Origin of the sequence: Elizabethkingia occulta, from assembly GCF_002023715.1 — a bacterium.
Classification (GTDB): domain Bacteria; phylum Bacteroidota; class Bacteroidia; order Flavobacteriales; family Weeksellaceae; genus Elizabethkingia; species Elizabethkingia occulta.
Map to the genome: position 1 here is coordinate 576714 of NZ_MAHX01000013.1, position 57671 is coordinate 634384.

A 57671-nucleotide genomic window follows, 5' to 3' on the forward strand; every position below is an offset into this window, starting at 1 on the left:
AACAGCCATGGTAGCTTTACGTCTTGTAAGCCTGGGTAAATGGAAACTGGATGAAGCGCTTGATCAATATTGGACGGATCCGGATATTGTTAAAGATCCGAGACACAAAAAACTAACGACAAGGATTATTTTATCACATCAGACAGGTTTCCCAAACTGGAGATGGCAGAATAAAGATAAAAAGCTGAGCTTTGAGTTCGAACCCGGAACAAAATATCAGTATTCCGGTGAAGGTTTGGAATATCTGAGGAAAGCTCTTGAAAATAAGTTTGGAAAACCTTTACAGGAATTGGCAAAAGAATTTGTTTTTCAACCTTTGGGATTAAAAGATACAGATTACATATGGCATAAAAATACAGTTGAGACCAGATTTGCAATAGGCTATGATAAAGACCTACAACCTTATCCAACTGAAAAACAAATCACTGCTAATGCTGCTGATGATTTAATTACCACAATAGAAGATTACGGAACTTTTTTAGTGAATATTATAAAGGGAGGTAATCTGAAGCCGGAAGTTTATCAGGAAATGATTAAAAAACAGGTGAAAACCGGAAAGGATAAATATTTTGGGCTGGGTTTTGAGATATATGACCTTGGAAATAATGAATTTGCACTGTCACATGGGGGATCCGATAACGGAACACGATGTCTTGTTATTATTTTACCCCAAACCGGACAGGGACTCCTGATATTTACAAACTCGGATGTAGGCTATAAAGTTTATGAAAAATTGATTCCCCAGTACTTAGGGAAACAGGGAGAAAGAATTGTAGATATAGAGATGAAAAAATAGCAATACAAAAAAAATAACCGCACAGATAACTAAATATTTGTGCGGTTTTTGTTAGTTAATCTTTCTGAACATTAATTAGAAAGTCAAATTAATCCTTGCAAAAAGGAATCTTCCGTTCATTCCAAACTGAGATACATTTCTGGAGTATACAAACTGATTCTGATTAGATAGGTCAATCGTTGTAGCTGTTGCAGGATAAGTGATATTTCCGTTAGCATCAACCCCCGATGGTCTTTTTGCATTTACAGGACCATAGTTCAGATCTGGATAAACATCAAAAATATTATTAGCACCTACGGTTAGTCTTATAGATTTGTTTAGTTTATAGCCAACGGAGAAATCTGTTACAATTCTTCCACCCCATACCGGATGTTCTGTTTCTACGGCTTGCCCGTTTATTACCTGAGCTTGGATAATGCCATCGCCATTGACATCAACTGTGTTGGGATCCGTTACTTTTCCAAAATAGACATTTCGCATCAGAAAACTCAGATTTCCTAAATCTAAAGTATTGTTAAGGGACATTTTTAGTCTGGGAATAGCTTCTTCCAGATAGATTTTGCTGGTTTCTGAATAGTACCTGTTGATTTGCCCGGCATTAATTAGTATATCCGATCCTTTAATATCTCCAACTCTGTTTGTTTTTGCAACCATTAAAGCAAAATCCGAGTTAAGCGTTGTTTTTGCGCCAAATCTTGCTTTGTGTGAAATCACAGCTTCAATTCCCTTGGTTTGTGTATCAATTGCATTGGCAAAGAATGTTGCTGCATTAGCTCCAGCCTGTTCAAAAGCATTATAAAGTTTTTCCTGATTAGATCCAGGCGTACCAGGTGCAGATGGTTTGGAAAACTGATCTGTAAGCACCACTCTGTCATTAATTCGGATATAATAACCATCCACCGTGAATGTAAGATTAGCTTGCGGAATTTTTGCTGTAAATCCTACAGAGAAACTTTTAGACTCTTCCTGCTTCAGAGAAGGGATTCCCAAAATTTTAGCAGCTTCGGAATCATTAGAGAAAGTTCCTACCTCATAAGGAACACCACCAACGAACTGAGTAGAAGTAGAATTAAAATAGATCTGTTGCAAAGATGGAGCCCGGAATCCGGTGGAATGGGCTGCTCTGAAATTAATATTATCTGTTATTTTGTAGCGGGTTGCAATTTTATAATTGAAAGTAGAACCAAAATCGGAATAATTTTCAAACCTCAATGCTGCACTTAGCAACCATTTATCGGTAATATCCAGTTCGGTATCCACATAAGCTGCGACTGAACGTCTGCCTTTATTCAATGCATTTTCTGGTCGGAATCCCGGAAATACCTGTGCACCGCCAGGTCTGCCGCTGCCATAGAAATCTGTTGGTTTTAAAGAAGCATCAGTTTTAGGCGTTACCAGATTTCCATTGATGTCATAACTTGCCCATGAAGCTTCTTCGCCTTGTGCTATTTTAAAATTTTCAAAACGGGCTTCTGCACCAAATGCAAGGTTGAAGCCTTTTAACCAGTTGAATTTAGTGTCAAAATCAGCATTAATGGTATTCTGAGAAAAGCCTAATGATCCGGCTTTAAACTCTGTTTTGTCCGAAAAGGACATCGTGGAATTTGTAGTGTTTTTAATCGTATAATCGAATGTATTTTGGCCGAATGTGTTACTTATATCATAATTTACTTTTCCAATTTTTCCTTTAAAGCCTGCTGCAAAAGAAATATCAGTGACTACAGAAGCTATCTCAGGTAAGAAGCCATTGGGGAAAACAGAAGTAAGAGTCCGGCTTTGGTTAGGTCTTCTGAAGAATCCGGCAGCATTTCCGTCTCTGTAGGAATACCCACCGAAAGCATAGCCTCTTATACCGGAGGTAATGTCAAATTCAGAATTTACAAATAGCTGACCGCTTTTTAGTTTGGATTGCCCAATTCTCATATTGAAATCGTCCCTTGTCAGTCCTCTGTAGGCAAGCTCATTTTCGGTGACATCAAAATTAAGTGCTGACTGTAATGCTGAAATAGTTGAGGCCGATTGGATAGCCGATTGTTGTGCACCAGTAAAATAGCCAACATTTCCGGCATACTGGTGTATATAATTTATAATACTTTGAGAGTTGGGTGTGTTGTTGATATTTGAAAAAAGAGAATTGATATCAACACCATTTTGTAAAGCTCTTTGTTCGATAGCATTATAAGCATTAAAAATAGTTCCGGTAGCAGCTCTTGCTCTTCTTGTATCACCACGGCTCATTAATGATCCTGTAAAGTTGATAAAGCCATTAGAACCTATTTTGGTTCCATAGTTCAGGTCTAACTGATACTTGTCACCATCCCATCCTTTTTGGTGATCATTAGATCCTTTGGAATTGAATGCACCTGCTGTTATGGCTGCTGCTAATTGATTAGTGCTTTTTTTCATAACAACATTAATAACGCCTGCAATAGCATCGGAGCCGTATTGTGCAGACGCTCCATCTCTTAGGACTTCAACTCTTTCAATTGCAAACGAAGGGATAGCATTAAGATCTGTGCCAACAGAACCTCTCCCGGGAGTACCATTAATATTAACCAATGACGAGGTATGCCGCCTTTTACCGTTTAATAATACCAATACCTGGTCAGGTCCCAAACCTCTGAGCTGAGCAGGATCAATATGATCTGTTCCGTCCGCAACAGTTGAGGAATTAGAGGTGAAAGAAGGTGCTGCATAATTCAGAATTTGAGTAAGGTCAGTTTGCGGGCTCAATACTGATTGCTGACCGATGTTGATAACGTCAATAGGAACTGGTGTGTCGGTCGCAACTCTGGCCTTGTTTCGGGAACCAATCGTGATTTTTACTTCCTCAATGGTCTTGCTTTTCAGGGTGTCTTTTTCCTGTGCATAGATACATAGATTTCCGGCAAGAAAGCATACGACCCCCAGGGCCATGCTTTTTTTGTGATTTGTGTTCATCTTAGTGTAGTTTTAGAAATAATTATAAGTATAAAAATATTAAAAAAATAATAAAAACAAATTTTAACTGATGTTTTATTAAATAAATTAGCTTTTAATTATTTATAATTATGTTAAATAGAATAAATTGTTATCGATTTATTTTATTTTGTTTATGAAGGTTTTGTGCCTGAAAGAATGCAAATAGATACCGAATAGATTCAAAAAATAATGCATCTTAAATATGAAATTTCTTAGTATTATTGTTTGAAGATAGAATAGATTACTCAGTTTTTTAAATAAAATACAGGTATGAGTTTAGAAGAAATATTTCAGGATAAATCTATAAAAGCTAAAGCAAAGGTTTTTCAAATCGGAGAGTGGCTTATCAGTCAGGAATTACCTGTTGACGAATTACTGGCATTTACAGATTTACAGTCCGGAACCAATAAAGCAACTTGTATAGAAGCAATAGAGTATGCGACTAAAAAATCTGTTCTCATGACAGATGATGCATTGCTTAGTTATGTCACAAAAGCTTTAGGTGAAGAGGAAGCCCGGATTAAATGGGAAAGTGCTAAAGTAATCGGGAATATTTCGAAACAACATGCCGACAAATTAGCCCCGGCAATTGCGGGGCTCTTAAAAAATGCTGAAGATAAAGTAACAGTTGTCCGATGGGCAACAGCCTATGCACTGGCTGAAATCCTGAAACTAAAAATGGATTACAATAAAACCTTACTCCCGAAAATTGAAATACTCTGTGAAAAAGAGGAAGATAACGGGGTAAAGAAAAAATATATTGATGCGATAAAAAAAGTGAAGAAAAATTAAACTTTAAGATCCTTTTACCGAATTTTATCGGAACATTTTTTAGTTGTATAAATTTTTATTGATTGTATTTTATCAGTACAACCGAAGGTTGATCAAAAGGCTGCATAACCGACTGCTCGTGTGCTGCAAATCCGCATTCTTCAAAAAACGGAACCAGCGGATCGTTTTGTAAGGTTTCTATCCAGTAGGCTTCATCAAAGGTTCGGGTTATCGAAACACATTTTTTCCATAATGCCTGTCTGGTTTCCGGATTGTTGTATTCCGGCAAAATATAGAAGGATGAATAATTAATCACTCTTTTCCCTTCCAGTACCTCCGGACGTTGGAAGGAGTTTCGGATAATGGTATAACCTGCAGGTTTGCTTTCTACAAACAAAACCAATAGCTGAGTGCTGAGGTCATTGAGTTCATTAATTACATTCCGGTGATTCAGCTGTTCTTTTATATAGAGGTCCAATTGGCCGGAATCTGCTACATCTTCATACTGTCCTCTAATTTGCGCATTCTGAAGGAAAAAAAGCTGACCAATTCCTTCTTCCGAGCCAATTGTAAATTTTACCTCTATGTCCATCTTGTCTTAATTTTGATGTAAAAGTAGAGGATCTTTTATTTCGGTACAAGGTACAGAATAGTGTAAAATAATCGGTACAGTTAACGGTATAGTGATTTACCAATTTCTTTTATAGACTGAAGCCCGGGAGAGGTTATTCTTTGTGAAAAAATACTTCTGAAATGATGGTCGTAGGCATCTGTAAAAGAAAATGTTTTGCCTGGTGTAAAATGAAGACGGTATTTTTCGCAGTACCTGTAAAACTCTTTCATATCGGTGTCAGCAGGCAGTCTGCTCCATATGCTGTATCCACCTTGTGGAATTGGAGTGTAGGAACCCGGAAAATAACGGTTGAAAATATTTACCAGAGCCAAAGCTTGACGCTCCAGCTGAAGACGGAACGATCGAAGGTGCTTGTCATAACCGGCCGAATTAAGAAGCTGGTTAATAACCTCCTGATTAAACGGAGAAACGGATCTGCCGAGAGAGAACTTTATACGTTCGGCTTTCGGGAAAAATTTGCTGGTTGACATCCATCCCAACCGTATGCCCGGGGCCAGGCTTTTTGAAAATGAAGAGTATGTAATGACAGAACCTGTAGTATCAAAATTTTTAATGCTGCCGGGTCTGGAATTGCTAAAATACAAGTCTCCATAGATATCGTTTTCTATAATCGGGATATTGTATTGGTCTGCAATACAAAGTATTTCTTTCTTATGGTCATCAGACATCAATATACCGGTTGGATTATGAAAATTAGGAGTAAGTACAACCGCTTTTATATTATTCTTTTTACAGGCATTTTCCAGATATCCGATATCAAAACCATCCTTATAGCTCACCGGAATTTCTATTGCTTTTAGATGAAGCGATGCAATAACCTCCAAAACAGAAAATACACATGGACTTTCAACTGCAACAATATCTCCGGGATCTGTAGTGGCTGCCAATGCAATATATAATGCCTGAAGCGCACCGTCTGTAATCAGTATCTCGTCGGGATTTATTATGGCTCCATGTCGTGCAGATCTTCTGGACAAGGCATCCCTTAATTGTTCCGAACCATTTGCAGGATAATAACGCAGTAAAGCTGCACCTTTCTCTTTTATAACCTTTTGCATGGTGCGCAATAGTAATTTCTGTGGAACCATGAGATCCGAAGGTGCTGCAACATTCAGCGGCGTGAATTCAGAATGCCGTCCTGTGCCGGAAGTAAGCAGAATATTCTCCTTGAAAACAGGATCTCTGGAAACCGGATCCGGAATGGGATAAGGTTCGTTAGCTGTTAGTGTATGGTTTGTGACGATATATCCTTGCCTTGGTAGGCTGGTTACAAGTCCTTTGAATACAAGATAGTCATATCCACTCTGGACAGAACTGGTACTCAGATTATATTCCTGTTTTATATTTCTTACGGAAGGTAAATAGTCTCCCGGTTTTAATAATCCTTTATTGATATTCTCCTCGATAACAGATGTAAATATCTTATACTTATAATCCTTCATTCTGCAGGCAAAAAGCTCCTAAGTGTAAATTTAGTAAATATAAATCCGTTTTGTACTCGGGAAACGGAAAGATTGCAAATAAAAACAGCAGCACAGTAATATCTATGCTGCTGTTTTCTTATATAATTTACTTTCTATTTTACTTTTTCCAGAAGGTATAATTTTGCTCCTGAAAAAGCCAATTTAGGCATCAGGTTTCCTTCCAGTACCATAGTTTTGTTATTGACGTCTATAACCGAAATATAATTGTTGGAATTATATTCTATATAGTTCTCTTTTTCCTTAGTTATCGGATTTTTCCCAAATTCCATAGAATATTTCTGCCATTCTTCTTTGTCCGAACTACAGTGTACAGGCTTAAATTTAGATTTTCTGGCATTGAAAATAATCTGATCGAAGCTATCGTTTGTACATTCAGATGTAAAGCTGCTTTCCGGATTCTGGTCCTTTGTGAAATCTTCAAAAGAGCCACGGTATACACCTACCACTTTCCAGGTTCCGTCTATACGGTCTTCATCTATCTTTCCCTTTGCTTTGCTTACCGCCCAGCTGATTCCGTTTACGGTTCCTTTTACAGCTTTGTAGCTTACATTTACAGCTCCTTTTACCACTTTTGCAGCAGTAGATACTACACAGGAATTTAGTAGAAATGCAGCCGAAATTATAAATAAGATCTTTTTCATCTTGTTGAGTTTTTATTTCCGGTTACGAAGATAATGTTTTATAAAAAACTCAATCAAATTATTATTTCTTAAATGGATTAATGACTTGTGAATGTTTTTCACTTATAGGTGAAAATAATGTTATGGTTAATAGCAGATTGCATTCATGTAATATGTAAATTAGAGATCTGCTTTAATTCTTTAGAAAATAATATAACCTTATGAAATTCAAATTGATAACTGCATTATTTATTGCGGTTTTTGCATCTGCACATCTTTATTCTCAAAATACATACGTGTTTTTTGGTTCGTTTAACTGGGACAAGAGTACCGAAGGCATTTATGTATACCAGCTGGATACAAACAGCGGAAAATTATCTAAGGTTACAAGCGTACGAAATATTCTAAACCCATCTTATTTAACTTTATCACCGAATGGGAAATATGTTTTTGCCTGCACTGAAAGCAAAACCAAAGATGGGGGTAGTGTAAGTAGTTTTGAATTTAACCCCCGGAAAAAGACACTAACTTATATCAACAGCCAGAAAAGCGGCGGAGAAAACCCCGTGTATATAACGGTTCACAAAAATGGAAAGTGGTTGATTAATGGCAACTATACAGAAGGAAGTGCCTCAGTGTATCCGGTTTCAGAAAATGGAATGATACAACCTTTTGTTCAGAATTTTCAATTTTCTGAAGGCAGTGTAAATCCCGGAAGACAGGACCGTGCTCATATTCATTCAACCGTATTTTCACCAGATTATAATTATGTTTTTATGCCCGATTTAGGTGCGGATAAAATAAGAGCATACCAATTCGATCAGGATAAAAAAGAGCCATTAACAGAACTTCCTTTTACTAAGGCTGTTTTAGGAAGCGGACCACGACATTTTATATTTCACCCAAATGGTAAATATGCCTATTGTATAGAAGAAATGGGCGGTGCTGTAAGCGTTTATGCCTATGAAAATGGTAAACTAAATAATTTGCAGAGAATTAATACCCATTCGGATCAGTATAAAGAAGGTTTTGAAAGTTCCGATATTCATATATCCCCGGATGGCCGCTATCTATACGCATCGAATCGTGGTAAAGAAAATAATATTGCTATATTTTCTATTCAGGCAGATGGTACACTAAAAACAGTAGGCTATCAATCAACCGGAGGAAAACATCCCAGAGTATTTACAATTGATCCTACCGGAAAGTTTTTAATTGCTGCAAATACAGGAAGCGGAAGGGCTGTTGTATTCAAACGAAACCCTGAAACAGGATTATTGAAAAAAACAGGAAAAGCGAAAGTAGAAAATGTTTCAACAGTACAGGTAAGGGAGTATTAGGTTATGAGTACGCTTACAAGACTTGTCAAGGTTCATATTTAATGCTAAACTAACCTTGACAAGGTTAAATTGATAAACTTTTTACTATTGTTTTCCTAATATTTGAAGTGAAATGTTTTGTTATTTCGGTTCGAGATACTCAAATCATTTCTTGCCATAAGACAAGATCAAAGAATTAGGTTCCTTACTAACTTTACTTTACCAGATAAGATGATGGTAAATTATATAAAGTCTAAATCTAAAATCTCACACAATATGGACAACAAGAGTTACACCACAGAATTTTCTGTCAGCCAGACACCCGGCGAATGCTTTAATGCTATAAAAAACTTTAGAGGTTGGTGGTCTGAAGAAATAGAAGGCGCCACTGATAAACTGGACGAAACATTTTTATATCACTATAAAGACGTCCATCTTTCGAAACTAAGACTGAGTGAAGAAATTCCGGATAAAAAGTTGGTTTATGATGTTTTAGACAATCAGTTCAGTTTTACAGAAAACAAAAATGAATGGCGGGGTACAAAATTGGTTTTTGAAATTTCCGGGGATAATGATAAAACAACTGTAAAATTTACTCACGATGGGCTTGTACCGGAAGAGGAGTGTTATGATGTTTGTACCGATGCCTGGGGAAACTATATAAACAATAGCCTGCATCATCTTATTTCTACAGGAAAAGGAGAGCCCAATCCTAAAGAAGCGGATGGATTCAATGCAGAGATTGTAAAGAAATGGAAACTTAAATAAGGTTGATTAATCACAAATAAACAAATGATTAGATCAATTAACTGGGGTAAGGCACAGGAAAATCATTGATTTGCAAAATTTAATATGCTCTGATAAATTGAAGGGTATTCAGGATAATTTTGCGAAGCAATTCGTGCATAAAAACATAAGAGTATAAAAATAATTATGCCTTGATGTTAGAGAATATCGCTAAGTGTTTTTATCATAATTAATGTCTTAATTAACTTACAGCCTGTTTAAATTTTGATTAAAAAAAGTATTAGGCTTCGACAGGCTCAGCCTGACACTCCTAAAAGGAAGATATATTGGACGAGCAATGTCACTCTGAGTTAAGTCTATAGTGAGCTTGACGAACTATCGAAGAGTATTAACAATAAAATTTAAACAGACTCTTAATGGCAAAAAACTTCACACGAGTTGCTGTGTAATTACTTTAATAATCTATGTAATCCCTTTATGGATAAGAAGCTTATATGTCTATGTGGTGTATTATAAAAATAAGTTACTTACACCTTATTTCCTGTAATACCGCTGAACTTATTACCCAGTTTGTCTTTATAAAAATCACCTTCTTTTTTGAAGCTTTGTGCATCTACATCTTTTAGCAGTTGGTTTTTATAATAGGCATTTTTTGCATCTTTTCCGAAATAATCACCTATGATTATAAATGTCTTGGTATCGGCATCCGGAATGACTTCCTCGTCATAATAAACATTGTTCTTGTCTTTTGAAAAAGAGCTGTTCCCATAGGCAGACTTGTCTTTATCGATTGGAAATAATTGAAACGAGCCAGCGTCGACCTGATCATATTTGAAATTTTTACCCGAGGATAGTATGGTTTTATTGTTTATACTAATAATAGTTGGATCAATGATCCTGATGTTATCCAGAGTATTAAATGTCTTCACTACGGCATTTGAATCTTTTCCAAAAGGTGGGTAATAAATGGTATTTCCTGCTTTTATGTAATATTTGTTAATAGACTCTATATTTCCCGTATCAGGCATTACTGACTTGAAATATTTGGTATCATATAAGACATAAACCGAATCTTTATCCTTATGAAAAAAGTCATTGACGAATGCAAAAGTCTTCCGGTCAGCAGACACCATAGTACCAGCGTAAAAGTAATGGTCTTTGTCCCGTGCCCATTCCTTACGGTTGTTGATGAGTTCATATGTTTTAGGATCTGCTCCTGTAATTGCATAAATGCTCCCATGAAAGTTATAAAATACATGAAAGCGATCTTTTATGATATTGTTTTCCACTTGAAAAGAGGGTATGTCTACCTTCAGATCTTGAGCCTTTTCACGGTAGTATACAAAATCTTTATCTTTGGCTAAATCTTCTTCCAGAACCCGAAACGATTTTGCATCAGCGTTCATTTGTAATACTCCTGCACCAAACCAACTACCACCTGCACAATAGACTATTTTTCCTTTGGAATCAACAAAGTAAGAATGCGATTTTTTTTGATCAACCAGTTTTCCTGTATCCTTACAAGAAATACAAAAGCTGAGTAAGATACAAGCCAAAAAGAAGGTATATTTTTTCATTCGTATAGTATTTGTAAAACAACAGGGTAACTAATTTATCAGCATTATCCGGTATGTGTAGTATTTAAAATGTCTATTCCATCTTTTTCGAGAGGATAAATCAAGCCGGAATAGTTTTTAATCTGCAATAGCGGGAAATAAAACAGAGACAAGATATTAATATTAGATTTTCTTTCCTGTCAGGGCGCTAAATTTATTACCAGATTTGTCTTTATAAAAATCACCTTCTTTCTTGAAGCTTCGTGCATCTACTCCTTTTAGTAAATGGTTTTTATAATAGGCGTTTTTTGCATCTTTTCCGAAATTATTATCCATTAGTTTAAATGACTTCACGTCGGCATCCGGAATTATTTCCTCATTATAGTATACATTGTTTTTGTCTTTTGAATATGGATTGTCTGCATATACACTATTTTTTTCATCAGTGGGAAACAGCTCGAAGGAACCAACATCAACATGATCATATTTAAATTTTTTACCTCTGGATAATATGGTGTTATTATTTACACCAATAATATCCTGATTAATGACTCTGATCTTGTCAATCTTATCAAACGAACTGGTCACGACTTCTGAGCCTTGTCGAAATGGTGGAAAGTATATAGTGTTCCCAATTCTGATGTATTGCTTGTTTAAAGCTTCAACATTTCCGGGATTGGGTAGAATTGACTTAAATTGTCCGATATTAGGTGAAACATAAACAGAGTCTTTGTCTTTCAGAAAATAATCATTGACGAATGCAAAGGTATTCCGGTCAGCGTTTATCATGCGATCGGAGTAGAAGTAATGATCCTTGTCCCGGGCCCAGTTGATGTGATCCTTTACCAGTTCATATGTTTTGGGATCTGCACCTTTAATGATGTTAAAACCTAAAACCTGATCTATATAATAAACATGGAGACGATCTTTCGGGATCTGATTTTCAACATAAAAGGAGTTTCTGTCCACCAGTTTTTGTGCCATACTACGATAGTATACGGAGTCTTTATCCTTAGCTATATCTTCTGCCAGAACCTGAAACGATTTTGCATCAGCATTCATCGGTAATACGCCCAGACTAAACCAGTTACCATTCTGGCAATAAGCAATTTTTCCTTTGGAATCGATAAAATAGGAACCTGATTTTTGTTTATCAACTGGCTTACCAATATTTTTGCAGGAGATGCAAAAGCTTAGTAAAATACAAGCCAGAAAGAAGGTGTATTTTTTCATTCGTATAATGTTTGTGAAACAATGGAATAACTAATATACGCATTATCCTGTTTGTGTGGTTATCCTGTAATCAGTTTTGTATTTTTGCACAGAATTGAATAGCTGTTGATTTAATTCAAAAAAATATGAGTAATAGAAGTTCTGATAATGATCAGGTTGGAATAGTTGCTATGTTTTCGGAATTGGTAAATACCGATTTTCAGGGAAATATGAATGCGCTTTGCTGGCACAGGAATTTAGATGGAGATTTTAAAGAAATTGTAACTCAGCTGCAGTTAGAGGAAAACATTACAGAGGTTTCTCCCGAAGATCTTTTATCACTACAACTGTCAGAACAGGGGAGTGCAGCCAGAGATATTATACTAAACGATTTACAATTGTTGACTGATTTTGGAGCATCACCATCTCTTAATTTGCTGAAATGTTATGAACGTGACGATGAGTTCGATTTTATTTCGACTGATGTCTATTCCTGGCATGTAGACCGTTCACCTGTTGGTACCGATACTTTTTTATGCACTTATTATGGCGCAGCAAGCGATATTATTCCAAATGATCAGGTTGTGCAAAAAATTCTGATTCCGGAAGTCCGGGAAAAGCTGAAAGAATTGCATGATGGCCCAGAATCGGAATTTGAAGACTTCTTAAAAGAAAATTATTTTGACTTACATTACCAATCTAAGCCAGATGCTAAGCCTGTCAATTTAGGATTGGGGCATCTTTGGCGATTGGGAGTGGATCACCCCGAACAAAAAGTCTTACCATGCGTGCATCGTGCTCCTGTTGAACATGATGGTGAATATCGACTTTTGTTGATTTGCTGATCATGTATGAATATAAGCTGTAATCATTGTTTTAAATAAATAAAATAAATAATAAATTTTATTTTAAGGGAAAATATATATGCATTTGCTTTTTTTGAATAACTTAGCGAAACTGCTAATCATAAAATATGTCAATCATTATTTATGATAGTTATAAAGGCCATTATTGCTCACCAATAGAACTTAAAAACCAGCCTAAGGAATTTTATGACAAATCACTCAATATTAAAATTCAAAAACATGCTAAAATATGCATTCTTATTTTGTGCTTTTATAGTATTATCAGGACAAAATGCCCGTTTTGTTTATAAACATTCTTACTTGAAAGACTCATTGAAGCCGGATGCTAAAACAGAAGATGTTACTTATCTGGATGTTTCACCAAAAGGATCTTTCTATTACAAATATGAAGAATATAAAAATGATTCTGTATTGCAGAAAATGAGAAAGAGCAATATGCTAATATCTCAGAAAACACATTATAAAACTTTTATTGAAAAGCAATATGCAAGCCCGGAAACCGATATGTATACCAATTTAATAGGTTCATATTATAAAATAAAAGAGGAAAGGCCTCTGAAATGGGAGGTGCTTCAGGAGAAGTCGGTTTATGAAGGTTACAATGTTCAAAAAGCTTCCACCTTTTTCGCGGGACGCAAATGGACAGCATGGTTTACGAATGAAATACCGATTTCAGACGGGCCTTATAAATTCCAGGGATTACCGGGGTTGATTCTGAAAATCTCCGATGACAAACAACAGCATAAAATTGAGTTGGTAAAGACCTCTGATGTCTTTATTATGTTTGAAAAATCCGATCAACAGTATATAGAAATACCGGCTAAGAAGTATAATAAATTATATCAGGATAATGTAAAGGATCCGCTTTTACATCTTCGCGAAAAAGGAATAGATCCAAATACAATTAATAAGGTATTTATCAATGGTCAGGAAGTCAATGCAAAAGAATATTTTAAAAATGGTAAAATAAGATTTCAAAAAGAAGAAAATCCCATTGAGCTGGTGAAGGAGTAGGATATTCAATTTTGTGAAGTATTTTTCTGTAAGATATAGATATTTAGAGTAGCTATTGTGAGTAAAGTACTGGCTTACCAATATTGACACAATGTAGCTACTCTATATAAGTTCTTATTATTTTGACTACATTTCCTTTAAATTCACTTCTTTCTTTTCACCATCCTTATCAATAGTAATGCGTTTTTCAATATTGGCTTTATCCGTATAAGATGATCTGCCAGTACCATAATTGGTTGTGGAACCGGCATAACCCCAATAATTGTAATAGTTTGTATAGCCGGACACATACGAGTAATTGTACGAATTGGTAAAATCAAAACTTGTCATAATGATATAGTTGCCAGGCATTAGGTCTGCAAACTCAAAGTGCCCCTCATCGTCATAGGTTCTGGTTCGCTTAATGGAGTGGCCGAAATCTGGGTCCAAAGGCACCTCGGCAACCTTCTTTTGTTTCCGGATTTTTTTATTGACCTCCAGCCATTCATCGTAATAAGCAGAATTTGGGAAAAGCAGAATCTCAGTCCCTTTTGGGGCATATTGTTTTCTTGCCGTGTTCACCAGGCCACCCAGTTTTTTGCCGGAGCTTGATCTTGCAAAGGCGGTACCGATAATGATACTGTTACCATTGGAGATCTGTCGAATCGCCTGATCCTTGTTGAATTTATTTTTGATGGGCTGATAGTCCAGTTCCTCGTTGACGGTAATCTCCCACATGCCTTTGCTCATGGACATTTCACGCTGCCAAAGTCTTCGGTCTTTTTTGTCTATAGCAAAATTGTAGATAGCATTGGTGCTTTCTTCCAGTAAGGTGACTAGCCAGGTGGCATGTTTACCTGTTTTTGGAGAATTGTAACTATAGCTTTTTACTTCCTTAATGGTATAGTATTCTACATGTACATTGGATCCATCATTATAATAGAATTGAGGGATTCGGGCTTTATAACCAACATCTAAAGGGAGTGTTCCGATCATTAGATCCGTCCAGTTGAAATCAATGAATGCTTCGGTAGGACGAAAATTTACCTTTTTATCTTTTTTAGTTTCTTTGGAATAGTAATTACCTGTAATGGTCTCACCAAAGTTGAGGTTTAGCTTTGTTTTCTTTTCATCACCGGTATAGCTGATGGATTTTAGTGTCTGAGAATCTACAACACTTGTCCGGGCATTGACTCTCGAATTATCTTTGGGTGTGAAGGAATTTTTTAAGGTCAGCTGATTGCCCGTTGAGGTGACATCATAGATCAATGATCCTTGTTTGTCCCAATTATTATCCTTGACATAATATACAGTATAAAGCGATTTTTCGGGTTTTATGTACTTTGTATTAATGTCCGGGCTGCCGGGAGCAACCATTTTTTGGCCCCATGCAGCGAAAGGGAGCAAACTGATCCCTAAAAGGATTGGGTATAATTTCATATTCAGTGCAATAGTGTTAATGCGGAACTAAAAGGAGTTTCCAGCTCGGTTCCGTAGTCGAAGATAAAGAAAAACTTAAAATAATAAAAATTTAGCCATATCAATAATTTTTTGCTGGGTATTCATTAATTCTTGAATTATTAAAAGTTGGCTAGATATACATTTTCATGTATAGCAGATGGTAAAGAGTATAAATGTATTTATAGTTAGAATTCTAACATCCTGTGGTTTATGTAATATTTCATCTCTTTTAAAAAGAATCGGATCAAAAATTTCCTTATATTTAATTTTTTCCATTAAAATACATTATCATTTGTTTCATGCTTATTGGCTTATAAATTGATGATAAGAATCTCATTGAATTTTTGATTATTAATGAACAAGTCGATTATAGTTTTAATGTTCTTTTTATGTGGTTTTTTCTCTTTAAAAGCACAGGAAAAAAAAGATTCGCTTTATTATAAAATAGAAGAATTTTCGGATCAGAGAAAAGTTACCAAATTCTTCCATCGTCTCATATTCCGAAGGGAGGCAGATTCTACTTCCGTGAAGTCACGGACAGAAAAGCTGTCTCAGGAAACCTATAACAAAAAATATATCAGAAATATACTAATAGAAACCATAGATCCCTTCGGGTATGGCTCAAAAGACAATAAAGAAAAATTGAAATGGTATGATTGGCTGAAAGATCATCTTCACTCCACAACAAGAAATTCTACAGTTCATAATTATTTACTTTTTAAAGAAGGCGAAGAATACAATGCTCAGAAGCTCTACGAATCCGAACGTTTGCTGAGAAGGATGCCTTTCATCAACAGAGTTAATATCAGTGTTTCTGATAGTGATTCCGGTAAAGACTCTATTGATGTAGTTGTTAAAGTTCTTGATTCTTGGAGCCTGAAGCCAAGAATAAGCTATTCCGGCAGTAAAATTGGGTTGGGTGTGACAGACGAAAATGTGTTGGGATTGGGACATACATTTGACTTCCTTTATAGAAATGATTCCAAAGAAAGACAGAATTATGTTTTAGGAAGCTATACCGCATACAATCTTTTCGGTTCTTATATCAATGCCCAGATTCTGGGCGAACGTGATTTTTCAAGAAATGAAAGAATCAATTTCAATGTCAGAAGAGATTTCTTTTCACCTCTTACAAAATGGGCGGGAGGTTTTAGCTTCGACTATTTTATGAGGAATGTTTTACTTCCCATAGAAACGGATACTACTTATCCGGAGGTTCAGATCAAAGCTTACAGCCAGGATCTGTGGGGAGGCTATCAAATTCCTGTTTCATCAGGTACAAGCGAAAAAGTATCGAGTAATATTGCGGTGATAGGAAGGTTTCAGAATTACCAATACAAAGACAGTCCCGAAATTGATAAATACAAATATTTTAATTCTTACAACAGCTTTCTGATGTCTGTAGGATTTATCCGTAGAAATTTCTCGGTGCAGAGGAATATTTTCCAATATGACCTGCCGGAGGATATAGCCTATGGTAATTCAGTGAATTTTACTACCGGCGCCTTATCGCGAAGTAATAATGTTAAACCTTATGTGGGGATTTCTGCATCTTATGGAAGTTTTACAAAGCTTGGGTATTTCACTCTGAAAGCACAGTTTGGAAGATTTTTTAATGAGAATAGCCGAAACCGCGAGTCTTTCCGTTTGGATGGTACTTATTTTACTAATCTTATAGACTGGAAATTTGCCAAAGTAAGGCATTTCTTTTCTCCAACTTTAGCATTGGGAAATCCACAGCATAATTATTCTTACATTGACAGGATTAATCTTTCATCTCCGGATGAATTTCCTGTGTACAACTCAGATTATATCGGAACTAAAAAACTGGTTTTAAGATATCAGCTTCAGCTATTTATTAATAAGACATGGAAGAATTTCCATTTCAGCCCTTATCTGACGGTGGCAGCCGGATGGCTGGGTATGCCTGATGATAAATTGCTGAGTACAAAAACAAATACTAAGATAGGAATCGGAGTCTTGATTAATAATCCTTTTCTGGTTTTCAACAGGATTCAGATTTCGTTTACCTATTATCCCCGTGTTCCTTTTGATAATAATTCGGTCTTTGATTTTAACAGTAACCGGAATAATCTTTTACCAATGAACAGTTTTGCCACAGAAATTCCGCATTTTGTGAATTTTGGAAACTGATAATGAAATAGAGTAGCATGTAAAGAATGTTGATAGAAAATATTGGCTTTTTTATTTTATTGTTGGAAGCTATTTTCCAATACAGAAAGTAGCTAACATCCTGTTTATAAGTGTTTATAAATAATTAGTATCCTGTTTGGTAAACCAGTATTTGTTATTTATACGGATATACAGTAAAATAAAACCCCGAGGTTAATCGGGGTATTGTAGTTAATAATTTTGATTACAAATTATAAATCTGGGAGTATAAAGTCTCTATAGGGCTTTGATATTTTTTTTGTTTTTAGATTATAATAAACTCCTAATATCTCTTTAGATCCGTATACTCTATAATCTTTTTTCTTTTTATCTTCTTCAGGAACTATAGATTTAGGAATTAAAGAAACAAATAAATCTGTCGGGTTTCCTCCGCTTGGAAGAATATACAACCTATAATAATCAGGATAATTATTTTTTGTTTTTTTTAATTTCTTTTCAAAATCTTTGATAATTGAAAGATATTCTTTCTCTCCCATAAATTTAAAACCAAAATTGCCAGCCATTCCTTCCTGCTCACAAACATTAACTTCCCTGTAAGTCGGTATTTTCTGTGCTTTAACGTTGTAAATTAACGTAAACAGAATTATTAGAATTATTTTCCGCATTCTTTCTTTTTTATGTTGTCTTCTAAAATACTAGAAATTGTAAACCATCGATTATTATCATTTTTTTTCATTGTTTCAAAAGTTTTTGTCCCTTGTAAACCATTCCAAGCTATAGCTTCATATTCTCCGTCAGTTCCAAGATTTGGGTCATATTCTTTTAACGCAGCTACTATTGTAGGGATATAAAAACTACTAATAAACTCATGTTCACTTATGCCAGCATCATACATATTTTCTCTATAGGCTTTCAAAAGGTCTGGTAAGTTTTTTTAATCTAAACTTCAAAAGTCTTTAACTGAATTCCTTCCTCAGTTTTCCATTCCAAAGGTCCGCTTGCTGATCGCGCAAGCGTTGCTGATGCAGCACGAGATGGCGAGGTAAAAACGTAATCTTTGGTGAGTTTATAAAAATCACTTTCAATTTTTAAGGTTCCATCATTCAGCATTTTTTGCCTTTCCAGGCGAATACCGTCAGCTAAAGAAGGCTGCTCGGTAATTATAAATAAAGAATCTTTATAAACAATAAAACCTTCTGTAGAAGGGCTGCCCTTGCTTTCTGCTCCAGCTCCGTTCCGACAATAAAATATTTGATTTTGTACTTCATTGTCTTCAACGGTTTCTTCCAATGCTTCAAATAATTTATGTCCTAAAGTAGCTGTAAGGACTTTGGCATGAGATAAAAATTCTTCCAATTCAGCTTGCTCTGCTTCGGATAATTCGGAACGGGTAGGGGTATTCTGATTGATAGTATATCTCCCTGCATTTAATGCCAATGCGTGTAAACGGTTTTCCAGATATTTTACACTGGCTTTATTCAGGTATTTGTCTTTACTACCAAAAAAGATAACCTCATTCCAAAAATCTTTATCTGCGATTTGTTGAAACAAGCGATTAGCAATTATTTCTGCTTCACCAATATAGGCAGCATCTTCATTATTTTCTCCTTTACCTATGAGAATGTAGACACCCGGTTTTTGAAATTCAGGTCGATTACTGTATTCTCTGATTTTTATGCGAGGTACTTTCACACCTATTCCCGTCCAGTTGCTAAGTTCTGCAGTTGTAAGGCCGTTAGCAGTTCCGTCTACTAAAAATAATCGTATGGTTTTTCCGAAGGTGCTCATATATAGTTAAATGCTACAAATTAATTTTTGAATAGTCTAGCTGTAAATATAACCAAAATCACTACTCCGCCCAATACGGTAAACCGTAAAAGCTATTTTAATGAAAAAAATATAGATTTAATTATTGAATTTTGGGGCGTGTTTTTATAGATATTTTTTTATATTTAACCTCATTATAAAAGGTACTTGCCATGGAACACAAAATACATCAGGGTCGCAATGTGAAACGCTTTAGGGAAATGCTGGGCATAAAGCAGGAGGCTTTGGCTTTTGATATTGGTGGCGACTGGAACCAAAAGAAAGTTTCTCTCCTGGAACAGAAAGAAGTAATTGAAGACGCTTTACTCCAACAAATAGCCGAAGTACTGAAAATTCCCGTGGAAGCCATCCAAAACTTTGATGAAGAACAGGCAGTGAATGTTATCTCTAATACATTTGGCGATAATGCCTGTGTTGGAAATCCACATTCAAATTTCAACTTTAATCCAATAGATAAAATTGTGGGATTGTATGATGAAAAGATTGCTCTTTATGAGCGAATGCTAAAAGAGAAAGACGAAATGATGGCAAGGCTGGAAAAGCTGATTGATAAGAAATAAACTTACAATAGTATAAATGAAAAGCTCAACATTGTTGAGCTTTTTATTTATATGCAGAAAAAAGTCTTTGAGCTGACTTCTTATTTTGTACTTATCACCTGCTTAATCGTATTGATAAAGGCCTGATAGAAAGACGAGTCCTGAGCGTATAGTTTATACAATTCCAAATCATGCTTTCTTTTTTGGGACATTACTTCATCAATAATTTTTTTCAATGCCAATTCCCTGTTCTGGTCGTCTGTGTTCTGAGCTACCTTAAATTCAAATTCGGGATGTGCCTCTATTGATTTTCCTAAAGTCAGAATCGTCACCCGTTGTTCTTCCGGCGTACTGCTCCAGCCCTGAAACCAACGCTCGTTAAAGCTGTTGACAATGGTTTCCAATTCGTCTTTTTCATCCTCACCGTGTACACCTCTGGCATTTGGGTTTTGTGGATTTAATTCGGTTTCGCTATCATCCAGACTTATCGAGGTATTCAATTTTGTCCTTTCCAAACCATAGGTAGATAAATCAACAGATTCCAATAGTTTATCTAACAAATCTCCGTCAGGATCTTTTACGACCATTTTGGGGATCAGAAATTTCAAGAACCAGAATAATTTCTCCCATGCAATCATTTCATAAGGGAGAATAGCCGCTATCTGACCATATATTTTTACAAATTGTTTGGCTTTAATTTTATAATGGGCTTTTTGCTTGTCATCCAGTTCAAGATCTGAATTGAATCTCTGGGCAGCCATATCTATAACAGGGCTTAGCAATTGGGCATCGGCACCTTTAAAATATTTTTCGTTAAAGTCATCTATTTCAGCTTGCTCATAAATCCCCGAGTCGTCTAAACTGTCTTTTAATTCGTGCAGGACATTGATGTCTGTAGCGCCACTTAAACTTGTTGCAGTATAGAAAGGGTCGAATGACTTTTGGATGTCTTCTACAGAGTTAAAGAAATCCAGTACAAAAAGGTCTTCCGTCCGTTTGTCTAGTTTGTTGGCAGAGCGGTTCAGTCGGGACAAAGTCTGCACTGCCAATACGTCCTGTAGCTTTTTGTCAACATACATGGCAGACAATTTTGGCTGGTCGAATCCGGTAAGGTATTTATTGGCAACTACCAGCATTCTGTATTCATCCTCATCAAATTTGTCTTTGGTTTCGCTTTCGGGAAAACCATTGATCTGTGCTTCGGTATATTCTATGCCGTCTACTTTCTTTTCGCCGGAAAACGCAATTACAATTTTAAACGGATTTCCTCTTTTGTTCAAAAGCTCATTCAGTGCCTGATAGTATCTTATGGCAGATTCAATGCTTTGGGTTACAACCATTGCTTTGGCTTTGCCTTTCAGTTTTTTGGTATTTACTACCGATTGCATAAAATGATCCAGCATAACTTCGGCTTTAGTGCCAATGGTTTGCTTGTGTTTTTCGACAAAGGCTTTTAGCTTTTTCTGAGCTTTGGCGGTGTCGAACATTGGATTTTCTTCTATAGATTTTTCCAGCTCATAATAGCTTTTGTAGGTAGTGTAATTGGCTAAAACATCCAGAATAAATCCTTCTTCAATTGCCTGTTTCATGGAGTAGAGGTGGAACGGTTTGAACGAACCATTTTCCTGCTTTACACCAAACTTCTCCATCGTGCTGTTTTTTGGGGTGGCGGTAAAAGCAAAATAAGATGCATTTGTAGTCATCTTGCGGGCTTTCATAGCTTCCAGCATCATGTCCTGATAATCTGCCGCATCAGCATCATCGCCTTTATTGCCAATGGCTTCATTTAGTTTGTCTGCCGAGCGTCCGGATTGCGAACTGTGGGCTTCGTCTATTATTACGGCAAACTGTTTGTGGCTCATATCAGCAATATCCTTTATGATGAACGGGAATTTCTGAATGGTGGTAATGATGATTCTTTTACCGCTTTCTAAAGCCGATTTCAGATCCGACGATTTGTACGCCGGTGCTACGATGTTTTTGACTTCAGAAAATTCTTTGATGTTATCTCTAAGTTGTTTGTCCAGCAATCTTCTGTCCGTTACCACAATTACGGAATCAAACAAAGGCTGATTTATGGGTCTGTTTCCGGCAACAGCTTCGTTTTCCGGATATGCTTCAATCAGTTGATAAGCCAGCCATGTTATGGAATTGGATTTACCCGATCCGGCGCTGTGCTGGATGAGATAGGTTTTTCCGGCTCCATTTTTCGAGGTGTCTTTCAACAGCCTGCGTACAACATCCAGTTGATGATAACGTGGAAAGAATAAGGTTTTCTTTCCTAAGGCTTCGTTTTCGGTTCCGTCAAATCTAACAAAATGCTGGATGATATTGGCTAAGCTTTCTTTTTTCAGGATATACTGCCAGAAATAGGAGGTTTTGTGTCCGAAAGGATTGGGCGGATTGCCCTTACCGAAGTTATCTCCCAGGTTAAAAGGCAGAAAAAATGTCTTTGCACCATCCAGTTTGGTGGTCATATAAATTTCATCGGTATCTACTGCAAAATGTACCAGACATCTTCCGAAATTTAACAGCGGTTGTGTTGTATCTCTTTTGAATTTGTATTGGTTGATACCGTGTACTTTGGCATTTTGCCCCGTCCATTGATTTTTGAGCTCAATTGTGGAAATAGGAATCCCGTTGATAAAGATTACCATGTCTATTTCCTCAAGAGGATTGGTCTGCGAATATCGCAATTGACGGGTTACACTAAACTGATTACGCTCAAAATTATCCTTTATGGACTGGCTGCTGTTTTGCAATGGCGCTACATAAAATAATGTAAAATGTGCATCGTCTACCGCCAATCCTTTGCGTAGTAATCTGAGGATGCCGTATTTTTTTACCAACTTGTCGTAACGGTCAAGTACTTTTATTTTCCAGTCACTCTGCCGTTTTAGCTTGTCCAGTTCTTCGGATTGTGTCTGTTCCAGAAAGTCCCAGAAACGGACTTCGTCCAAAGCAAATCTCGGGTCAAAATCACCTGGTTTTCCTATATAAAAACCATTACCTCCGTAAGGGGCGGCTGGCTCGGCTATTGTCCCATTTTTTATATCTTCCGTCGAAACTCCACACAAAGCTTTTTCTATAGCAGTTTCAAGGGCAAGTTCGTTAGTTTGTGATGGCATGGCTATAATGTTTTTTTATCAACGCTATCATTTTATCCTTGTGGTTTGCAATAGCGTCTTTATTCCATTCTATTTGATCCTTAAAAATATGAAAAGATTTTAACGTGTCATACGTTTCAGTCTTTTCCAGAAACATAGATTTTTTTACGGTCACAGATTTATTACTGTATTCACTGTTTTGTGATACGCTTAGCAATACCAGATTTCCGAAAGAATGCAAATCTTCATTCTGAATTTCAGGATGCTGAATCCTGTTTTCGGGATTTTGGGGATATATATGTTCTACAGAGTTTTTAGAAGTTATTTTGTACTTTTTATACTTTTCGTCTTCTTTATCTTCCCAGTTTTTCCAGAGTATATATTCTAACTTTTGAAACCAATAATGTTTAAATCCTGTTCCGGCACTTTCATTAAAATAAGTTTGGAAATCAAAATCAGGATTAATCTTTTCTTTATTGATGTGCATCCATGAAATTTCTTTGTCAGTTGGTTTTTCACTTAAAGAGAAAGAATTGTCTATTTCCTCCAGTTTTAAAAGTAAATCGTTGGCAGTTGGGGTTATGTTATTATGGTTTTCTTCCAAATAGCCTAAATAGGAAGTTAGCCAATATTGTCGGAGGTAATCTCCTGTAAAGTACAGCACACTTTGCAACATCAGACTGGATGACTTCTGATATTTTGTTCTGCTGTAGTATCCCTCCTCATTTTTGTTATAATTGAGTAACTCCAATGATTCAGATTTTGTATCAATATCTGATATCCATTTTACGATGTATTTATCAAACAAGTAACGTATATCCCATAAAAGGTGAAAAAAGCGTTTTATTTCTTCTTTGTCTTTCCTTTCCGCCAGTTCATTAAATATCTCAATTAATCTGTTGACGTGAAATGTTCCGTTGAAATCTGGTCTTTTTTCTTTCTTTAAATGAATTCTGTACGTGTGTAATAAAAGCTGACCGAAACTGATAATGGAACGGCAAAATATCTCGTCAGAATCTTTTCGCTTTTGTTCATTGTCATTTTCTCTATTTAAAACATTGTAATCATTGATTTGGTCATATGACAGATTATCAATTGAAAATGAATCTTCTGCATTAACAACATCTGATGATTTCTCGTAAAGAAATATGTTCCTGTCAAAAGAAATCATATTTGTCAAGTCAATATTCTTTTTATCCGTTTCCGGAAAAGAGAGTCTTACGTTTCTTTCAAAAAAATTGTTCATGTTTTCACAAGCTTCCCATATTTTGCCATAGACAATTTTGTCATCCAGAAATTTGAGCAGATTGGCTTTGACAATGTCGGTTTGTTCCAGCTGAATTCCGGCACTGTTAATGGTTGAAAACAACTTGTTTAAGTCGGTATTATCGGGTGTCGTGTTTTTAATGAGCTTAACATTTCTATAAATAAAGTTGCCAAAACCCTGTAAGTTTTCTTTAGTTAATTTAAGTTGTTCGATATAGGCTTTAACAAAAGTTATGGCTCTTGCTATATTTTTTAGATATGGATATTCGTTGATGATCTTTTCATCATAGTTTTTTTTGTCAGCCTTATTATCAATTAAGTTTTCAAGATAGTCGCTTACCTCTTTTCTGATTTCAAATCCAAGCCTTAGCTTGTCGTCTTTTTTCAGAAATGTTTCTATGTCTGATTGCGAATTAAGGGTGAACATGACAAAGGCAATAATCCAAAGTGTTGTAAAGCGCTGTTGCCCGTCTATCAGTTCTGCAAGCTCGCCATTTTCTTTCGTAAGAAAGGTGCTTACATAATATTCGGCATCTGTAGAGCTTTGAAAAGATAAATAAAAATCGTCCAATAGCTTTTTAATTTGCTCATCTCCCCATACGTATGGTCTTTGATAGGTTGGAATTGAGAAATTGTATGAGTTCAGGCTTTCAAGATTTACTATAGCAGTATCAAAGATTTTTCTCATTTTACTTGCGTTTTTTGAGCTATTGAATTAATCAGGTCTTTATCAAATTTTTTTGGATTCTTTTTGTACTGTTCAATTGTTCCTATGTCATCAAAATAATTTCTCAACGTTTCTAAATGCAATCCTTTACTGGTATTGTTTTCGAAATAGGAGATGTCTAAAGTATAACTGAACTTTTTTAAATACAGAAGCAATTCGTCTACAGTGAATACTTCAATAATATTGTCTATGAATTGATAACCATATACAAATTTGAAAACACTGTCTTCCCGTACATTGCGCTGATTGGTAACACGTAGTGAGTAGATCATTCTATACAACCATAAACCTGCTTCATAAAGCCTGTAAAACCCAAATCGGCTCACATAAGAAATCAGGGCGGCTTCAAATAATTCTTTCAAAAACAGGGTGCCATTGTTTCCGTGTAGCACCTTATTTCTAAATTCATAATAGTTTTCCGGAACTCTGTAATCATTAATAGAACCAAATAATATTTCGTGAAGATGAATATATTCGTTGATATAATCCAAAGTGTTGTTGCCGTTTGCCAAGGGCTGTTTTAGTTGTTTGTAATGGCTTTCGTGCAACTGAAACATTCTTCCACCATCATTTTTTACAGCACTGTAATGGTAGGAGATATCTTCATGGTTATTTTTGGTGTTGATTGTATATTCATCAATAATAGAAGCTTTTATTCCTCTTTCATCTTTATAATAAGGGAATGATCTCCATTTGCGATTGTCCCAAAAACGTACTTTTGTGAGCAATTGCACAAGGTATTCAACTTTAGAATTTTCAAAAGCTTCCCATCTTCGGGCCTGATAGTTGATTGTTTTCGGACAGCTGATAGCGCGCAGATGATGCGCCTTTAAAATATCACTTCCGTCCAAACGTACTCCGCCTGTATTCTGGGTTTCAAAAAATGTATAAGCCAAATCTTCCGTATCGGTTACAATAAGGGTTACATTGATATTGGAAAAATCGAAATAGTCCAAAACATTTTTTTCTCGGTATTCAAAAATGTTTTTTTTAGCAATACTTTTCAAATACGATAAGTTGTACTTTATATTTTCGATGGTTTTGCTGGCAGAATAGGTAATGCCCGATTTATAATCAGGATTGGTTATTTTCTGTATTAATAATGAGGTGGTTAATCGTTGCTGGCCGTCAATAATTTTGAGAAGTCCATTTTCCTGATGCAAAAGGATGCTTCCAAGATAGTACATCGGTTTTTCTGCAATTGTAGATTGGTGGTGCTCAATGACACTATCCAAGAGTTGGTTGATCTGCTTCTCTTGCCAAACATAAGGACGTTGATATTCCGGAATAGATAATTGTCCTTTGATGCTTGTACCTTCAATGGCTTTATTTTTTGTTTCAAATAAATCTTGTAAAGTACAGCTGATTACTTGTACGCTCATGTTGGTGTTATATCATTTTTTATTTTTACTTCAATAGCTGCTATAATTATTTATTGCGGGATATACTTTTTATGGAAATTCAGGCTTTTAAACTTTTATAAATCGTTGGTCGGTTTTAGATGATTGCCAAATATAAAAAGAAACTGTTCTATATTTTCTCCGTTGACATTCAGTAATTGGGATACTTCAAACATCACCTGAAGATATGTTTTATACATTCTTCCTGCATTGTGCAGAGATACTTGAGAAAGAGATTCAAATTCTTTGAATATTCTGTTTTTAAAAACTCTTATGAGCCGTTCGTCTAATATAAGTGCGGGAATTTCCCCAAATCTAAAATTGGAAAAATACAACAGTTTGGAATAGGTGGATAATCCTAAACCTGTTATTGTACTCAATTGATTTTGCATTACAGCTACATCATCAACTTTCAAAGTAGCTGTGTTTGAAACGGCTAAAATTTCTGTAAGTTTATCTAATTGCTTGTAAATATTCTCAAAATTATTTCCACGCATTCCTTTCGGATACCCCCAAAGAATAGTTTTCAGGATTAAAAGATCCGGATTGTTGGTTTCGCGTATATCCTGTCGACTTATGCATATACTTTCTGCTCCTTTAAAAAGTTCAGTATAATGATTTCCTGATAACCGTTTTGCCCAGTTGCTTGCTTTAACTGTGAAAGCCTGATCTGCTACCGGAAGCATTTTAATCAGGTCAGCATAGCTTTGTATCGAAATGGCTGACATTTTTTAGCTTACTTTTAGCTTACCCGTTACTACATTGTCAATCAGTACGGTTTTATATTCTTTTAGTTTTTCTATTTCCTGTTGTTTTAAAGAAATGGCTTTTGAGATTTTTTCTTCTATTTTTTCTAAATAAGCGACAATTTTGACTTGCTCTATGTTAGATGGAATTGGGAATGAAAAATTATTGAAATTTTCCGTAGGAAATCTCCATCTACCTAACATTGATACTCCTTGTCCATTAGCGTAGAAAGCTTTATTGGAATAACAAAGTTGGAGCAATTGTAAAAGATATTTTTTATTAGCATTGGGTAAAATAGATTGGAAAACGCGATAATCTGGGCTAATTACACCATCATACTTAGTTATATCTACCCAACCTGTGAGTAAATCCATATGATTCATAGCAAATTCACCTTTGTTGCAGAATTGATAATTTGAATAATCTGAGGCAATTTGCCCCTCTCCATTTGAAATGTCTTTGATTTTTATACCTCTTTGTGTAATTGATAAAATATTATAACCTTCTCTTCCAGCAATTCTTTTTAAAATTTTGAAAACATATTTTAGTCTCATAACTTTCCAATGCTCCGGAATCTCACCAACCCATTCTACGCCACTGTCTTTAAATTTAACCTTGTCATCCAAGCCTTTGGTTACAGCTTTTTGAATAAGGATTTGACGACGTTCTTTTAGTAGTTCTATTTCTTTTTCCTTGATGAAAATGGTTTGGTCAATTTTAGCCGTTTTATCATCCAGAAAAGATGCAATGGTTTGTTGTTCGGGAAGAGGAGGAAGAATAACCTTTAATTGTCTTATATTCTCTTTGTTTAATTTAGGCTGAGCTGATGATAATGCTGTTATTTGAAGCCACTGCCAATATTTAGATGAATTTATGAGATAAAATGTGTAATTTATCAATAGGATATTATTCAACTTTAATAAGAACATATTGGGACCTAGAGAAGCTTTGTAATTAATATCAGGCATTATACAGCATAGCCCAGCATAAGCACCTACATTAGCAATTAATAATTCACCTCCAAAAAGCTCAGATTTTTTGAGATATTTATGACTTTTTTCGTCAATATATATCCCGCCATTTTCTAGATTTTTTCTTAAATCAGTTAACCGGATTAGTTTTGAATATGAGACATCATCAATATATGTTACATTTTTGGCTAAATCTCCAAATGATCCATTTGCGGTAAAATCAGTCAAGACATCTATTAATTGCCTGAAGTTTAAACATTGCCATTTTTCAGGAATCTCACCGATCCAATCCACACCGCTGTCTTTGTATCTATCGTAGCGCTTCATTCCTAAAAAATTAAGATTTCTGTCAACAATCCGTCACCTTCTTTTTCCAATGCCAATATTTCTTTTGTTACTTCCTTCAAAGAACGCAAAGGAGCAGGTTTATAAAAATATTTATTAAAGCTTAGCTCATAGCCAATCTTTACGGAGTCCAACGCTATCCAGCTTTCTTCTACAAAAGGTTTTACTTCTTTCAGGAAATATTCCTGTATATTACTTTTTAGCGGGATGCTTTCGCTGTCGCGTAGGTCAGATTCTGTTTCATAGAGAATATATTCAGCTTTTTTGTCCGTAGGGAAATAGCCGTAATAAGATAAGTCTTTTTCTTCACAACCTAAATAGTCCAACAAATCAGCAAGCTTCTGGCTGTTTAATTTTTCTGTTTTTTTAATGACTTTATCGGCTTCATCATCATACCAGCTTACGGCATCCAGAATCTGTTTTTTCTCAGTGGCAGACAGTTTTGTTTTATTCTTTTTCAAAACTTCATCTACTTTGCTGGTAAACAGGTTAAAGTTGGTGTAGATTTCAGTGCCCAAAACCTCCATTAGTTTAGAGGCAGTCTGATGTAATTCTTTCTGTTTTAGCCAGGTTTCTTTTTTCAGAAAAGCAGCTTGTTGCTTTGTATTGATGTTAAGTTCTTCTTTGTCAATATAATCTGCTATTTCTTTTTTATATTTTTCGAGCCCGGTATAAACTTCCATTCCGTATTGTTCAAAAAGGTATTTTGAAAACTCGGCTTGTGTTTTATCCCATTTTAAAACCTCAATCTTTTCTTCCGTAAACTGTGCTTTCAGTCGTTTCGGACGTTCGATATTTATTTTATAATATCCAAAGTCAGCATTGTCAAAAACTTTGCTCGCTAGTTTTTGTTCGCCTTCTTTTTCTTGTTCACTCAGGTTTAGGTAGCAGTTCAAAATCTCGCTGATATGATCTTTACTCAGCTCACAGTTTTTGTTACCAAGATTCTTGCGCAGTTTCTGGTACATTTCACTGGCGTCAATCAGCTGTACTTTTCCTTTACGCTGGCTGGGTTTATTGTTGGTTAATATCCAGATATAGGTAGTAATACCGGTATTGTAGAAAATATTGTTGGGCAATTGGATAATAACATCCAGCAGATCATTTTCTATAATATGCCTTCTGATGTTGCTTTCACCACCGCCTGCATCACCTGTGAAAAGACTGGAACCGTTGTGTACAGAAGCAATACGGCTTCCGATTTTGTTTTTATCGGTAAGAGGCTTCATTTTGTCCACCATTTCCATCAGGAAAAGTAGTTGTCCATCAGACGAACGTGGTACAGCGTCTACGTATTCTTCTTCGCCCCAGTAATTTTTCAGTTTTATTTTGAAACGGTTGTCGATAACGTCTTTTCCATCTTTGATGTATTTCTGTTCAGATGCCCAGCTCTTACCATAAGGCGGATTGGACAGCATAAAATCGAACTTGGTTCCGGCAAATTCATCAGTAGAAAGCGTAGAACCTACTTTGATGTGTTCAGGATCTTTACCCTTAATCATCATATCCGATTTACAGATGGCGTAGGTTTCATCATTCACCTCTTTCCCAAACATATATACCGAAGTACTGGTGGCTTTGATTTCACCTTCCGGATCCGTAATAAAATTTTCAGATTCTGTAAGCATTCCTCCTGTTCCGCAGGCAGGATCATAAATAGTAATCACCGATGGAATCTGATCTTTAATAGGATCAAAAACCATATGTGTCATCAGGTCAATTACTTCTCTTGGCGTATAGTGTTCTCCCGCTTCTTCATTATTTTCTTCGTTGAATTTTCTGATTAGTTCTTCGAATACATATCCCATTCCCAGATTCGTCAATGCGGGTAGCTTTTTTCCTGCTGAATCCAGTTTGTCAAAAGGCGTAAGATTAATATCGGGGGAAGTAAATTTTTCCAAAACATCCAGCAAAACATCTTTGTTGGCCATGTGTTTGATTTGAGCCCGTAAATTAAACTTACTGATGATTTCCTGTACATTGGCACTGAATCCATTCAGGTAGTCTTCAAAATTTCCTAAAAGAATTTGCTGACTGTTGGTAGCACTTCCGTAAAGACTTTGAAGCGTCCAATCGCTAGTGTTGTAGAAAACATATCCTGATGCAGCCGTCATTCCTTTGTCATCCCATTCTGTGAATTTCATAGTACTTTTTTGAAATTCCACTTCTTCCAGAACGTGTTGTTTAGTAGGTTCCAGTAAAGCATCTAATCTTCTTAAAACTACCATTGGCAGGATTACATCCCTATATTTTCCTCTTACGTATACGTCCCTAAGACAATCATCGGCAATGCTCCAGATGAAACTAACTAACTTGTTATGAACAGTATGGTTCATGTATATTTTTATATATTAATTAATAGCGAAGGTCTACAAATAACCTATTCATAGAATGATTTTCAAATTTAAGATAAAAAAGCAGATTTCCGTTGAGGAAAACCGTAAATGAAAATCAGAGTTTCATTACTTCCCGATACAAAACTTGCTAAAGATATTCCCTAGTACCTCGTCATTGGTAAATTCACCCGAGATTTCACCAAGGTATTCTATAGCGTTGCGGAGTTCGTAGGCGAGGAGTTCCGTGGTAATCTGCGAAGAAACCGCTTCTTTTACCCGATTAACAGCATCCAGAGATCTTTGTAGCGCTTCGAAGTGACGCTGATTGGTAATCACCACATTGCCTTCTTCGGATTTCATTTGCTCTACAAAAGAAGATAACTCATTTTTAAGCTCCTGAATATTGCGGTTTTCCAGTGCTGATATTTTTATAAAATCAAAAGGATGACTAATCTCCTTGCGGAAAAGGTCTTCAATCGCCTCAAACTGTGTAGGAACAACTTCGTCTATTTTAGTAAGGCAGATAATAAGTTCAAGTTTGTCGCGCAGAAGGGATCTCAGCATCTCGAAATCTTCAGAGAAATCAGCTGTGGCAGCATCAGCAAGGTAAACCAATACTTCCGCCTGTGCTACTTTTTCTTTAGCTTTTTGTACACCAATCGCCTCAATCTCATCCATTGTTTCACGAAGACCAGCTGTATCAATTAATCGGAAAGCATGACCTTTGATGTGTAAAACTTCCTCAATAGTATCACGCGTGGTTCCGGCAATATTGCTGACAATAGCGCGCTCTTCTTTTAGTAAGGCGTTCAATAATGTCGATTTTCCGGCATTGGGTTTACCGATAATAGCTACAGCAGTACCGTTTTTAATGGCATTCCCATATTGGAAACTCTCGATAAGAGAACTGAGTTTATATTCTATTTTATTCAGTAATCCATTTAGTGCAGTTCTGTCCGCAAATTCCACATCTTCCTCGGCAAAGTCAAGTTCCAGTTCAATCAACGAAGTGAAGTTCAGCAAGTCTGTACGCAATAAAGAGATTTCCTGAGAAATACCACCTTTCAGCTGGTTCAAAGCTACCTTTCTGGAAGCTTCATTTTCCGAAGCGATAAGGTCGGCAATAGATTCCGCTTGCGAAAGGTCGATTCTGCCATTCATAAAAGCACGAAGTGTAAATTCTCCGGCTTTTGCCATGCGGGCACCGTTTTTAATCAGCACCTCCAGTATTCTTTTGGCAATATGCGGAGAACCATGAAAAGAGATTTCCACAGAGTTTTCGGTGGTAAAAGTTTTTGGGGCATGAAATACCGCAACCATTACCTCATCGATTACCTCATCTGCGTCTTTTATAAAACCATAATGTACGGTATGGGAAGTTGCCTTTTCCAGATTTTTACCTTCAAATACGGTATTTACAATACGAAAAGAATCGTCTCCGGAAACCCGAATCACCCCGATAGCACCCATTCCGTTGGCAGTAGCTAAAGCACAGATAGTCTCTTTATTCATAGGTGCAAATTTACGGCTTTTTTCATTGGTATTGTAAATGGCTTATTTTGGAAATACATATCGTTAGTTGGAGTGGAATTATTAGTAGTGAAGCGGAGAATAATTCTGTATTGAGAATTCCTTTTAAACATTAAGGAATTTATTTTTAACACGAAGGCACAAAACAGGTTTATGCTTGTTATATTTTTAAGGCACGAATTGCTTCGCAATATTTTATAGGTTAGTGAAATTTTCGGTTATGACTCAGGGAATATCCATTTTGAGTCTCTGAAAATCTTTGATTTTCCTGTGCCTTAAAAGTAGTGTTATGTCAAGATCACTTTTGTGCCTTTGTGTCTATAAATTTTTCTAAACGCAAAGATTTTTTGCACTTTATGCTGCTTTAAAGGAACGCGAAGCCGCTAACACTTAGCAATGAACTTAACTGTCTTAATACCTAAATGATGAAAATAATTTTACCTTTAGGTGAAACCTTTGTGCTCTAAAAGCGGTGATATGTCAACAATACTTTTGTGTCTTTGTGGTTAAACCTGTCTTCTCGCTACGCTCCAATTAGTTTCGTACTCGAAGTTACGGGATTGCCTCTTTTAAAAGTACATATCGTCAGTTCGAGTGAGATTATTAGTGAAGCTGAGAATAATTCTGTATCAAGAACTCCTTTTAAACATTAAGGAATTTATTTTTAACACGAAGGCACAAAACAGGTTTATGCTTGTTATATTTTTAAGGCACGAATTGCTTCGCAATATTTTATAGGTTAATGAAATTTTCGGTTATGACTCAGGGAATATCCATTTTGAATCTCTGAAAATCTTTGATTTTCCTGTGCCTTAAAAGCAGTGTTATGTCAAGATCACTTTTGTGCCTTTGTGTTTATAAACTTTTCTAAATGCAAAGATTTTTTGCTCTTTATGCTGCTTTAAAGGAACGCGAAGCCGCTAACACTTAGCAATGAACTTAACTGTCTTAATACCTAAATGATGAAAATAATTTTGCCTTTAGATTAAATCTTTGTGCTCTAAAAGCGGTGATATGTCAACAATACTTTTGTGTCTTTGTGGTTAAACCTGTCTTCTCGCTACGCTCCAATTAGTTTCGCACTCGAAGTGACGGAATATATAAACCACATAGATACATAGTTTTTTATACAGTGAAGAGTTACATAGGTTACTAAAGTAATTACACATCAGTGGACTACAAAAACTTATGGACAGGGAAATGAAGGCGTTAAGAATTGTGGAATTATTTTCGTTAAAATATGGATCGCGAAGAGCGCAAAGTTTTCTTTCTTGTTATAATACTTTAAAGTAATGTAAAGCTGTAATGATCACTGAAAGCTTAACTGTCTTAATATCTAAATGATAGAATTATTTTTAGTTTTTCTAATTGTATTCTTAAACTTTTGGCTTGATCCAAAAGTTACAAAAGATCAAGCCTTAGTTTCTCGGCGGTCAAACTAGCTTTCAATCTCTAAAATGCTCAGAACTCGCTATGCTCAAACAATGATCATTTTTTAACGAGCTTTTCAAGCTTTTGACACTCGCCTGCAAAACTGAAGGCGCTTTTAAATATCGAGTTTGGACTGGAATGCAAAGCAGCTAACGCTTAGTAATGACAACTAAAAACTTAACTGCCTTAATATTTGAATAGTGAAAATAATTTTACCTTTAGGTGAAACCTTTGTGCCCTGTAAACAGTAGCATATCAACAATACTTTTGTGCCTTTGTGGTTAAAGAATTTCTCGATACACGTCACTTTGTTCCGCACTCGAAGTGACGGGATTACCTATTTTGAAAGTACATATCGTCAGTTCGAGTGAAATTATTAGTAGTGAAGCGAAGAGTGATTTTGTATCGAGAACTCTTTTTAAACATTAAGGAATTAAGATAGTTTAGAATTAATAGCAAAGAACGCAAAGATGTTTTACCTGTTGTACTGCTATTTAAGGAATACGAAGCCACTAACACTTAGCAATAAAAGCTTAACTGCCTTAATGCCTTAATGATGAAAATAATTTTACTTTTAGATGAAACCTTTGTGCCCTAAAAGCAGTGATATATCAAAAATACTTTTGTGTCTTTGTGGTTAATCAACTTCTCGATCCAAAATTCTTTCAGAATTTCACTCGAAGTGACGGATATCGTTCCCTTTTATGATATTGACAAAACAAAAAATCTCGTAGCCACGCTACGAGATTTTAATATTGTTGAAAAGTCCTATTGACTACAATGGACTTACTAATTCCAAGAACCAGTTTTTAACATCCCCTTCAAGATGAGGAGCAAGTTTCTCTTCACAAGTTTTATGGTAGCTGTTCAGCCACTGAATTTCATCTGCAGAAAGAATCTCCTTTACAATAATATCCTTGAAGAACGGACATAAAGTTAATGTTTCAAACTCATAGAAAGTATTCCATTCTGTTGTTTCAGCCTCTCTTACTGCAATAAGGTTTTCATGACGAATACCATACTGATTAACTACATAATAGCCGGGTTCGTTAGACAATACCATTCCCGGAAGCAATTCTTGTGGATTAAGGTCTTTACGAATACTCTGAGGACCCTCATGAACATTCATAAAACTTCCTACACCATGTCCGGTTCCGTGATTATAATCTTTCCCAGCCATCCATAGTGGTAATCTTGCAAAGGCATCCAGTTGTACACCTCTGGTTCCTTTCGGGAACTTCACCATAGAAAGTCTGATCATGCCCTGTAATACCAATGTTGAGTCTTTCTTGAACTCATCAGTCACAGCTCCTAATGCCAGAGTACGGGTAATATCGGTTGTTCCTTCAAGGTACTGACCACCGGAATCTACAAGAATACTGCTGTCATTGGTTACCTCCTTGCTGCCTTCAGATTTTGCAGAGTAGTGGATAATAGCACCATTACCTTTATAACCGATAATGCTGCCAAAACTTTCACCTACAAAGTTAGCGCCTTCTGCACGGAAGCCTCTTAGTTTTTCACCAATGCTGTATTCATTCATCGGTTCTTTACCTGCCTGATGCGTTAGCCAGTACAGGAATTTTACCATAGCAACACCATCCCTTTCCATTACGGTACGGAAACCATTTAATTCAGCTTCATTTTTCTGAGCTTTCATCAGATTTCCCGGAACAGCAGCTTTGATAAAGGTGTTTGCTTCTTTTAATGTATCGAAAACAGACTGATTGCTGTTTGGTGAAACAAGTATATTTTGTTGTTTTATTTGTCTCAGGTGATTGAAAAATTCGTCATAAGGCATCATCTTCACTCCAGACTCATCCATTTGCCTGCGGGCATCGGTATCCAGTTTTTCAAGATCAGTGAAAAGGATAGCATCATTTTTAGACAGTACAATATAACCTAAGAATACAGGATTAGACTGTACGTCGCTTCCTCTAAGGTTCAGTGTCCATGCTACATCATCCAGACTGGAAATAATATGTACATCGGCATGCTGATCTTCCATCTTCTGGCGGATAGTTGCAATTTTATCCGAAACTGATTTCCCGGCTCTTTCTACCGGATGTACATAGATTGGATTTTTTACTGCAATGCCACGATCTGTCCAGATCTCTTTAAGTAAAGGAAGATCCGTTAAGGTAATATTTTTAGCACTGAATTTTGAATCAAGAGCCTCCCAGTTGCTGTGAGAAGTAGCCAATGCATTTACTGCTACTTTACCGCCTGCAGGGATTTCAGAAATAATCCAGTCGATATAATTTGGTGTTCCTTCGATACCATCTTTGAATAAATCGATACCCGAACCTTCCAACTCAATAGGAGCCTGCGTAAAGTATCTTCCGTCTGTCCATAATCCGGCTTTGTCTTTGGTGATAACCACAAAACCTGCGGAACCAGTAAATCCTGAAAGCCAAGATCTTTCCTGCCATTCCTGAGGTAAGTATTCACTCATATGTGGGTCTGCTGAATAGACAATGAAAGCGTCGATATTATTGTTGTGCATAGCGCCACGCAATGCTGCAATTTTTTCTTTTGAAGTCATAACTAAGATTGAATTTTGCGGGGTGAAGTTACGAAATTACGGAGGTATAACAGTGAATAGAAAGGGATAAAATTTAACAATAATTATTTTTTAAGTAACCCCAATTACGGTGTTTAGTAAAGGCGGATTTTAGCTTTAAGAACTGATAATAAAATCTCTGATTTTTAACTTACGTGTACTTTAATAATAAATGAAGGTATAAATCCCATGTTTCTAAAGTGTTTAAAAAAAACAATACTCCGCGTATTTTATGTTTATAACTTAGTTTGCAGAGACATAGTACCATTGAATTTTGTAATATTTTAATGGTTCTCGGAGTATATTTTTTGTTGTTTTCAGCCTGTAGAACAGAATAGATATTTTATCTGATATATTTTAAAAAGTGGCTTTTATGTCGTAAATTTGTGAGAATAAATCTAAAAAATTATGTCAAAAGCAATTTCGCAAGTGCCTTTTGCACAAAACGAACCGGTAAAAACATACGCTCCAGGCTCTGAAGAAGTAAAAAGCCTGATCGCTACATACAAAAAAATGTATGCTGAAGAACTGGAAATACCAATGGTTATCGGTGGGAAAAACGTTACAACAAAAGAGAAAGTAACGATCCACCCGCCACACGACCACAAACATACTGTAGGCTTTTATCACCAGGGAACTATGAAGCATGTTGATGAGGCCATTAAAGCAGCATTAGCAGCTAAAAAACAATGGAACGACCTTGGATGGGAGCAAAGAGCAGCGATCTTCTTGAAGGCAGCAGACCTTATTGCCGGACCTTACAGAGACAGAATCAACGCAGCTACAATGATCGGACAGTCTAAGAATGTTCATCAGGCAGAAATTGATGCAGCTTGTGAATTAATTGACTTTTTGCGTTTCAATGTAGAGTTTATGACTGAGCTTTATGCTGAGCAGCCGATATCTGATGCAGGAATCTGGAACAGAGCTGAATACAGACCTTTAGAAGGTTTCTGTTTTGCAGTAACGCCGTTTAACTTTACAGCTATTTCTGCTAACTTACCATCATGTATGGCATTGATGGGTAACGTTGTGGTATGGAAGCCATCCGATAAGCAGGCTTACTCTGCACACGTTATTATGGAAGTATTCAAAGAAGCTGGTGTACCGGATGGTGTAATCAACATGATCTTCACTGATGGTAAAGAAACAGCTGAGAGAGTATTGGCTCACCCTGATTTTGCAGGTCTTCATTTCACAGGTTCTACAAAAGTATTCCAGGGAATGTGGAAAATGATTGGTGACAATATCCATAACTATAAATCTTACCCAAGAATTGTTGGTGAAACTGGTGGTAAAGACTTTGTAATGGCTCACCCGTCTGCTGATGTTGATGCTTTGGCTACAGCGTTAGTACGTGGTGCTTACGAATATCAAGGACAGAAATGTTCTGCAGCTTCCAGAGCTTACATTCCTAAATCTATCTGGAAAGATGTGAAGAAGGTAATGGAAAAACAAATGAAGACTATCAAAGTAGGAACTACTGAGGATCCGTCTAACTTTGTAAATGCAGTAATCGACAGAAACTCTTTCGATAAGTGTAAAGGTTACATCGACAGAGCTGAGAAAGCTAAAGATGCTGAAGTAGTTATCGGTGGTAAGTGCGATGATAAGAAAGGTTACTTTGTACACCCAACTGTTATCGAAACAACAAACCCACACTACGAAAGTATCGAGCAGGAGATCTTCGGACCAATCTTAACAGTTTATGTATACGAAGACAAGAAATGGGCTGAAACACTTCAGTTAGTAGACAGTACTTCTCCATATGCATTAACAGGTTCTATCTTCTCTCAAGATCGTTATGCAATCAACGAGGCTTACAAAGCATTAGAAAATGCTTCCGGTAACTTCTATATCAACGATAAGCCAACAGGTGCCGTAGTAGGTCAGCAGCCTTTCGGTGGTAGCCGTGCATCTGGTACTAACGATAAAGCAGGATCTAAAATGAACCTTCTTCGTTGGGTATCTGCAAGAAGTATTAAAGAAACTTTTGTTCCGGCAAAAGACTATAAATACCCTTATTTAGGTTAATATTCAACCAGATATATAATGAAAGCCCCGGATTTCCGGGGCTTTTTTTGTTTTAATAAAAAGGTTATAAAGGTTATGGATGTTATGAAGTTATAACTGTTAGTTGCAAAAGCGTAAATGTGTTTAATCTGTTTAATCTGTTTGGGAATTATATTTAACACTAAGGCACGAATTGCTTCGTAATATATGATTCTTTATAGCCTTGGCAAGGATTTAAACCTTGCCAAGGCTACTTCTTAATGTCTAAATGGTAGAAATAATTTTGCCTTCAGGTGGAATCTTTGTGTGCTAAAAGCAGTGATATATCAACAATACTTTGCGCTTTTGTGGTTAAACAACTTCTCGATACACGTCACTTTGTTCCGCACTCGAAGTGACGGGATTACCTATTTTGAAAGTACATGTCGTCAGTTCGAGTGAAATTATTAGTAGTGAAGTGGAGAATAATTTTGTATCGAGAACTCTTTTTAAACATTAAGGAATTAAGATAGTTTAGGATTAATCGCAAATTCGCCAAGGAATTTATTTTTAACACTAAGGCACAAAACAGGTTTATGCATGTTATATTTTTAAGACACGAATTGCTTCGCAATATTTTATCAGGTTAGTGAGATTTTCAGTTACGACTCAGAGTATCTATTTTGAATATTTTAAAATCTTTGATTTTCCTGTGCCTTAAAAGTAGTGTTATATCGATATCACTTTTGTGCCTTTGTGGTTAAACAACTTCTCGATACACGTCACTTTGTTCCGCACTCGAAGTGACGGGATTACCTATTTTGAAAGTACATATCGTCAGTTCGAGTGAAATTATTAGTAGTGAAGCGGAGAATGATTTTGTATCGAGAACTCTTTTTAAACATTAAGGAATTAAGATAGTTTAGAATTAACCGCAAATTCGCCAAGGAATTTATTTTTAACACTAAGGCGCAAAACAGGTTTATGCATGTTATATTTTTAAGACACGAATTGCTTCGCAATATTTTATCAGGTTAGTGAGATTTTCAGTTGCGACTCAGAGTATCTATTTTGAATATTTTAAAATCTTTGATTTTCCTGTGCCTTAAAAGTAGTGTTATATCGACATCACTTTTGTGCCTTTGTGTTTATAAACTTTTCTAAACGCAAGGTTTTATTTCCTGTTATACTGTTTTAAAGGAGTATAAAGCCGCTAACGCTTAGTAATGAAATTAACAGCCTTAATATCTAAATGGTGAAATCTTTGTATTCTACAAAAGATAGCATATCGATATCACTTTTGTGCCTTTGTACTTAGATAAATTAGATTAAGCTAGAACTTATAACTATATTCGATTATACCATATTTTCAAAAGGCTGTACACCATATGTATTCTTTACTTCAGCCATTACAAAAGTACTGTGTGTATTTCCGATGCTTGTAAGTGATCCCAATTTGTTAAAAACAAAATCCTGGTAATGCTTCATATCCCGGGCGTGAACTTTCAACAGGAAATCGTAATCACCAGAGACATTATAACACTCAACAACTTCATCAATGTTGTGAATATCATCAACAAAAGTATGACCAATATTACGATCGTGCTGCTTTAGTCGGATATTGCAAAAAACAATAAGTCCCTGATTTAGCTTTTCCGCATCCAGAATGGCAATATACTTCTTGATATAGCATTCTTTTTCCATGCGTTTAATTCTTTCAAAAACTGGAGAAGGTGATAGGTTTACCTGTGCAGCCAGCTCTTTTACGGTCAGTTTTGAGTCGTTGTGGAGGATTTTTAGAAGCCGTAAATCAATTTCATCCAGTTGAAACATAGAATAATTTTTGGTTAAAGGTACAATATTTTGATGTTTACAGAATAATATACTGTGTAAATAATATTTATAATTTATTATACTGAATTTTATATGATGTTATGGAATATAAATTGGCTAAACTAACTTTGTGAAAAATAAAAATAGATCTGTAGAAGTTGGTTTTACCTAGCGGTGAATGAAAAGGGAATCATGTGAAAATCATGAGCTGTCGCGCAACTGTGAATACCATAGAAGGTTTTATCCGTGATCCACTGTGTATGCGGGAAGGAGGATAAAATGGTATAAGTCAGGAGACCTGCCAATTTCTGAACAGGCAACTACTCTCGCGATTTGGAGTTGTGGTCTTACAGTACTTTAGTTTGTGGAGTATCCACGGGCAATGGACTTGTGCTACTGCTTACAGCCTATGGGCGTGTGAGAGTTGTCTGGCTGTGAATACTGGAGATAACTAATAAAATATAATAAAATGCAAACACACAACCTGGGTTACCCGCGTATCGGGAAAAAGCGAGAGCTAAAAAAAGCCTGCGAGCAGTATTGGTCCGGAAAAATTATTCAGAAAGAATTACTGGATGTAAGCCGTAGAATTATCAACGAAAATTTAAAATTACAGCAGGAAGCAGGTATAGATCTTATTCCGGTTAACGATTTTTCGTTTTATGACCATGTATTGGATCTTACGCTTACTCTGGGAGCTATTCCACAACGTTACCACGATGTAATCCTGAATAAGGCCAATAACGAGCTGGATCTTTATTTTGCAATGGCACGTGGTTACCAGAAAGACGGACTGGACATCACAGCTATGGAGATGACAAAATGGTTTGATACCAATTATCATTATATTGTGCCGGAGTTCTGCAAAGGACAGAGTTTTAAATTATTCTCCAACAAGATTATCAATGAGTTTATAGGTGCTCAGCAAATAGGAATAAATGCTAAGCCTGTAATAATAGGACCGGTTTCTTATTTATTATTAGGGAAAGAAAAAGAAGAAGGTTTTGAAAAATTGGATCTTATTGATAATCTGTTGCCGGTATATCTTGAAATACTAAAATCTTTACAGTCTCATGGTGCTGAATATGTACAGATTGATGAGCCTTTTTTAGCTTTGGATCTTACAGATAAAGCGAAAGAGGTTTATACGGCTGTATATGCCAAAATTCAGAAAGAGCTTCCGAAGCTAAAAATTATCCTGACTACTTATTTTGAAGGCTTGGAAGACAATCTGTCTTTAGCATTGTCCTTACCTGTGGATACACTTCATGTGGATTTGGTGAGAAAGCCTGAGCAGTTAGAAAATATACTGGCAGCTATACCAGAGAATCTGAAGCTTTCTTTGGGAGTTGTAGACGGAAGAAATATCTGGAAGAATGATTTTGAAAGCTCACTTCAACTCATCAGAAAAGCTAAGGAACAACTAGGAGAGGAACGTATTCTGATTGCACCGTCCAGTTCGTTGTTGCATGTGCCATATGATTTGGATCTGGAAACTAAAGAAGAAAGCTTACCGGCAGAAATAAAGCAATGGATGGCTTTTGCTAAACAGAAAATAAAAGAAGTAGCATTACTAAGAGATTTATCTTCAGAAAATTCTTCTGATGAAAGTTTAGTTGCTTTTGGGGAGAATAAAAAGGCTATAGAAAACAAAAAAGTTTCCGCGTTGATTCACGATGCGAAAGTACAACAGCAAATGGGCGCTTTGGAAGCGATACCAGTATCCCGTCAATCTGCTTTTGCACAACGTAAAGTGCAGCAGCAGGAAATCCTAAAATTACCACTTTTCCCAACTACTACTATTGGTTCTTTTCCACAGACAAAAGAGGTGAGAAGTTGGAGAGCTCAGTTTAAAAAGGGTGAAATTTCAGCTGAACGTTATACTGATCTGCTAAAAGAAGAAACCAAAAGTACAATTCAGCGTCAGGAAAAAATTGGTATCGATGTATTGGTGCATGGAGAGTTTGAAAGAAATGACATGGTGGAGTATTTCGGAGAACAACTGAAAGGCTTTGCTTTTACTGAAAACGGATGGGTGCAGAGCTATGGAAGCCGTTGTGTAAAACCACCTGTAATTTATGGTGATGTTTCACGTCCGAAACCTTTAACTGTATTTTGGTCTCAATATGCACAATCGTTAACTTCCAAATGGGTAAAAGGGATGCTGACAGGACCGGTAACTATCTTACAATGGAGTTTCGTGAGAAATGATCAGTCACGTAAAGATACTGCCAATCAGATTGCATTAGCGATCCGTGATGAGGTATTGGATTTGGAAAAAGCAGGAATCAGAATTATTCAGATCGATGAACCTGCAATAAGAGAAGGGCTGCCACTAAGGAAAAAAGATGCTGCTGATTACCTGAAATGGGCTGTCTTGGCATTCCGTATTTCGGCTTCTTCCGTAAAAGACGATACACAAATTCATACCCATATGTGTTATTCTGAATTTAATGATATTATCAATCATATTGCGGATATGGATGCGGATGTAATTACCATAGAATGCTCACGCTCCCAGATGGAACTATTAGATGCATTTGCGGATTTTGAATATCCGAATGATATAGGGCCTGGTGTTTATGATATTCATGCGCCGCGTGTACCATCGAAAGAAGAGATGGTGAGACTTCTTGAAAAGGCTGCAAAAGTTATTCCTTCTGCTCAGCTTTGGGTAAATCCTGACTGTGGATTAAAGACCAGAGGTTGGGATGAAACAGAAAAAGCATTGATTGAAATGGTTAATGCAGCGAAAGAAATGCAGAAAGAATTTGCTGCAATAGTTTAATTTTTAAGCTTCAGATAGGGATAATGTCAGAGATGTATGTTACATTTGTTAACGTTTAAAAGAAATATTGAAAATGAAAAAACTGATCTCTACATTATTCCTATTTATAGGATTACTAGCTTTTGCTCAGGCCGGAATTAAATTCGACGAAGGTAATTTTTCCAGCCTTTTGGCTAAAGCTAAAAAAGAAAATAAACTTATTTTTCTGGACGCTTATGCCAGCTGGTGCGGACCTTGTAAATTAATGGCTAAAAATATTTTTACATTACAGTCTGTTGGTGATTATTATAATAGCCATTTTGTGAATGCTAAAATGGATATGGAGAAAGGAGAAGGCGTTGCCCTTGCAAAAAAATATAATGTAAGAGCTTATCCTACTTATCTGTTTATAAACGGAGACGGAGAAATTGTTCACCGTGTATTAGGATATGTTGAGGAAAAACCATTTATCCAGTTTGCTAAAGATGCAGAAGATCCTAAAAGAAATATTGGTGCATTGAAAGCGAGATTCGAAAAAGGAGATACAGATCCTGAATTTCTTAAGAATCTGGCAATGTTGACAATGTATGAAGATGCTAACCTTTCGGGTAGAGTTGTACAAAAATATTTTGCAGTAAAGCCTAATAAAGATTTTACACAGGAAGATGTCCAATTGCTTTTAACCGGATTAATGAATACTGAAGATCCGAGATACGAAATCTTTAAAAGTAAAAAAGAAGAGATTGTAAAAATAGTACCAGCTGCTCAATACGAAGCATTTGATAAAAATATCAAAATGAATACTATTGTTAAAAAGGCATACAATCCGGATACTAAAACATTGAACACAGAATATTTCCTTACGGAAACAGAAAAAGTTTTTGGAAAAGAGCAGGCAGAAAAAATGCTGGTAAGAGTTAAGGCTAGCTATGCTTTGAAAAATAAAGATTTTGCTACTTATGAGAAACTAGCTTTGGAGCAATACAAAGATTTTTCTAAGGCCAATTCAAACGAACTTAATTCTGTTGCATGGAATTTCTTCGAGAATGTTAAGGATAAAAAGTCTTTACAGACAGCAATTCTTTGGGCACAGGAATCTGTGAAGAAAGATGAAAGCTATGCCAATACTGATACTTTAGCTAATTTGTATAATAAAGTCGGAGACAAAAAGAATGCTAGATTATGGGCTGAAAAGTCTGTTGAATTAGCAAAAAAATCTGGTGAAGAATCTGCTGAAACTCAGAAGTTACTGGATAGCTTAAAAAAATAAGCTTTAAAAGTATTAAAGTTATATTAAAAAAGCTGCTTTTAGGCAGCTTTTTTTGTGGGCAAAATCTAAAATCGATAATTTCGTACCGAAAATTTAATTATGAAAAAAATATTAGCGGTTTTTATCCTAATGCTTTCCCTTGGCGGGATGCGTGCACAGGAGTATAAAAATCATATAAAGGGAAATATGCTTTTTGCACCTCTTGGGATTTTGAATGTAGGATATGAACACGCTTTTAATCAGCACTGGACTGGGCAGGCTGATGTTTTTATTTCTCCATGGAAATCTTTTGCAGGAAGAAATTTACAGATTTATATGGGGCATTTGGAGGCCCGTTATTACTTTACAAAAGCTATGGAGAAATGGTATGTAGGAGCTAATGCAGGTATTGGAGTTTACAATATGCAGAAATGGAACTATTGGAATTCTAATATGTATCAGAAAGGATTTAACTTTATGGTGGGTGCAACTATTGGTTATCAGGTGAAGCTAAGCGATCGTTGGAGTATAGATTTATATGTTGGTGGAGGTACTTCTCAAAGTTTCTATCATGGGTGGTATAAAGACAAATACCCGAGACAGCGTTATGATTCTGCACAGGCTTGGAACAAGAGTGGTGAGTTTATTCCGTTCCGCGGTGGAGCAATGATTTCTTATAAATTTTAATCATGAAAGATTTATTTAATAATTCCAAATATTACGTTATTATCGTATTAACCTTTGTTATTGTTTTCCTGATGAATTATATAGGAAATGATGCACCAGATAAATTATCCAGAGCATTAATGAATGGAGGAGCCGGAGCAGTAGGAATTGCCATTGGGCTTATTATTTATCAGCGCGGTAAAGGCGGAGATAATAAACATCACGATATAGACTAAAAAATAAAAGGCTCCGAAATTCCGGAGCCTTTTTCAATATTTATAGAATATTTCGTGCTTTTAGTAGTTGTTATATCAACTGTAAAACCGAAAAACTGTTTGTCTGTAATTTTATTACGAATGTTTTGTATACAACATTTAGCAACAGATATAATACAATTAACTTTGCACTAACTTCTAACTTCTAACTTCGTAATTAGTTAGTTAGGGTAGACAACATATTTCTGTCTAATCTTTTCAAAGTTCTCAAGCCCTTTTTTCCAGGAAGCTTTAATTTGCTCTTGTGATTGTCCGCTTATAATTTGTTTCCTTAACTGATCAGACCCGGCAAGTGTATCGAAGAAAAGGTTTTTCAGGAAAAAATCACCTTTACCTACAGGACTTTTGTAATCTTTATAGGCTTTGATTAACCATTCCAAATTAATTCCGGTTAATGCTTCCGGATAATTTCTCAGGTCTTCACCGTAACATTCCTGTCCATTAAGAGGTGGGTTTTTGGAACCATAAGACGGTTTTGGGGTAAACTTAAAGCTAAAGTTTTTGGTATAAGGGGATCCATAAGCCTGGAAAGGAAATTCTGTTCCGCGCCCCAGAGATACATTGGCTCCTTCGAAAAAGCAAAGACTTGGATACAGGTTTATTGCTTTATCATTCGGAAGGTTAGGTGATGGTTTCTCCAATATACCATAACGTTGCTTCTTGTGGTAGTTAGCCATTTTCACAACAGTGTATTTAGCTTTAATATTATTCTTAAGCCAGCCTTCACCGTTTACCATATTACCATACTCACCAATTGTTAAACCATATACAACCGGAATTTCGTGCATGCCTACAAAAGAAGTCCATTTTTTATTCAGTATTGGTCCGTCGGTATAGCCGTCGTGTGGATTGGGTCTGTCCAGTACAATAACTTCTTTACCAGCTTCCGCAGCAGCTTCCATTACATAGGTTAATGTTGAGATGTAAGTATAAAATCTTACTCCGACATCCTGTAAGTCGAAAAGGATAATATCGGAATCACTGATTTGTTCCGGTTTGGGTTTTCTGTTGTTTCCGTATAATGAAACAATAGGTAAACCAGTTTTTTGATCTGTATCACTTTTAACGTGTTCTCCAGCATCAGCATTTCCTCTGAAACCATGTTCCGGTGTGAATATTTTAGTAATATTTACCTTTTTGGAAATAAGAAAATCTACGATATGGGTATGTTTGCTATCGCTTAGTACTCCTGTCTGATTGGTGAGTACGATTATTTTTTTATTTTTTAGCAAAGGCAGGTATATCTCCGGCTGATCGGCTCCGGTTTTAAATGTCGTGGTGCTCTGTGCATTAAAAAATGACTGAAAACCAAAATAGATTAGGCAGATCAGAACTAAATTTTTAATTTTGAGGCTAAAATTCATACGCTTGAAATTTCCTTTATATTATTCACGCAAGATAGCATTTTCCAAGGATAACAAAAATAACCTTTCCCGAATTATCATATTCATCGGAAGGCTTTCTGTAGCACTAGGGATTATAGTATCTCTTATTACAGTTTGTACCGGATTAGGAGCGAAGAAAGCGATTAAGGAAAGAATGGCAGATTTTTCCGGTCATATTTCTGTAAAGTCTGCACAATCAGATAACTCTTATACTTCCTCTGTACTGAATAAAGTTGGATTGGAATATAATAAAATTCAAAAAACTCCTTCCGTTGCCTCTGTACAATCTTATGCTATGGTAAGTGGTATAATGAGGAATGAGAAAAGCTTTGATGGAGTTGTTTATAAAGGAGTGGGTAAAGATTTTGACAGAGAACGCTTCGAAAAATTTATGATTTCCGGAAGTATTCCGAAATATGATGAAAACGGATATAATAATCAGGTTATCGTATCTGGTAAAATTGCTACAGACCTTGGACTAAAGGTAAAAGATTCTATAGTAGCTATATTTTCTAAAGAAGATCAAAAGCCAGTTTACCGAAAATTTGAAGTAGGCGGAATTTATAAAACAGATATCAAGCTTATTGATGATCTTTTTGTAATAGGAGACATTAATCAGGTTCGTAAGATTCAGGGAATGGAAAAATCTGACATTGGCGGACTGGATATTTATCTGAAAGATATAGATGACATAGACAAAGAATACCCTAAGATAGAAGAGCTGATAGGCTATAAAAACTATGCAGAAAAAGCTACGGAAATGTATCCGCAGATTAACGACTGGGTGAATATATTTGATACCAATATCGGGCTGATTATCGCTATTATGCTTATAGTAGTTGTTATCAATATTATTATGGTGTTGCTAATTCTTATTATTGAAAGAACTAATTCTATTGGTGTATTGAAGACATTGGGTGCAACTAATTTTCAGATTCGTTCGGTATTTATTAACAATACACTTCTTATTATGGTTCCGGGGCTTGTAGCGGGGAATCTTATTGGATTAGGATTATTATTTATCCAGAGATACTTTGGGATTATAAAACTGAATCCTGATAATTACTTTATCAGTGTAGTACCGGTAGATCTTAATATTCTTTATATTCTTGGTATTTCTGTAGGAATCCTTCTGATTGCTGCTTTAGCGATGATTGTACCGAGTTACCTGATTAGTAAGATATCGCCCGTAAAGTCTATAAAATATAACTAGATGTTTTATCTGATAGTTTTTGTCTGCAGCTTTCTTGCGTTTGGCATAAGTGCAATATGCGGGGGAGGTGCAGGTCTTATGCTTATTCCTGTGCTTAATCGTTTCTTGCCGGTAGTTCAGGTTCCTGCTGCTTTATCAATTGGTACTGCCAGTAGCTCTGTATCACGGATTGCTATTTTCTATAAAGACATTAATTGGAAAGTTATTCGCTACTTTCTGCCAACTGCTTTGCCGGCGGCATGGTTGGGAAGCTGGATGCTTAGTTATATTAATCCAATCTGGGTAGAATTATTAATGGCTGTTTTCCTTATCAGTAATCTTCCGCAAATCTTTAAAAATAAAAAGAAAGATTATGAAACAGAAAAAGGACTGAGATCATGGTCCTTGCTTATCATTGGTTTCTTTGCAGGATTTATATCCGGAATTACCGGCGCAGTAGGGCTATTGTTCAACAGGTTCTATCTGAGATTCGGAATGACCAATCAGCAGATTGTAGCAACCAGAGCTGCAAACGAAGTAGTATTGCACATTGTGAAGCTTATTATGTATATCTATTTCGGACTGTTTACATTAATGGTACTAAAGGTAGGATTGGTTGTTGCAGCAGCGGCAGTACTTTCTTCCTATGTTATGAAGAAAGTTTTACCAAAGATCAGTATGAAATGGTTTCATCAGATCGGATTCTCTGCGATGGTAATATCTGGAGTCATTATGTTGGTCGGTTTTTTTGCGAAAGCGCAGAAGGATGAAAATGCCAGTTTGTATACCTCCTGGGAAAGAAAAGGATTCAGAAGCCATTTAACATGGTCTGAAGATAACTATACTATTGAATTTAAATGGTCCGAAGGTTTCGAGTTTGAGAAAGTCATTACCTACGACCAGTTACCGGAAGACAAGAAACGTTATGTGGACAGTCTTCCGATTCAGTATAAACACAGAGTATTTGAGGTTGTTAAAAGCTTTTATGGAACTGGTTATGAAGTATATTTTCTGGATGAAAATGGAAAACTAATTAAGAAGCTCGATTTCTAAAAAAGTAATATATTTCTTTTAAATTAAAAAATTACCATAATAATAAATTAAATCATAAATGGAATACGCAAATAATATTCTGGAAACTATTGGGAACACACCATTAGTAAAGCTAAACAGAGTGTTGGGTGAAGATTTCCCTGCTTTGGTTTTGGCCAAAGTAGAAACCTTTAATCCGGGCAATTCGGTGAAAGACCGTATGGCACTGAAGATGATAGAAGATGCAGAAAAGGACGGAAGACTAAAACCTGGAGGAACCATTATTGAAGGTACATCCGGAAATACAGGAATGGGACTGGCTTTAGCTGCGATTATCAAAGGATACAAATGTATTTTTGTAACCAATGATAAGCAATCTAAAGAGAAATGCGATATACTGAGAGCTGTTGGTGCAGAGGTTATTGTATGTCCAACAGATGTACCGCCGGAAAGTAAGAGATCTTACTATTCTGTGTCTAAAAGACTGGCGCAGGAAACTCCTAATGGCTGGTATGTAAATCAATATGACAATCCATCTAACAGACAAGCCCACTATGAAAGTACTGCGCCGGAGATCTGGCAACAAACTGAGGGTAAACTTACTCATTTTGTTGCAGGAGCTGGTACCGGTGGAACTGTTACGGGTTGTGGAACATTCTTCAAAGAAAAGAATCCGGATATTCAGATAATCGGTATAGATACTTATGGTTCTATTCTGAAACATTTTCATGAAACCGGAGAAATTGATAAGTCTTTAATTCATACCTATATTACAGAAGGTATTGGCGAGGATATTATCCCGGAGAATTATGATATGAGTGTTATTGATCATTTCGAGAAAGTAACTGATAAAGACGGAGCAATATATGCAAGAAAACTGGCGCTGGAGGAAGGTATCTTCTGTGGGTATTCTGCTGGAAGTGCTATTGCAGCTTTGGTACAGATGAAAAATCGCTTTACAAAAGATGATGTAGTTGTTGTATTATTACACGATCATGGTAGCCGCTATGTAGGTAAAATTTACAATGATGAATGGATGAAAGCGCAAGGCTGGTTATAAAGCATAAAAACAAAAAAACCTGAAGTTTCTACTTCAGGTTTTTTTGTGGGTAATTTATTTCTTTCTGATCAGGAATAATCCGATAAATGTTAGTAATCCGTTGATAAGCAACAGCTCCAATCCTATTTTAAAATCTCCGAAAATCTGCTCCTGATATTTATCGATAAAATAACTGATTATAGGTGCAGCAACACATACGTAAGGTACCAAATGGTCTTTTACTGTGTACTTTGTGAAAATTCCGAAGACAAATAAACCTAATAATGGTCCATATGTAAAGCCTGCTAATTTCAGGATAATCCCGATCATGGAACTGTCATTGATCCATTTAAAAACAAGCACCATAATAAGGAAAGATATTGCAACAATAATGTGCACTCTCTTTCTTACTTTTTCCTGCTTCTTCTCTTCCCAGCCTTTGTTTTTAATATTCAGAATGTCAATGCAGAAAGAAGAGGTAAGGGCTGTCATCGCACCATCTGCGCTTGGAAATAAAGCGGAAATTAATGCAATAATAAAGATAACAGAAATTACAGGAGACATATGCTCCAGAGCGATTGCCGGGAACAAACCATCACCAACAGCTGCAACATGCTCTCTGGCTCCATAGAGGTGTAATAATCCTCCCATATAAAGGAATAAACCAATAACTACCAACATAATAAAGCCAAGGCTTACCATATTTTTCTGAGAATCTTTCAGGTTGGTTACAGAAAGGCTCTTTTGCATCATTTCCTGATCTATACCTGTCATGGTAATTGTAATAAAAGCTCCGGCAATAATCTGTTTAATAAAGAAATTCTTCTCCATAGGATCTGTACCAAATATCTGAGTATATCCCTTTTCATGCATTGCTGTAAGACTTTCACCTACACTTATTCCCATATGTGAAAGCATATAAATTGTGCAGATAATTAATCCGCCCAGCATACATGAAGTTTGGAGAGTATCTGTCCATACAATAGTTTTCACACCACCTTCGTAGGTGTACAGAATAATCATTCCCAGAATAATAATAGTTGTAGCAATAAAAGGAACACCTAGTTTATCCAGAATGGTCATCTGCAGGATATTAACAACCAGGTAAAGTCTTGCAGTGGCGCCTACTAAACGCGAAATAATAAAAATTGTAGCTCCGGTTTTTTCGGATAATTTTCCCATTCGCTGCTGTAGATAGCTGTATATAGAGGTGAGTTTTAAACGATAGTAGAGTGGGAGAAGTACATAGGCGATAATAATGTATCCTATAAGGTATCCCAGTGTAATCTGTAAATAGCCGAAATTATCTTTTCCGACTGCACCCGGTACGCTCACAAATGTGACACCAGATAAAGAGGTGCCAATCATCCCGAAGGCGACCAGCATCCAGTTACTGTTACGGTTTCCGATAAAAAAACTTTCATTATTACTTCCCTTTCCGGTTCTGTAAGAAACATAAAGTAGAATAGCGAAGTAGGCGAAAACAATTAATAGCAGTATAACTGGAGACATTAATGAAATTTTAAATTTCACAAATGTAGTTTTTTTTGAATATACAGACGAAGAACTTTGAAATGAAATGAAGAATACGCTGAAACCACATTTAACTCACTAAAAATTGAAATAATTAAAAAATGTTTATGATATTAATATAAAAAAATATATTTTAGTGAAGTTTTAAAGTTATAAATCTTATATATGAAAATTTATAATAATTAATACAACAACCAATCTAAAATAAAATATTATGAAAAATTTAAAAAAACTTTCCAGAGAAAATCTGAGATCTGTTGCCGGAGGTTTGCGTAGTTGCATGGATGGCTGTGGACCAGGAGAATGTTGTTCAAATGGGGCTTGCAGACGAGGGCCTAATACAGGGCCGAGACCATATCTTTGTGATCCACCAATCCTTGACTAAATTCTTAACTGATAAAATAGCCAGAACTTATTCTGGCTATTTTATTTATGCTAACTGTATATTAAAGTTTTCATCAAGAGATAAAACGCCTTCTTTCAGGTCTGTAGAATGTTCTGTAAAACCTTTTAGTTTAGAAGTTTTTCCTTTTGAAACTAAATCCTGTATTTGTTTTTCTGTAATTTTCTTACCAAACAAAATAAAAGGAACTTTGAAACCGCAATTTTTAAAATCGGAACAGCCAATGGCCGTTTTGCCTTTCATCAGATGTTGATCCTTACATTTAGGACACTTTTCCTGCTCCCATTCAATAACCGTACTTTTTCTCGGAGCTCTTTCTTTTTTCTCTTTAACTTCCGGGATCTGATGTAATGATATCACCTTGGCTTTTTCATTAATTACTTTTCGGGTAAGATCTGTAACCATTTGGATCAGCTCTTCCTTGAAATGATTTGCCTCGTAAGCTCCGCTTTCTATTTTTCGTAGCTTAAATTCCCATTCCCCCGTAAGTTCTGGGCTTTTCAGAAGCTCGTCTTCTATAGTATCAATAAGTTCTATACCAGTATTAGTTGCGTATAGATTCTTTTTCTTTTTGTCAATATATTTTCTTTTGAAGAGTGTTTCGATAATGTTGGCACGGGTAGAAGGTCTTCCGATACCATTGTTTTTCATTAATTCGCGCAATTCTTCATCTTCAACCTGCTTTCCTGCAGTTTCCATAGCCCGCAGCAATGTAGCTTCGGTATAAGGTTTTGGAGGAGATGTTTTTCCCTGATGAATAACCGGAATATGTTCACCACTTTCACCAACTTTAAATTCGGGGATATTTTGTTCTTCCTCTTTATTTTTTTCAGAACTCTCCTTCTTGTCCTTGGCATAAACGATTCGCCAGCCAGGTTCCAGTATTTGCTTTCCATTCGCTTTGAAAGGAATCGTACCAACTTTTCCTTCTACCAGTGTATTGGATATTTTACATTCCGGATAGAATACCGCAATAAATCTCCGGGCTACCAGATCATAAACAAGTTTTTCTTCCTTACTCAGATTTTGAGAAGGAGGTACTTCTGTCGGAATAATTGCATGGTGATCAGTTACCTTGGTATCATCGAATACCGTTTTAGACATAGGTATAGGCTGCGATAGTAGAGACTCTGTATATTCTCTGTAGAAATACATACTGCGCAGAATTCCGCCAATTTTTGGATATAGACTTTCGGATAAGTAAGTTGTATCTACACGTGGATATGTTGTATGCTTCTTTTCGTATAGACTCTGGATATATTTCAGCGTACTTTCTGCAGAGAAACCATATTTTCTATTGGCTTCTACCTGCAATCCGGTAAGGTCGAAAAGACGTGGGTTTTTCTCTTTTCCTTCTTTAATCTCAAATGAAACAATCTCAAAAGGATGCTGCTTCAGATATTCCAGTCCTTTTTCCGCTTTTTCCTGAGTTTTTAAACGATCGATGGCTGCATTAAACAGTACTTCCCGATAAGTCGTTTTTAGTTCCCAGTATTCTTCTGTTTGGAAAGCATCTATTTCTTTTTGTCGCTGTACCAGCATTGCCAGTGTTGGAGTCTGAACTCTTCCGATAGAAAGAACAGCCTTATTGCCACCAAATTTTTTGGTGAATAATCGGGTTGCATTTATGCCCAATAGCCAGTCGCCTATAGCGCGGGCATTGCCGGCAAGATATAGATTTTTGTAATCTTCAGCTGGCTTCAGGCTTGCAAAACCTTCTTTTATAGCATCTTCGGTAAGTGAAGAAATCCATAATCTTTTTACCGGTTTATTGCATTTTGCTTTTTGTAATACCCATCGTTGTATCAATTCTCCTTCCTGGCCGGCATCACCACAGTTAATTACTTCTTCACAGTCGCCGACTAATTTTTCAATAACCTTAAATTGCTTTTGTACACCGCCATTGGAAATAAGCTTTATACCAAAGTTTTGCGGGATAATGGGAAGGAAAATTAAATTCCAGGATTTGTACTGAGGTCCATAATCATGTGGCTCTTTAAGTGTGCATAAATGACCAAAGGTCCAGGTGACCCAGTAACCATTGCCTTCGAAATAACCCTGCATAGGAGTATTAGCGCCTAATACTTTGGCGATATCTTTAGCTACACTTGGTTTTTCGGCAATACACAACTTCATGAGAGTCAATTAAGGGGATGCAAATTTCCGTATTTTTTCGAGAACTTTTAGCTCCATTGGGGTGGAAAAATACGGAAATTTATTTTAACTGCTCATTATGAGTTACTCACAAACCAATTTATTTTTGAAAAACAAGATTCCCGTGATGGATCAGGGTATGGACGGGAGCCATTCTGGAAACCGCTTCAGCAGAACAACTTGCATCTACCAGAACAATATTGGCAGCAGCTCCGGCCTTTGGCCATTGCATATTTCCTTTATCATCCAAGGGCGTAATATTCTGTGTTGCCAGTTTTAGCATTCTGGAAAGATTATATTCAGTTCCGTAGCCATAAAGTTCGGCGGCCAATTTTGCTTTTTGAAGCATGTTGCCTGAACCAAAAGTTCCCCAATGATCCTGTACATTGTCATTACCAATTAATACATTTACACCATGCTTCATTAGAGTAGGAATGGGCATAATAGTGCTTTTGAATGGTATGGAAGAGGCGATGCCAACCTGTGCTGCTGCCAGTCGCTCTGCAATTTTTTCAGTTTCAGCAGGAGAAAGATGTCCCAATGCAAATGCATGGCTCACAAATGTCTTGCCTCTCAGTTCAGGATTTTCCAGAGCTTTATTAATCAAAAATTCTATTGTTTTTATTCCGGATTCTCCTGTTTCATGAAGGTGGATGTCTATTCCTTTGTGGTTATCCAAAGCCAGCTGTACAATAAAGTCCATTTGTTTTTCGATATTTCCATCGATGTTGAAAGGATCTAAACCTCCAATAAAATCAACGCTTTTTAATTGTGCAACTTCTTTCATTATAGGAGCTGTATTGGTGTAGTATACTCCATGCTGAGGAAAGGCTACTAGTTCTGCCTGAAAAGAATCTTTTTTATTTTTTAGTGCCAGTTCCAGATGTTCCAGAGATTTTAATCCGGAAGTAGGATCTACATTGAAATGAGTTCTGGCATAATGGGTACCATAAGATTGGATAAACTCTATCAGTTTTTCAGCGCGTTCTACAGAGGTTTTTAGTAATTCAGGAATGATTTTCTGTTCATAAGTGATCATATCCTTTACAGTTCTTCTGGTTTGTGAAACAGCTTTCCATGGAAGTCCGAATAATGTTTTGTCAATATGAATGTGCATATCCTTGAATGCCGGAAGCATAAGATGCTTTTTGGCATCTATAGCTTTTGCATCAGGATTGTTGGGGGTAACAGCTTTTATTGTATTGTTTTCGATTTCTACACAGAAAAGTCCGGTTTTTGTTCTGATAACTTCCTGCTGATCATACTCAAAACCAGTTTCTAAAAGAACGTTTTTTAAGGTATAATTATTTGTTTGTGACATAGGAATGTAATTAATGATGACAAAGTTATTACACCCTGCTTTTGCGGAAGGTGTACAAATTATGCTTTGTGGTGTATAATTTATTTCTTCTCCTTGAACTGTGAAGGAGTCATTCCGGTATGCATCTTGAAAAACTTGGAAAAGCTGGCATGATCGTAAAAGCCTAATTCGTAAACAATTTCCTTTACAGATATATCAGTAGACATCAGAAGCCTTTTGGCCTCTAATAAAGTACGGTTCTGAATCAGGGACGATGCAGAAGCATTCAGGTGCTTTTTGCAGATAATGTTGAGGTAGTTAGGTGAAATGCTTAGCTTGTCTGCATAAAAGTTAACAGAACGTTCCTGCCTGAAAAACTGATCCGTTAAGTCAAGGAATTTTGACAATAGGGGAGAGGAACTGTAAATTTTAAAATCATTAAAAATGCCCTCGGCAATTCTGCTGAGAATAAGTGCGATAATCTTACATCGGGTACTGATGACATCCCATAAAATAGGTGTTATTTCTAATTCCTTGTGAATAGCACTGAATTCATACAGAAGCGTATCGAATTCATCTTCCGAAATACTGATAACGGGGTGCTTGTGATAATAAGCCAGTGGAAAACGCAGAGACGGAGACATTCCTTCAAATAAAGTTCGGCCTATCATAAGTTGATAACCTATGGTTTCGGGCTTTATCTTCCATTGATGTACCTGTTCGGGAAATAAAAGGTGTACCTGATAATCTGATAAAGAATAGTCGATAAAATCTATATTATGAATCCCTTCACCATTTTTAAACAAGAGTATAATAAAAAAATCATGTTTGTGTGGAGAATCAATAGATCTTTCTCCGTGTAATTCATGGAAAAGTAAATCACAATCGGCAGGAATTCCATGATTGAACTCCTGAATACCTAATACAGGAAAATGATCGGACTGATCATTCATATGCGCTATTTTATTTTTAAAAATAGTGATTTTTTATAGTATTTAATAATATTTTTTGTGTTGAATTATGCGATGTGAACTAATCTTAAAAACCATACAGAAACATGATTTATATAATATCAATCTAAACTGTCTCAGTGTTTCTGCATGGATGAAAAAAAATTAGAATATCACATTCAGGAGAATTCTAAGATTCGAGTATTTTAACAATTTCTTTAAACCCTAAAGATTTTGCGTGTTGTAAAGGCGTTCTTCCGTCATGATCCGAAATATTGAGATCGGCTCCGGCATCTTTTAATATTTGTACAGCTTGTTGGTGTTTTGTGCCACCATTGCCTAAAATAACAGCTTCCATTAGGGCTGTCCAACCTAGTCTGTTAACATGATTTACAGGAAACCCTTTTGTATTGGCCAATAATCTTACAGTCTCCACATGTCCGCGTTCACTGGCCGGAATAAGCGCTGTTCCGTAGTATCGGTTGAAGATGTTGAAACGTGCGCCATGAGCAAGGTATAGTTTTACAAGTTCCGTCTGCCCGCTAGCTCCTGCGTATAAAAAAGGACTATCTAGCTTATCATCCTGTTGGTTGACATCTGCACCATACTGAATCAGTAATTTGGCAGTGTCTGTTGCTCCGGAAATAGTAGCAATGAGTAGTAAAGAACGTTTGTTTCTATCTTCTGTATTGACGTTTGCACCTTCTTTTAAGGCTTTCTCAATTAATGCAGGCTGATTATTTTTAACAGCGTCTATAATATGTACTGATGTGCTTTCCACTTTATCTTCTCTTACCTGAGAGTGGCAGTTACTTAGAATGCCAAAAGAAAGCAAAAAAAGAATGACTCTCATATATTTTATTTTAATGATGATTAAAAAACAACGTTCCCTTGATGGATCAGTGATTTTACAGGCGATATTCTGGATACAGCTTCTGCAGAACAGCTGGCATCTATTAGTACAACATCTGCTGCATCTCCGTTTTTAGGCCATTGCTGTGTGCCCTTATCGTCCAGAGGCAATATATTATAAGTTGCCAGTTTTAAACTTCTGGATAATAAAAATTCTGTTGAATAGCCATAAAGCTGAGCCATAAGATTTGCTTTTTGCAAAACGCTTCCGCTTCCCCATGTATTCCAATGATCTATAATACTATCATTTCCGGTCCCAATGTTTACACCGTACTTGTAAAGTGTAGGTATAGGCATAATAAGGCCTCCGAAAGGAATTGTAGACATAATACCAACTTTTGCATTAGCCAGCTTTTCCGCCATTTCTTCCTGCTTGGACTTGTCCAGTTTTGCCAGAACAAAACAATGGCTCAAAAAGGTTTTACCTTTCAGGACAGGGTTCTCATTTACTTTATTAATTAGGTATTCCAGTGTCTTAAGACCCGATTCTCCTGTTTCATGCAAATGGATATCGATCCCTTTGTTGTGATCTAGCGCCAGCTGAACAGTAAAATCCATTGTCTTTTCAATCTGTCCGTCTACATTGTATGGATCTACCCCGCCAATATAATCTATATCTGTTTGAGCAGCTTCCTTCATCCATGGTG

General features: G+C 36.2%; 43 protein-coding genes and 1 riboswitch (2 of these 44 cut by a window edge). Of the genes, 17 read left to right on the top strand and 26 right to left on the bottom strand.

Annotated features, from left to right (window positions below):
- Window positions 1-796, top strand: the 3' portion of a protein-coding gene (locus BAZ10_RS08980) for a serine hydrolase (protein WP_078771753.1). 695 nt of this gene lie to the left of the window's left edge; 796 of the gene's 1491 nt are visible here — the last part of the coding sequence; its start codon lies beyond the left edge, outside the window; it ends in the stop codon at window positions 794-796.
- Between the two features lie 75 nt (window positions 797-871).
- Here the strand turns inward: BAZ10_RS08980 and BAZ10_RS08985 are convergent, their stop codons facing one another.
- Window positions 872-3736, bottom strand: a complete 2865-nt coding sequence (locus BAZ10_RS08985; RefSeq protein WP_078771754.1) for a TonB-dependent receptor plug domain-containing protein — start codon at window positions 3734-3736, stop codon at window positions 872-874.
- Window positions 3737-4027: 291 nt separating this feature from the next.
- Between BAZ10_RS08985 and BAZ10_RS08990 the strand changes: the two genes are divergently transcribed.
- Entirely contained in the window at window positions 4028-4549 is a 522-nt protein-coding gene (locus BAZ10_RS08990; RefSeq protein ID WP_078771755.1) for a HEAT repeat domain-containing protein, read from the top strand.
- Window positions 4550-4604: 55 nt separating this feature from the next.
- Here BAZ10_RS08990 and BAZ10_RS08995 read toward each other — a convergent pair whose 3' ends face one another.
- The 3 genes from BAZ10_RS08995 to BAZ10_RS09005 form a co-directional block, all read right to left on the bottom strand.
- On the bottom strand, window positions 4605-5120 hold the full coding sequence (locus tag BAZ10_RS08995) for a hypothetical protein (protein ID WP_078771756.1): 516 nt from the start codon (window positions 5118-5120) through the stop codon (window positions 4605-4607).
- 80 nt (window positions 5121-5200) lie between these two features.
- Complete coding sequence (locus BAZ10_RS09000; RefSeq protein WP_078771757.1) at window positions 5201-6604, bottom strand: aminotransferase-like domain-containing protein; 1404 nt, start codon at window positions 6602-6604, stop codon at window positions 5201-5203.
- 134 nt (window positions 6605-6738) lie between these two features.
- Window positions 6739-7287, bottom strand: coding sequence for a hypothetical protein (locus BAZ10_RS09005; protein ID WP_078771758.1), 549 nt, complete (start codon window positions 7285-7287; stop codon window positions 6739-6741).
- Window positions 7288-7487: 200 nt separating this feature from the next.
- Here BAZ10_RS09005 and BAZ10_RS09010 point away from each other — a divergent pair, with 200 nt between their 5' ends.
- Window positions 7488-8606 carry a lactonase family protein gene (locus BAZ10_RS09010; protein WP_078771759.1) on the top strand — a complete coding sequence of 373 codons (1119 nt, stop codon included), beginning with the start codon at window positions 7488-7490 and terminating at the stop codon, window positions 8604-8606.
- Between the two features lie 255 nt (window positions 8607-8861).
- Entirely contained in the window at window positions 8862-9353 is a 492-nt protein-coding gene (locus BAZ10_RS09015; RefSeq protein WP_059323559.1) for an SRPBCC family protein, read from the top strand.
- Window positions 9354-9859: 506 nt separating this feature from the next.
- On the opposite strand, the gene BAZ10_RS09020 is transcribed toward BAZ10_RS09015, so the two are convergent.
- Together BAZ10_RS09020 and BAZ10_RS09025 are read right to left on the bottom strand one after the other, a co-directional pair.
- Window positions 9860-10909, bottom strand: a complete 1050-nt coding sequence (locus tag BAZ10_RS09020; RefSeq protein ID WP_245803785.1) for a DKNYY domain-containing protein — start codon at window positions 10907-10909, stop codon at window positions 9860-9862.
- Between the two features lie 162 nt (window positions 10910-11071).
- Complete coding sequence (locus BAZ10_RS09025; RefSeq protein WP_078771760.1) at window positions 11072-12121, bottom strand: DKNYY domain-containing protein; 1050 nt, start codon at window positions 12119-12121, stop codon at window positions 11072-11074.
- Between the two features lie 125 nt (window positions 12122-12246).
- Here BAZ10_RS09025 and BAZ10_RS09030 point away from each other — a divergent pair, with 125 nt between their 5' ends.
- Together BAZ10_RS09030 and BAZ10_RS09035 are read left to right on the top strand one after the other, a co-directional pair.
- On the top strand, window positions 12247-12945 hold the full coding sequence (locus BAZ10_RS09030; protein WP_078771761.1) for a DUF1826 domain-containing protein: 699 nt from the start codon (window positions 12247-12249) through the stop codon (window positions 12943-12945).
- 240 nt (window positions 12946-13185) lie between these two features.
- Window positions 13186-13980: a GLPGLI family protein gene (locus BAZ10_RS09035; RefSeq protein WP_078771762.1), complete on the top strand. Its 795-nt coding sequence runs from the start codon at window positions 13186-13188 to the stop codon at window positions 13978-13980.
- A 126-nt stretch (window positions 13981-14106) separates the two neighbouring features.
- Here BAZ10_RS09035 and BAZ10_RS09040 read toward each other — a convergent pair whose 3' ends face one another.
- Window positions 14107-15399, bottom strand: coding sequence for a DUF3108 domain-containing protein (locus BAZ10_RS09040; RefSeq protein ID WP_078771763.1), 1293 nt, complete (start codon window positions 15397-15399; stop codon window positions 14107-14109).
- Between the two features lie 375 nt (window positions 15400-15774).
- On the opposite strand from BAZ10_RS09040, the gene BAZ10_RS09045 reads away from it, so the two are divergent.
- On the top strand, window positions 15775-17574 hold the full coding sequence (locus BAZ10_RS09045) for a POTRA domain-containing protein (protein ID WP_078771764.1): 1800 nt from the start codon (window positions 15775-15777) through the stop codon (window positions 17572-17574).
- A 230-nt stretch (window positions 17575-17804) separates the two neighbouring features.
- Here BAZ10_RS09045 and BAZ10_RS09050 read toward each other — a convergent pair whose 3' ends face one another.
- From BAZ10_RS09050 to BAZ10_RS09060, 3 genes are read right to left on the bottom strand one after another with little or no spacing between them, the layout of a single operon-like run.
- On the bottom strand, window positions 17805-18218 hold the full coding sequence (locus BAZ10_RS09050) for a hypothetical protein (RefSeq protein WP_078771765.1): 414 nt from the start codon (window positions 18216-18218) through the stop codon (window positions 17805-17807).
- Window positions 18206-18469 carry a hypothetical protein gene (locus BAZ10_RS09055; protein WP_131828793.1) on the bottom strand — a complete coding sequence of 88 codons (264 nt, stop codon included), beginning with the start codon at window positions 18467-18469 and terminating at the stop codon, window positions 18206-18208. The genes BAZ10_RS09050 and BAZ10_RS09055 overlap by 13 nt, the downstream gene beginning before the upstream one ends.
- 23 nt (window positions 18470-18492) lie before the next feature.
- Entirely contained in the window at window positions 18493-19341 is an 849-nt protein-coding gene (locus BAZ10_RS09060) for a GIY-YIG nuclease family protein (protein ID WP_078771767.1), read from the bottom strand.
- 191 nt (window positions 19342-19532) lie between these two features.
- Here BAZ10_RS09060 and BAZ10_RS09065 point away from each other — a divergent pair, with 191 nt between their 5' ends.
- Window positions 19533-19940: a helix-turn-helix domain-containing protein gene (locus tag BAZ10_RS09065; RefSeq protein ID WP_078771768.1), complete on the top strand. Its 408-nt coding sequence runs from the start codon at window positions 19533-19535 to the stop codon at window positions 19938-19940.
- An 80-nt stretch (window positions 19941-20020) separates the two neighbouring features.
- On the opposite strand, the gene BAZ10_RS09070 is transcribed toward BAZ10_RS09065, so the two are convergent.
- From BAZ10_RS09070 to BAZ10_RS09105, 8 genes are all read right to left on the bottom strand, one after another.
- Window positions 20021-23047: a type I restriction endonuclease subunit R gene (locus BAZ10_RS09070; protein ID WP_078771769.1), complete on the bottom strand. Its 3027-nt coding sequence runs from the start codon at window positions 23045-23047 to the stop codon at window positions 20021-20023.
- Complete coding sequence (locus BAZ10_RS09075; RefSeq protein ID WP_078771770.1) at window positions 23031-24980, bottom strand: DUF262 domain-containing protein; 1950 nt, start codon at window positions 24978-24980, stop codon at window positions 23031-23033. Before BAZ10_RS09075 ends, BAZ10_RS09070 begins: the two co-directional genes overlap by 17 nt.
- Window positions 24977-26401 (bottom strand): DUF262 domain-containing protein, encoded by a 1425-nt coding sequence (locus BAZ10_RS09080; protein WP_078771771.1) that lies wholly within the window; start codon window positions 26399-26401, stop codon window positions 24977-24979. Before BAZ10_RS09080 ends, BAZ10_RS09075 begins: the two co-directional genes overlap by 4 nt.
- Window positions 26402-26496: 95 nt before the next feature.
- Window positions 26497-27147 (bottom strand): 8-oxoguanine DNA glycosylase OGG fold protein, encoded by a 651-nt coding sequence (locus BAZ10_RS19270; protein WP_078771772.1) that lies wholly within the window; start codon window positions 27145-27147, stop codon window positions 26497-26499.
- Window positions 27148-27150: 3 nt separating this feature from the next.
- On the bottom strand, window positions 27151-28464 hold the full coding sequence (locus tag BAZ10_RS09090; protein ID WP_078771773.1) for a restriction endonuclease subunit S: 1314 nt from the start codon (window positions 28462-28464) through the stop codon (window positions 27151-27153).
- Between the two features lie 2 nt (window positions 28465-28466).
- Entirely contained in the window at window positions 28467-30818 is a 2352-nt protein-coding gene (locus BAZ10_RS09095) for a type I restriction-modification system subunit M (protein WP_078771774.1), read from the bottom strand.
- Between the two features lie 126 nt (window positions 30819-30944).
- Window positions 30945-32330: a tRNA uridine-5-carboxymethylaminomethyl(34) synthesis GTPase MnmE gene (mnmE, locus tag BAZ10_RS09100; RefSeq protein ID WP_078771775.1), complete on the bottom strand. Its 1386-nt coding sequence runs from the start codon at window positions 32328-32330 to the stop codon at window positions 30945-30947.
- 2224 nt (window positions 32331-34554) lie between these two features.
- Window positions 34555-36324: an aminopeptidase P family protein gene (locus BAZ10_RS09105; RefSeq protein WP_078771776.1), complete on the bottom strand. Its 1770-nt coding sequence runs from the start codon at window positions 36322-36324 to the stop codon at window positions 34555-34557.
- 426 nt (window positions 36325-36750) lie between these two features.
- Between BAZ10_RS09105 and pruA the strand changes: the two genes are divergently transcribed.
- Window positions 36751-38376 carry an L-glutamate gamma-semialdehyde dehydrogenase gene (gene pruA / locus BAZ10_RS09110; RefSeq protein ID WP_078771777.1) on the top strand — a complete coding sequence of 542 codons (1626 nt, stop codon included), beginning with the start codon at window positions 36751-36753 and terminating at the stop codon, window positions 38374-38376.
- A 1314-nt stretch (window positions 38377-39690) separates the two neighbouring features.
- On the opposite strand, the gene BAZ10_RS09115 is transcribed toward pruA, so the two are convergent.
- Window positions 39691-40167: an Lrp/AsnC family transcriptional regulator gene (locus BAZ10_RS09115; protein WP_078771778.1), complete on the bottom strand. Its 477-nt coding sequence runs from the start codon at window positions 40165-40167 to the stop codon at window positions 39691-39693.
- A gap of 142 nt (window positions 40168-40309) precedes the next feature.
- A riboswitch (cobalamin riboswitch) is annotated at window positions 40310-40487 on the top strand.
- A 149-nt stretch (window positions 40488-40636) separates the two neighbouring features.
- On the opposite strand from BAZ10_RS09115, the gene metE reads away from it, so the two are divergent.
- From metE to BAZ10_RS09135, 4 genes are all read left to right on the top strand, one after another.
- A complete protein-coding gene (gene metE / locus BAZ10_RS09120; RefSeq protein ID WP_078771779.1) occupies window positions 40637-42955 on the top strand; it encodes a 5-methyltetrahydropteroyltriglutamate--homocysteine S-methyltransferase in 2319 nt (772 codons plus the stop codon).
- 73 nt (window positions 42956-43028) lie between these two features.
- On the top strand, window positions 43029-44204 hold the full coding sequence (locus BAZ10_RS09125) for a thioredoxin family protein (protein ID WP_078771780.1): 1176 nt from the start codon (window positions 43029-43031) through the stop codon (window positions 44202-44204).
- A gap of 99 nt (window positions 44205-44303) precedes the next feature.
- Window positions 44304-44870 carry a DUF3575 domain-containing protein gene (locus tag BAZ10_RS09130; RefSeq protein ID WP_078771781.1) on the top strand — a complete coding sequence of 189 codons (567 nt, stop codon included), beginning with the start codon at window positions 44304-44306 and terminating at the stop codon, window positions 44868-44870.
- A 2-nt stretch (window positions 44871-44872) separates the two neighbouring features.
- A complete protein-coding gene (locus BAZ10_RS09135; RefSeq protein WP_059323295.1) occupies window positions 44873-45085 on the top strand; it encodes a hypothetical protein in 213 nt (70 codons plus the stop codon).
- Window positions 45086-45285: 200 nt separating this feature from the next.
- On the opposite strand, the gene BAZ10_RS09140 is transcribed toward BAZ10_RS09135, so the two are convergent.
- Window positions 45286-46488 carry an exo-beta-N-acetylmuramidase NamZ family protein gene (locus BAZ10_RS09140; protein WP_078771782.1) on the bottom strand — a complete coding sequence of 401 codons (1203 nt, stop codon included), beginning with the start codon at window positions 46486-46488 and terminating at the stop codon, window positions 45286-45288.
- Window positions 46489-46492: 4 nt separating this feature from the next.
- Between BAZ10_RS09140 and BAZ10_RS09145 the strand changes: the two genes are divergently transcribed.
- From BAZ10_RS09145 to BAZ10_RS09155, 3 genes are read left to right on the top strand one after another with little or no spacing between them, the layout of a single operon-like run.
- A complete protein-coding gene (locus tag BAZ10_RS09145; RefSeq protein WP_078771783.1) occupies window positions 46493-47722 on the top strand; it encodes an ABC transporter permease in 1230 nt (409 codons plus the stop codon).
- A complete protein-coding gene (locus BAZ10_RS09150) occupies window positions 47723-48754 on the top strand; it encodes a sulfite exporter TauE/SafE family protein (protein WP_078771784.1) in 1032 nt (343 codons plus the stop codon).
- Between the two features lie 58 nt (window positions 48755-48812).
- The gene (locus BAZ10_RS09155; protein WP_078771785.1) at window positions 48813-49793 is read left to right on the top strand and encodes a PLP-dependent cysteine synthase family protein; all 981 of its coding nucleotides are present in this window, start codon (window positions 48813-48815) and stop codon (window positions 49791-49793) included.
- A 54-nt stretch (window positions 49794-49847) separates the two neighbouring features.
- On the opposite strand, the gene BAZ10_RS09160 is transcribed toward BAZ10_RS09155, so the two are convergent.
- Window positions 49848-51284 (bottom strand): sodium:solute symporter, encoded by a 1437-nt coding sequence (locus BAZ10_RS09160; protein ID WP_078771786.1) that lies wholly within the window; start codon window positions 51282-51284, stop codon window positions 49848-49850.
- Window positions 51285-51519: 235 nt separating this feature from the next.
- Here BAZ10_RS09160 and BAZ10_RS19070 point away from each other — a divergent pair, with 235 nt between their 5' ends.
- Window positions 51520-51690: a bacteriocin-like protein gene (locus BAZ10_RS19070; protein ID WP_155759286.1), complete on the top strand. Its 171-nt coding sequence runs from the start codon at window positions 51520-51522 to the stop codon at window positions 51688-51690.
- A gap of 45 nt (window positions 51691-51735) precedes the next feature.
- On the opposite strand, the gene BAZ10_RS09165 is transcribed toward BAZ10_RS19070, so the two are convergent.
- From BAZ10_RS09165 to BAZ10_RS09185, 5 genes are all read right to left on the bottom strand, one after another.
- Window positions 51736-53844, bottom strand: coding sequence for a type IA DNA topoisomerase (locus BAZ10_RS09165; protein ID WP_078771787.1), 2109 nt, complete (start codon window positions 53842-53844; stop codon window positions 51736-51738).
- Window positions 53845-53962: 118 nt separating this feature from the next.
- Window positions 53963-55183 (bottom strand): amidohydrolase, encoded by a 1221-nt coding sequence (locus BAZ10_RS09170; RefSeq protein ID WP_078771788.1) that lies wholly within the window; start codon window positions 55181-55183, stop codon window positions 53963-53965.
- 80 nt (window positions 55184-55263) lie between these two features.
- Window positions 55264-56115 carry a helix-turn-helix domain-containing protein gene (locus BAZ10_RS09175; protein WP_078771789.1) on the bottom strand — a complete coding sequence of 284 codons (852 nt, stop codon included), beginning with the start codon at window positions 56113-56115 and terminating at the stop codon, window positions 55264-55266.
- 187 nt (window positions 56116-56302) lie between these two features.
- Entirely contained in the window at window positions 56303-56965 is a 663-nt protein-coding gene (locus BAZ10_RS09180) for an ankyrin repeat domain-containing protein (RefSeq protein ID WP_078771790.1), read from the bottom strand.
- Window positions 56966-56985: 20 nt separating this feature from the next.
- Window positions 56986-57671 carry the 3' portion of an amidohydrolase family protein gene (locus BAZ10_RS09185; protein ID WP_078771791.1) on the bottom strand. Its footprint extends 649 nt past the window's final position, so 686 of the gene's 1335 nt are visible here — the last part of the coding sequence; its start codon lies off the right edge, out of view; it ends in the stop codon at window positions 56986-56988.

Coding starts and splice junctions, on each gene's coding strand:
- BAZ10_RS08985 (WP_078771754.1), bottom strand. CDS start 3,736: ATGAACACAAATCACAAAAAAAGCATGGCCCTGGGGGTCGTATGCTTT.
- BAZ10_RS08990 (WP_078771755.1), top strand. CDS start 4,028: ATGAGTTTAGAAGAAATATTTCAGGATAAATCTATAAAAGCTAAAGCA.
- BAZ10_RS08995 (WP_078771756.1), bottom strand. CDS start 5,120: ATGGACATAGAGGTAAAATTTACAATTGGCTCGGAAGAAGGAATTGGT.
- BAZ10_RS09000 (WP_078771757.1), bottom strand. CDS start 6,604: ATGAAGGATTATAAGTATAAGATATTTACATCTGTTATCGAGGAGAAT.
- BAZ10_RS09005 (WP_078771758.1), bottom strand. CDS start 7,287: ATGAAAAAGATCTTATTTATAATTTCGGCTGCATTTCTACTAAATTCC.
- BAZ10_RS09010 (WP_078771759.1), top strand. CDS start 7,488: ATGAAATTCAAATTGATAACTGCATTATTTATTGCGGTTTTTGCATCT.
- BAZ10_RS09015 (WP_059323559.1), top strand. CDS start 8,862: ATGGACAACAAGAGTTACACCACAGAATTTTCTGTCAGCCAGACACCC.
- BAZ10_RS09020 (WP_245803785.1), bottom strand. CDS start 10,909: ATGAAAAAATATACCTTCTTTTTGGCTTGTATCTTACTCAGCTTTTGT.
- BAZ10_RS09025 (WP_078771760.1), bottom strand. CDS start 12,121: ATGAAAAAATACACCTTCTTTCTGGCTTGTATTTTACTAAGCTTTTGC.
- BAZ10_RS09030 (WP_078771761.1), top strand. CDS start 12,247: ATGAGTAATAGAAGTTCTGATAATGATCAGGTTGGAATAGTTGCTATG.
- BAZ10_RS09035 (WP_078771762.1), top strand. CDS start 13,186: ATGCTAAAATATGCATTCTTATTTTGTGCTTTTATAGTATTATCAGGA.
- BAZ10_RS09040 (WP_078771763.1), bottom strand. CDS start 15,399: ATGAAATTATACCCAATCCTTTTAGGGATCAGTTTGCTCCCTTTCGCT.
- BAZ10_RS09045 (WP_078771764.1), top strand. CDS start 15,775: ATGAACAAGTCGATTATAGTTTTAATGTTCTTTTTATGTGGTTTTTTC.
- BAZ10_RS09050 (WP_078771765.1), bottom strand. CDS start 18,218: ATGCGGAAAATAATTCTAATAATTCTGTTTACGTTAATTTACAACGTT.
- BAZ10_RS09060 (WP_078771767.1), bottom strand. CDS start 19,341: ATGAGCACCTTCGGAAAAACCATACGATTATTTTTAGTAGACGGAACT.
- BAZ10_RS09065 (WP_078771768.1), top strand. CDS start 19,533: ATGGAACACAAAATACATCAGGGTCGCAATGTGAAACGCTTTAGGGAA.
- BAZ10_RS09070 (WP_078771769.1), bottom strand. CDS start 23,047: ATGCCATCACAAACTAACGAACTTGCCCTTGAAACTGCTATAGAAAAA.
- BAZ10_RS09075 (WP_078771770.1), bottom strand. CDS start 24,980: ATGAGAAAAATCTTTGATACTGCTATAGTAAATCTTGAAAGCCTGAAC.
- BAZ10_RS09080 (WP_078771771.1), bottom strand. CDS start 26,401: ATGAGCGTACAAGTAATCAGCTGTACTTTACAAGATTTATTTGAAACA.
- BAZ10_RS19270 (WP_078771772.1), bottom strand. CDS start 27,147: ATGTCAGCCATTTCGATACAAAGCTATGCTGACCTGATTAAAATGCTT.
- BAZ10_RS09090 (WP_078771773.1), bottom strand. CDS start 28,464: ATGAAGCGCTACGATAGATACAAAGACAGCGGTGTGGATTGGATCGGT.
- BAZ10_RS09095 (WP_078771774.1), bottom strand. CDS start 30,818: ATGAACCATACTGTTCATAACAAGTTAGTTAGTTTCATCTGGAGCATT.
- mnmE (WP_078771775.1), bottom strand. CDS start 32,330: ATGAATAAAGAGACTATCTGTGCTTTAGCTACTGCCAACGGAATGGGT.
- BAZ10_RS09105 (WP_078771776.1), bottom strand. CDS start 36,324: ATGACTTCAAAAGAAAAAATTGCAGCATTGCGTGGCGCTATGCACAAC.
- pruA (WP_078771777.1), top strand. CDS start 36,751: ATGTCAAAAGCAATTTCGCAAGTGCCTTTTGCACAAAACGAACCGGTA.
- BAZ10_RS09115 (WP_078771778.1), bottom strand. CDS start 40,167: ATGTTTCAACTGGATGAAATTGATTTACGGCTTCTAAAAATCCTCCAC.
- metE (WP_078771779.1), top strand. CDS start 40,637: ATGCAAACACACAACCTGGGTTACCCGCGTATCGGGAAAAAGCGAGAG.
- BAZ10_RS09125 (WP_078771780.1), top strand. CDS start 43,029: ATGAAAAAACTGATCTCTACATTATTCCTATTTATAGGATTACTAGCT.
- BAZ10_RS09130 (WP_078771781.1), top strand. CDS start 44,304: ATGAAAAAAATATTAGCGGTTTTTATCCTAATGCTTTCCCTTGGCGGG.
- BAZ10_RS09135 (WP_059323295.1), top strand. CDS start 44,873: ATGAAAGATTTATTTAATAATTCCAAATATTACGTTATTATCGTATTA.
- BAZ10_RS09140 (WP_078771782.1), bottom strand. CDS start 46,488: ATGAATTTTAGCCTCAAAATTAAAAATTTAGTTCTGATCTGCCTAATC.
- BAZ10_RS09150 (WP_078771784.1), top strand. CDS start 47,723: ATGTTTTATCTGATAGTTTTTGTCTGCAGCTTTCTTGCGTTTGGCATA.
- BAZ10_RS09155 (WP_078771785.1), top strand. CDS start 48,813: ATGGAATACGCAAATAATATTCTGGAAACTATTGGGAACACACCATTA.
- BAZ10_RS09160 (WP_078771786.1), bottom strand. CDS start 51,284: ATGTCTCCAGTTATACTGCTATTAATTGTTTTCGCCTACTTCGCTATT.
- BAZ10_RS19070 (WP_155759286.1), top strand. CDS start 51,520: ATGAAAAATTTAAAAAAACTTTCCAGAGAAAATCTGAGATCTGTTGCC.
- BAZ10_RS09165 (WP_078771787.1), bottom strand. CDS start 53,844: ATGAAGTTGTGTATTGCCGAAAAACCAAGTGTAGCTAAAGATATCGCC.
- BAZ10_RS09170 (WP_078771788.1), bottom strand. CDS start 55,183: ATGTCACAAACAAATAATTATACCTTAAAAAACGTTCTTTTAGAAACT.
- BAZ10_RS09175 (WP_078771789.1), bottom strand. CDS start 56,115: ATGAATGATCAGTCCGATCATTTTCCTGTATTAGGTATTCAGGAGTTC.
- BAZ10_RS09180 (WP_078771790.1), bottom strand. CDS start 56,965: ATGAGAGTCATTCTTTTTTTGCTTTCTTTTGGCATTCTAAGTAACTGC.